The organism is Roseburia sp. 1XD42-69 (assembly GCF_003612565.1).
Taxonomy (GTDB): Bacteria; Bacillota; Clostridia; order Lachnospirales; family Lachnospiraceae; genus Roseburia_B.
Map to the genome: position 1 here is coordinate 56,931 of NZ_RAZG01000009.1, position 56,166 is coordinate 113,096.

The following is a 56,166-nucleotide window of genomic DNA, read 5'->3' on the forward strand; positions in this document are numbered from 1 at the left end:
TTCACTGGGGGGAGAACTGAAAGAGGATGGTTTCCATGCAGATATCCGTTCGGCGGAAATCAAGGGGAAGGACGTTCGGATAGAGGGGGAGGTATCTTTGACTCCTGGGGCAGAGATGGAGGAACTTTCGGGAGATACTATGGATTTGGAACATCTCCCGGAGGTTCAAAAACAGATTTTGATTGCTGTGTTTCGAGTGCTTCGCATAAGCTGACACAGCACTGGACAAATATTAACAAGATATGGTATGATAATTTTGGATTATCCCAGGAAAAAGCAAGAGATAGAATATGACATTAGAATTTTGGGGAGAAAAACGGGAGATTGTTTGATGGAAACTTCTAATTCTGGCAAGAGATTGGATAAAAAGATAACGTATGCGTATATTATACTGCTGATTCTTGCAGTGCTGCTCACTGCACTGGAATACGCTTTTGCAAATGACGGCGTAGCATATGATGTGAGGACGGTTGTGGACCGGGAGGAGTTGTGTCCGGAACGGGTGGAAATCATTGACCAGGATACCAGGGATTTTTATTTTACAGATGTGAGGGTGTTTGGGGAGGCGGACTGTCTGTTTTTTTGCAGCAGCCATCAGAATGTGGAGGTGTATCAGGGGGACCACCTTCTTTATCAGTTAAAAAGAGGAAATCATATCTTTGATAGGACAACGGGATTCCATTGGAATTTTGTACAGATGGAACAAAAGGCAAGTTTTTTAAGGGTGCGGGTTCAGGCCTTATTTCCCCAGATCAGGGAATATCAGCTTCACTTTTATAAAGGAAACGCTTTTAAAATCTTTATGGAACAGGTGAGGGAAGATTTTGGAAATGTTATGGTGAGCATTATGGATGTGGCCATTGGAATCGTACTCTTTGCTTATTGGGTTACTCTGAAAAAAAGGTTAAAAGCAGGAAACGGCCTGTTGTATTTTGGGCTGTTTTCCATTTTAATGGGATTGTGGTCCTTTGGTGAGACCGCTATTTTCCAGATGACCATTGCAAACCGGCCGGCGGCTTCCGATATGGGATATCTTTTGGTTATGCTTCTCCCGGTTCCTTTTATTCTTTTTGCCCGGGATTTTCTGGAGGTGGAGGAGAGAAAGATTTCCAACGGGCTTTGCATATTCTCTTTTGTCAACAGCGTCTGCTGTGTGATTCTGCATCTCTCGGGGGTTCTGGCCCACAAACAGACAGCTACAACCACCCATTTGCTTTTAGTTGCGGCCCTCTGTTATATGGTGTATGCCCTGCGCACACATATACGGGAAATTGGTTTTGATTCCCGGGTATGGGTGAACATGGCAGGGCTTTTGATTCTGGCAGTCACCTGTGTATTGGATTTATCAGCCTTTTATATCAAAGCAGGAGGCATTGATGTAATCGGAAGGATAGGGCTTTTATTTTATATTATTTTGGTGGGATTCCAGGCGGCAAGGGATACTTTAAAGCAGCTAGACCAGGGGCGTCAGGCAGAGCTTTTGGTGGAATTGGCGGATTTGGATAATCTCACCGGGCTTTACAATCGGAATACATATAACAAATGGGTAGAAGACCACCCCAGGCCGGATGGAACCACAATTCTCACATTTGATTTGAATTACTTAAAGAAGTGCAATGACACCCTTGGCCATGCCATGGGGGATCTTTATATCCGCAGCGCCGCCCAGATTATCGCCCAGGTTTTTGAGGGTCAGGGAAAGTGCTACCGCATTGGGGGGGATGAGTTTTGTGTAATTGTAAACGGACTCATTGGTTCCAGTGAAATGGAGGAAAAATTTTCCAAAATGGAAGAAATGGAAAAAGAATATACCCCCAAGGAAGCGGGAATACCTCTGCAGATTGCCCACGGTTATGCCTATTTTGACAAGTATCAGGATGCGGACATTGAAAAGAGCAGGGAGCGGGCGGACAAAAAAATGTACGATAACAAAAAACTCCGCAAAGAGAAAGGCTGACAGAGCCAGCCTATTGGTGACTGATTTGAGCGTATTTTTTGGGGGAAATGCCCACGGATTTGGAAAAGGATTTTAAAAAGTTGCTGTAGTCGTTAAATCCGCACTGTTCGCATACCTCCGTCACACCGATTCCTTCAGCCAACAGGGATTTGGCAATGGAAATCCGTCTTGCAGTGATATATTTGTTAATGGTGGTTCCTGTAGTAGCCTTAAAAATCCTGCATATGTAGGATTCACTGATGAAAAAGCGGGAGGCCAGGTCTGCAATGGAAATTGTCTGATGGATATTGTTGTTGATATAGGACAATATCTCATCTACCTGGGCATTGTATGTGACACCGGATTCCTCCGCAGGTTTTTCTTCACGGGAGCGGCAGATGCTGTTTATCATAATAAAAAGTTCGCAGAATACACCCCGCTCAATAAGGTCGGATCCATAGTCGTTAGATGAGGTTATTTTATTAATATAGTATAAAAAACGTTTCTGCTGCTCTTTTGTAAGGACAATCTTATGGGAAAATCCAGCAGGGCGTTGTGTAAAACAGTATTCCAGATCCGTTTTTTGGGTGGACATGTCCTTGATAAAGTCAGGATGTATGCTAAGTATGATGCGCTCATGTACCGTCTGGTCAATCTGTGTGAGATAATGGCTTTCGTATTGGTTTATCACAAAAAGATTCCCAGGTTCGATGGAGTAGAGCTTATTGTCAATCAGAAACTGTTTACCGCCGGATATGGAGTAATATACTTCATAACAGTCATGGATATGCATGTCCATGGCTTTTTCATCCTTATAGAGATGGGCGACAGCAAAATACTGGTCCCTGGCGGCTGTTTCCATTGCGGCTTTACAGGAATTCAGATCTATCATGGCGCAGTCCTCCTTAGGTGTTTTGATAAGAGTATAGCGGAAAAGTTCAGGATTTGCAAGATTTAAAGATAAAGATAGAAGGAGAAAAATATGAATCAGGAGATAGAAAGGCAGTTGGAAGGATTGCTTATAGATGCCGTTATGTGCGGGGAGATTCCTTTTGGAAATCTTTTGGTGCGAAAAGACGGGGAGGAGTTTTGCTATCTGGGCCAGGGGGTGGAGCGGGATGCCATTTTCAGGCTGTATTCTCTCACAAAGCCCATTACCTCAGGTGCAGTGATGAAGCTAATGGAGCAGGGAAAGCTTTTATACTCGGATGAGATTTCCAAATACCTCCAGGGATTTATTATGCCCTGGGCCTTAACGGATGAAAAAATCCAGAAAACGTCCCGGGAGGTTACGATCCGGGATTTGATGAATATGACTTCCGGCCTGGTGTACGGGGATTTCCCGGGAAGGGCGGGGAGAGATGCAAAAAAGGTATTTGATGAGATCCACAAACGCCTGTATACGGACCATCCTCTTTCCACCGTGGAGGCGGCAAATCTTTTCGGTCTTGGAGTGTTAAATTTTGCTCCCGGTGAGTCCTGGAATTACGGCACTTCCGCAGACGTCCTCGGTGCCATTGTGGAAATTGTGTCCGGCATGCCCTTTGGGGAATTTTTGCAGAAGGAATTTTTTGAACCACTGGAGATGGAGGACACAGGTTTTTATGTGGAGAAGGAAAAACAGAAAAGGCTTGTGAGGAGTTACAAGCGGACGGATATCGGATTTGAGTTTTATACAGGGAATTACCTGGGGGTGATGAATGCCATGGATAAAAAACCTGCCTTTGAATCCGGCGGGGCCGGGCTTTGCTCTACCATAGACGATTACAGCCATTACACAGATATGCTTCTTGAAAATGGGGTCTATAAAGGCAGGCGTATTTTAAAGGAACAGACGGTTAGGTTTATGACCTCTCCCAAATTAAATGAGGCCCAGAAAAAGAACCTGGGCTGGGGCGTGGACTATTTTGGGTACAATTACGGCAATCTTATGCGTATTCTGGAAAAGCCGGGCATGGCATCCACTTTGGGCAGTGTGGGAGAGTATGGCTGGGACGGCTGGATGGGGACATTTTTCTGCAACAGCCCTAGGGAGCGGATGAGCATTATTTTTATGACCCAGCGCACGGATTCCGGGTGGCTTCCTGTGGCAAAGCGGATAAAAAATGTGTTGTTTGGAGAGTTTGGGACAGGGGAATATAGGTGAGCAATATTCCGCCTAAGGAACTGTTAATAAATAACGTTATAACCGCTTATCCAAATATTTTATTGCAGCCAATTCTATGAGATTACGCATACCAATAAAATACATTCCAAACATAGTTAGCCTTGTAAGGGTGAAAGTTATTTCTTTGCTTTCAGCAGATAAAGCCACATGGTAGCTATTACAGTTAAAATAAGTAAATTCAAGATAAAAATTTGGTCATTCATTCTAAGCCTCCCTAGAAATTTGGAATGCTTCTGCAATCCTAAAAGCCAATTCCAAAGACGGCGTAATTTGTACTTTTCTATTGAAATTACCGCCTGCCGTGAAATTCCGACTTTGTTAGCTAAATCTTCTTGCGTCCAATTTCTTTCTGCTCGCAAAACTTTAATTCTATTACATATCAAGGTAATTTCTCCTTTACAAAATGTAATCAACTGATTACAAGTTGTACTATTATAATCAAGTTTTGTCAATAGGGAACAAAGAGAATTTACGACTTCGCAGGAATTTAAGGTGTTCCATACTAGTCGGCCAGCCTTACCTCAACTTGGTTATGGGTTTTGCTTGTTCATTTTATTCCTTATTTTAGCAAAATAATTACAAGAAATTGAAAATATGGTATGCTATACTTGATTTAGAATAAGAAAAGGAGATGGAGTGCCATGGAACTTAGAACAGCGGCTTCCCCAAAGGATGTGAAGCATTATACCACAGACCGGCTTCGGGAAGAGTTTTTGATTCAGAATTTGTTTGTTACCGGAGAAATCAAGTTAGTGTACAGCCATATTGACCGTATCATCACCGGAGCGGCAGTGCCGGTAGAGCCTATTGCTTTAACTGCCGGGGATGAACTTCGGGCAGAATACTTTTTGCAGAGAAGAGAGATGGGGGTAATCAATATCGGGCCTAAGGGAATTATCTCTGTGGACGGAAAAGAGTATGAGCTTGACTATAAGGACGGCATGTACATAGGCATGGGGGCCAGGGATATCATATTTAAGAGCGCAGACACAAAAAATCCTGCCAGATTTTATATCAACAGCGTTCCCGCCCACACATCCTATCCCACTGCTTTAATTAAAATGGAGGGGACGCCGGCAGAGGATGTAGTGATTATCAAAGATGAAAACAAAGTGGAATTGGGATGTTTAGAGGAGTCTAACCACAGGGTGATTAACAAATATATCCTTCCGGGTCAGGTAAAAAGCTGTCAGCTTGTTATGGGTATGACGGCGTTAAAACCGGGAAGCGTATGGAATACCATGCCCTGTCACACTCATGACAGGAGAATGGAAGTCTATCTGTATTTTGAAATGCCGGAGGATGCAGTTGTAATGCATTACATGGGAGAGCCTACGGAGACAAGGCATATTGTAATGCGCAACGAGGAGGCAGTGATTTCTCCAAGCTGGTCTATCCATGCGGGAAGCGGCACCCAGGCATATACCTTTATCTGGGGCATGTGCGGAGAAAATCAGGCATTTGACGATATGGACGGCGTTGCAATGGGGGATATCAGATAAAAACTATATTAGGAGGTAAAGGAAATGGCATTTATTGACAATTATTCCTTGCAGGGTAAAATTGCCTGGGTAACAGGGGCATCTTACGGAATCGGTTTTGCAATCGCATCTGCTTATGCGGAGGCAGGGGCTACTATCGTATTTAACGATATTAAACAGGAATTGGTGGACAAAGGTCTGGCATCCTACAAAGAAAAAGGTATCGACGCCCATGGTTATGTCTGTGACGTGACAAATGAGGAGCAGGTACAGGCTGCCGTAGAGAAGATTCAGAATGAAGTGGGGATTATTGATATCCTGGTAAACAATGCAGGAATTATTAAGCGTATCCCAATGACAGAGATGAAGGCGGAAGAGTTCCGTCAGGTTATCGACGTAGACTTAAACGCACCCTTTATTGTGTCAAAGGCAGTGATTCCGGGGATGATGAAAAAAGGACACGGAAAAATTATAAATATCTGTTCCATGATGAGCGAATTAGGACGTGAGACAGTTTCCGCTTATGCGGCGGCAAAGGGCGGTTTAAAGATGCTTACCAGAAATATCTGTGCAGAGTACGGCCAGTATAATATCCAGTGTAACGGTATCGGGCCAGGTTATATCGCAACTCCCCAGACTGCTCCTTTAAGGGAGAAACAGGCGGATGGAAGCAGGCATCCTTTTGATGAGTTTATCTGCGCTAGAACCCCTGCTGGCAGATGGTTAAATGCAGAAGAGTTACAGGGGCCGGCAGTATTCCTTGCGTCAGAGGCTTCCAATGCAGTGAACGGACATATTCTGTATGTGGATGGCGGTATTCTGGCATATATCGGAAAACAGCCGTAATAATAGGAACGTGAAAAGGGAAAAGTTATGTTTGTATAAAGGGGCTGTCGGGAAATAGATAGCCCTACATTGAAAGAGATGTTTCAGTAAGGAAATTTCCTCCGGGCAAATAATAAAAATTTCTGGGGCAGGGCAAAACCGAAAATAATGCCAAGGGCTATGGCCCCTGCCACCTTAAAAGTTTCCGTTCCCTTTGCCACAAAAGATTCCATGTCGCTCATAATAAAATAGTAGGAGGTATAGTAAATGCCGGAGCCGGGGACAAGGGGGAATATCCCTGCCATAAGGTAAATTGTCACGGGATGTTTCCTGTGCAGGGCAAAAAGCCTGGCTAAAAGGGTGAGAAGCAGGGTGGCGCCTAGGGAAGATACGGCGGGGCCTGCTCCCAGTTGGGACAGGAAAAGATAGGAAAACCAGGCAATGCCGCCGTTAAGGGCTGCAAGGATACACTGGTCTTTGGGCACGCTGAACAATATGGAAAATGAGGCCACGGCAAAGGTGGCTGCAATGACTTGCAATATCATAAAAGGGGTACACCTCCCGGTATATATTGGTATAATATAATCATAGAACCAACCCCCACGGCAATGCACATGGCGGTTAAAAGGGCATCCAAAAGATGGATAGCCCCGGAGAGATAATCTCCGTTAAAAAGGTCACGGATGGAAGTGGTTAAGGCAACGCCAGGTACTAGGGGCATAATGTCACCGATAACAATTTTATCCTGGAGCACAGGCAGTCCCAGGTGTAAAACAAACAGGCTTGCAAAAGTTACAAAGGCGCTTCCCACAATATTTGATATAAATTTGGATGTCTTTTTTCTTCTGGTATAAATAAGATAAATTTCCAGAATCATGCCAAATAGAAAAGCGAAGATGGCATCCAGGAAATTCCCTCCAAAAATATAGGTATAGCAGGAGCAGCCAAGGCCTGCAAAGAAAGTCAGGGTGGCAGGCTTTGGCAAAGGGATGCTTCTGCACTGTTCCAGCCTGTCCCAGGCAGTTTTCAAATCGCATTTCTTCTCTGAAATTTCCCTGGAGAGCTGATTTATAGCGGCAATCCGTCCCAGATGCACATCTCCTAAGGGGACGTGGCGGATGATGCTGCAGCTCTCGTCGCTGTCCTCGTTTGCACTGGCAAAAATTCCGTTTGATAGTACATACACATCATAATTCTCTATTTCAAATGCTTTTAAAATATGAAAGATGGTATCCTCCACACGGTAAATTTCTCCGCCGTTTCTTAAAAGTTCATCTCCGATTTCCACGGCAAGAGTTAAAATTTCTTTATTGTATGACATAAAAATCTCCTTAAAAATCCTCTGTAGATAGTATAATATTATACGCATAATTTGACTTTTTTTCTACTGTAATTTGAAAAGATTTTGTAGAAAAGTGAATGTGTATAAAGGATACAAAAAAAGAGATACTAACTAGAAACAGCTTAGTTTTATTTGTTTCAGAAAAAAGAAAAGGATGTGAGAAATTTGAATCGGAAAACCTACAGAATTTGTATTGTAATGCTTATTGCGGCGGCTATCCTTTCCACCGTTATCTATTATCAGATGGTAGAAAAGAAAGAACTGAGCCCAAAAGACGGGGTATTTGTCTGGGAAACCTGTGAGGAAGGAATTAACGTATGAGTGCAAATGACGAGACAATTTATATTAAAATCGACCAGAATGTGCTGGTAAGTGACAGCAGCGTTACCATAGGGGATGTGGCTTCCGTCACAAGCTCCAATGAGGCCATGGTGCGGCAGGTACGGCAGATAAAGTTTTTTCAGTTCCCGGAAAAGTCGGTGAATGGTAAAAAATTGCCGAAAGTCCAGCGGAAGGTTTTTTCTATTTTAAAAATTGTGGAGCTGATTCACAAAGATTACCCCAATGCAGAAATCAGTAATGAGGGTGAGACGGATTTTGTCCTGGAATACAAACAGGGGGAAAATTCCAAAGTGATGGAATGTGCCAAGACGGTTCTATTAAGTATTCTGATATTTTTCGGCGCGGCCTTTACCATTATGTCTTTTAACAATGATATCGCCATTACAGAACTCTTTGAAAAATTTTATTTGCAGATTGCAGAAGTTGAGTCAAACGGCTTGACGGAGCTTGAGATCAGTTACTGCATCGGGGTCACTGTGGGAATCCTGGTATTTTTTAATCATGTGGGAAAGAAAAAACTTACCCCGGATCCCACGCCTATCCAGGTACAGCTGCGGAAATATGAGCAGGATGTAGACACTACGTTTATTGAAAATTCCGGCAGAGGAGGGACAGAGGTGGATGTGGATTAACCATATTTTTTTAGCATTTGTGGGACTGGCCAGCGGCCTTGCAGTGGCAGGGGGAACCTTTGCCCTGATTGTGTCCTTAAAAATAATCCCAAGGATTGTGGGGAAAGGCCATCTGGCCTCCCGCACGGTGTGGTTTGAAAATATGATTGTCCTTGGGGGAATCTGGGGAACGATATTTGCGGTTTTTCCCATGATAAGATTTCCTGTGGGACATTGGTTTATTGCCCTTTACGGGTTATGCAGCGGTATCCAGGTGGGCTGTCTTTTAATGGCGTTGGCGGAAATTGTAAATGTATTCCCGGTTATCTTCCGCCGCTTCGATTTAAAGACAGGGATTTCCTGGGTGATCATTTCTTTGGCGGCAGGAAAACTGGCAGGTTCTTTTTGGTATTTCTATAAAAACCTGTCCTGTTAAAAACTATCTATGATGATTGATTGATTTTTTAGAAAAAGAAAGAGAGGTAATTTTATGCAGAAAGATAAGGCGACAAACGAAGAAAAACAGGCGGAACAGAAAGCCTATAACGAATATGTGAAACAGGTGACTCCCACCCATTCCCTGCCAAAAAATATGGCAAAGGCATTTCTTTTGGGAGGCGTTATCTGTATCATTGGCCAGGGGATTTTAAATTATGCCATAAGCCTTGGGCTTGACAAGGACACGGCGGGAAGCTGGTGCAGCCTTGCCCTTGTATTAACCAGCGTTGTTTTGACAGGCTGCAATATTTATCCGAAGCTTGCCAACTTCGGGGGGGCAGGAGCCCTTGTCCCCATTACGGGATTTGCCAATTCCGTGGCGGCTCCCTGTGTGGAATTTAAAAAGGAAGGGCAGGTATTTGGAATTGGATGTAAAGTGTTTACCATTGCCGGTCCTGTAATATTGTTCGGGATATTTACAAGCTGGCTCTTGGGGCTTATTTATTGGATTGGAAAAATTTTGGGATTTTTCTCATGAGAGCAGAAAGAGCATATGGGATAGATGCTGTGGAAACTTTTTCAGTGGCAGGAACAGATGACGTGATCATGGTAATCTGGGTGCTAGGTGCAAAACGGGAGCAAAAGCCGGTATACATCTTGGAAATGAGCATGATATTGTGAGATATTTTCCGGAATATTTTTCCGATTACAGGGAAAATCCGGATACGGTAATCAGATGGACAGACAGGCTTCAATCATTATCGGGAGAATGGTTAGGAAATATAATAATTAAAAGACAGATTATAGGAAAAACCGGGCACGGCCTATAGCGTAATACTATAGGCTGTGCCCGGTTTATATTCCGGAATGACGAGTTATGGATAACTATTTTCAGAAAGTTCAAAGCAGAGAGCCAAAAATCCGAAAAAGAGCGAAAATATGCTGTACGGCAAGAAATAAAAAAGCTAAGACATAGAGGTATCCAGATTTTTATGGCTATCCAAATCAGGATTCGCTGTCCCATCTGTGGCAGTAAAACCTGTGATAGAATTAGCGAGGTGTTTTAGAATATAAACAATATCTGAATGAATTTTGACTTAATAACACCCCAAAATATAAAAAACTATTGACTGTAAACCTTGTTTATACCCTATACTGGGCAAAAGGAGGTAGACAGATGGAGCATATATTAAAAATCGAAGCTTTAACAAAGCAATATAACAGACATAATGTTATAGATAATGTAAATATGTCAGTTCAGGCAGGGGCTATTTATGGCTTGATTGGACGAAATGGTACAGGAAAAACAACGATATTGAAAATCATTGGAGGATTGGCAAAACCATCAAGCGGGAAAATATGCTTGTCCGATAATACCGAACAGAACGGCGGACAAGATGCTTTACGAATCGGTGTGTTAATTGAGCAAGCTGGAATTTATCCAGATATGTCTGCAAGACAAATCAATTTTATCATTTCCAGTCATATCCTTGGAGAACTAAGCAAGATTGCAACCGATTATGTAATAATTCATAATGGTGTCCTGATAGAGCAAATTAGTAAAATTCTATATGCAGTAGTGGTTACAATTGCAACGAAAATATTTTATGGTAATCAGTTTGCGATAGGGTCTTTCAGCAGTTTAATTCTCTTGTTAGGTGTTCAATATTTTTTACACTTAGGATTTGCGTGTGTTATTGTATTTATTTGTGTATTGACAAAAAGCAGTGCTTTTACTATGGCATCGGGGATTTTGATTAGTTTCAATATTATGAGTATTGTATATTCACTGGTTAATAAGCTGATACCGTTTATAAGCAGCAACGCCGATATTGATATAAGCCAATTTATGGTGGATTACAATATATCTGCTTACAACTTGGAAACACTGGCGAATGGCTCTTTCAGAGCTATTGCAGTCGGATTTATATTCGTTATCATCTCTGCGGTTTGTGCTTGTATTGTTATTGAAAAAAGAGATGTGCTATAAAATCTGTATATTGGGAGGAATTAAGTCCGATACGAAATATGAGCAATGGGTATCGTGAATATTCAGAAGAAGAAATAAAAACCATTAAGAAAATTGCATATCTTAGGACTTTGGGTATATCCGTTGAGGATATTCGCAGGCTTTCAAGTAAGGAGATTAACTTGTACGATGTAGTAAAAATACAAAGGCAGACTCTTGAGCAACAGTTATCCGAGTTGGAAAATGCAAAATTAATGTGTGAGAGGATGCTTTTATCTGGAGAAACAATTGATTATGAAAATTTAGATATTGAGTTATATGTTGCTGATGTAAAAGATTATTGGAATGAAAATAGGAAGGTTTTCAAATTAGATTCCGTGAGTTTCTTTTATATGTGGGGTGGAAGCATTGCTTGGGGGATACTCGCAGTTGTATGTTTGTTGGTGGCGGTGTTTTCATTTGGACATTTACCTGCTGAAATACCTATCCAGTGGAGTAGTGATGGCATAATTAGTTCCTTTGTAGATAAAAAATTTATTTTTGCTTTTCCTGCAGCCTGTATAATTATCAGATTTCTGTTGCGTCCCTTTATTTGACAGTGGCTCAAGATAAATATTATTGATAGTGATTCTGTTACAGATTACATTACTAATTATTTATGTTTCATAGCCTTAATTAATTGGATTATTGTTGATGGCTGCATATAAAGCAACAAGGAAGAGGTAGCAATATGAAACAAGCAAAATCTAGTTTTCTCTTTTCCTCACAAAAAAATAAAAATATATTGCGCACAAACCACATATTATAGTGCCAACAATTTCAGCTAGAAATATCGGTTTTAACTCAAATGTTGACTATAAAAAAGAACCAATAACCGCATTTTTTACTCTTGCGTGTTATCAGCTCTGCGTCTAACTAAATATTAAAATGACTGCCGTAGCTACGCTTCCTAAAATAGTATCGTAAAGTATAAATATACTATCCCATAATGAATTTACAATCCTTGCATATAAGGTGTCAACTAAAATGATACAACATCAGAATGGGTATTTGATATGTTCTTTGTATGCTTCTGTGCAAGTCACGGAAAATCCCCCCTTTCCTCAAAGGTTGTGCTGTGGTTTACGGGCTGCATTTATGATAACAGGGGGCGAAAGCACTTTTTGATTTTGCTACTGAGTTATCAAACGATATCCCGATTTTGATATACCGCTACTGCAATTCGGTATGAGATGAAAAAACAAACACCAGAAATTACAAGAACGATATTAAAAGCCAACAGGATATTGTTTTTTACAGGAATAAAAAGATTTGTGAGAAGCACAAGCCCAACAATAATACCTGCCGATGCCATAAAGGACATCATAAAGACAATCTGGGATTTTTCCGGGTCAAACAAATAGGCACATGGTAAGCTAATGCCGCCCGCCAATAAAGTAGCACTCATACCGATAGCAGCATATAAGCACAAAGAATGAACTGTTATATCTGCTCCCGCTAACATAAGCACAATACATGGAATAAGTGCTGTAATTAGACCGACTACCGCAAGCAAGATATAAAAGATGAATTTTTCGCTGATAATCTGATTTCTTGATACGGGCATGGTAATCACATTTTTATTCCATTTTGAGCCTGCGTCGCTTGTGATACTGATAAAAACCGCTGTGGTGGAAGCTACCGGGGCTAAAATCAGAAGTGCGCTTGTTTCCAGTAAAAAAGACAATCCAAAACCTAAAACAACCAAGCTGACGATAGTTACAAGGATATTGCTCTTTGCAATATAGAAGTCTTTTAGTAAAACGCCTTTCATCTTCTTTCCCCCTTTACATAGAGAAGCATAATTTCATCAATCGTAGCTGGCACAATCAATGCTTTCGGATATTTTTTCTGCATTTTATCCCGTTCAGAAATTAAAATCTGCCATTCGTAATCCATTTTTCTGTATGTGATAATATCCGATTTATCCAATGCGTCAAATTGTGCCGCTCCGCATTTTATAACGCCATATTGTTCAATCAGTTCATCTTTCGGTTTGGAAAAAATAACTTTTCCCTCATGGATAAAAACAATGTAATCGGCAATTTTTTCTAAATCGCTGGTAATGTGGGAAGATACCAGTATGGAGTGTTCTTCGTCCTGCACAAAGTCCAAAAGCATATCCAGAATATCGTCCCGGATAACAGGGTCAAGCCCGCTGGTTGCTTCGTCTAAAATCAGCAGCTTAGAATGGTGTGAAAGGGCTACAGAAATAGCCAACTTCATTTTCATTCCCTTCGTTACAGCATTAAAAGATTGGTTATGCGATTACAGACGTTCCCGCCAGTTTTCGCAGTTTATTCAGTTTTTCCAGTTGTTTTTTTGTTCAGTTGAAGTTCATTTAGGTACTTCTGGATTGTTTCTCCCAAAGTGGCATGGATTAAGATATGTACTGCTTCGGTTACAAGGACAAGGTTGCCGTATTCATCTGTACCGACGTTTTCAAGCGGCACTTGTTATAGTTCTTTTTAATGTATATAATATTATGGTACGTTGGGTAGTCAGATATGTTTGAATATATGGCAGCCCAGGAAAGCGAAAAAATAGAACGTATCACTTCGGTGGGTACGGCGGATATCCAAAAAAATCAGATTGAGGGCGCAATAAACATCTATCGGATATGGCTCATTCTGAAAGATGCACAAAAGCCTGTTGATATTCGAAAAAAAGTAGGAACTTGACCACTTTTTGACTTTTAAGCTTTATAATATTTTAGATTAGGAGGTTTTTGCTATGGCATATAAGATACTCATTGTTGATGATGAAAAAATGCTGACTGAATTATTATCAAGCCACTTGCAGGATTGTGGGTATGAGACTTTTGTAGCGGAAGATGCGGAGCAGGCAATATCAATGCTGAATACATATCCAGATTTAATTTTGCTTGACATCAACATGCCCGAAATGGACGGATTGGAGCTATGCAAGATTATCCGTAATAATGTCACCTGCCCTATTTTGTTTTTGACAGCTCGGATTACAGAACAGGACAAGGTAAACGGTTTGCAGGTCGGCGGCGATGACTACATAACCAAGCCTTTTAGTTTACAAGAATTGACCGCAAGGGTGGCGGCTCACCTGCGGAGGGACGAGAGAAGCAAGTGTACTCCTAAAATCGTATCTTCACAAGGCTTAATTGTAAATCTTGCTGAACGCAAATTTTTTTATGGAGAAAGGTCGCTGAACTTATCAAATCGTGAATTTGATATTGTCGAGTTTCTGATGAGTAACGCTAACCAGATATTTGATAAAGAACGGATATACGAAGCCGTATGGGGTTTTAACGCTGAGGGCGACAGCAATGTTATTAAAGAGCATATCCGAAAAATCAGAAATAAACTGACTGAAGCTACGGGCAAGGAATATATAGAAACAGTTTGGGGGATGGGATATAGATGGAAAAAATGAAGAAAGTAAAATCTATTAAAAGTGCATTTATCTGGACGGTTGCCATTACAATGATAATTGTTTTTACATCCTCTGCTTTGACAATTTATATCTGTTATCGTATGCAGAAGAATATCATCCCCGACTCACAGGAAATTTGGCTGCATACACAGACGATTATGGCAGACGGGACAGTATCTGAGGCAAAGCAAAGATTTATACTTGATGAACCTTCTAAAGTATCTATACTTGCCCCCGCTAAAGTGGAAGAAGAAAAGTTAAAGGATACAGAATTCACAATAGAGAGAATAGAATCCAGCTTCTCCACACTTCGCCCGAAACAACAGTTACTATATAGAGCAATAAGCATTTCTATGGTAGGGCTTCCTTTTATCTATTCAGTTATAGGAATCATGTTATGTGCATGGTGGTTTTATAGGAAAAAGCTATCGCCGCCAATTCAGGTTCTTGCAGATGCAACAAAGCATATAAAGGGGCAAGACCTTGATTTTACGGTTGCTTATAACAGTAACGATGAATTAGGCAGGCTCTGCACAGCTTTTGAAGAAATGCGGCAAGCTTTGTATGATAACAACCGACAGCTATGGAATATGATTGAGCAGCGGAGAATTTTACAGGCATCAGTGGCACATGACCTCAGAAATCCGATTGCGATTATAGAGGGCTATGTCGAATATATGCAGCAATGCTTTACAAATGGAAGTCTGAATGATGAGAAATTGCAGCATACACTATCCAACCTTGCGATAACCTCAAAACGACTTGAGCGTTATACAGATTATATTCGTGATTTGAATACCATTGAAGAAACCGAAACAAAGTATTCTGTCGTTCAGTTACCAGATTTTTTGAAAAATGCTACAGAAAGCCTTTCACTTATTGCAGGACAACATAGCCTGGAGATTGAATATCATTCTACCGTATCCGAATGTCAAGTAAAATTAGATGAGCAAATATTTTACCGTATTGTTGAGAATATCTTTTCTAATGCCATTCGATATGCTAATATCAAAGTGAGTTTCCTATACACATTTATTGATGATGTACTTACTATAACCATTACAGACGACGGCAAAGGATTTTCAAAGGCAATGCTCCGCAAAAAGAATACCTTTCTTTATTCTGAGGATAAAAGGGGTGAACATATGGGATTGGGATTGGCTACAAGCCGTGTCCTTAGCCAGAAACACGGCGGATGTTTAGAACTTTCAAATGTTACTCCAAGTGGAGCTTCTGTAACAATTAAACTTGCAGTCAACAAAGTGGGGTGATATTTTTATTGGAATAAAAAGTGATTGGCAAAGAATCAAATCAAAATTTATTTTGGCGGAATTGAAATGGATAAAAAAAGAACGGTGAATTGGATAATTATGCGGTTTATAGATTTGTTGCAAAATAAGAAAATTTGAAAGTGAGTTGAAGTAATGTTTTATAATGCAAAAAACAACAATATGAAAATAGAACAAAGTAATATGGATTATGTAAGTTTTGGTGTAGGAAATAAAAATTTAATTATAATACCAGGGTTAGGAGATGGATTAAGAACTGTTAAAGGTATGGCTATTTCACTTGCATTTATGTATAGACAATTTGCAAAAGAATATACAGTGTATGTGTTTAGCAGAAGAAATAATCTAGCAAAAGGATTTACAACAAGAAATATGGCACAAGATATAGTTGAAGCAATGAATTTATTAAATATATCAAATGCTGATATAATGGGAGTTTCTCAAGGTGGAATGATAGCACAATGTATGGCAATTAACAATCCAGAAAAAGTAAATAAATTAGTTTTAGCAGTAACATCTTCAAAGTCTAATGAAATCATAAATAATGTTGTTGGAAACTGGATTCAGTTAGCAAAGAAGGAAGATTTTAAAAATATATTCCTAGATACAGCCGAAAAATCTTATAGCGAAAAGTATTTAAAGAAATATAGAAAATATTATAATATTCTATGGAGAGTTAGCAAACCAAAAGATTATAAAAGATTTATTATTCAAGCTAATTCGTGTTTAACACATAATGTATATGATGATTTAGATAAAATTAAAGCTTATACTTTAATAATTGGAGGAAAACAAGATAGTATTGTAGGAGTAAATTCTTCAAAAGAAATAGCAGATAGAATTAGTAATAGTGAATTATATTTATATGAAGATTATGGACACGCAGTTTATGAAGAAGCAAAAGACTTTAATGAAAGAGTTTTAAAGTATTTAAAGAGATAAATCGAAGTTTGAAAGGAGTAACAGACATGGAATTTCCATTTTATGATTCACCCAATACTGCTACGATTATTTGTTGCCATATATTGGAGCGTCAGGCACCTATTCTATATGTATCACATGATGAAGATGACGGAATGTGGCAATTTCTATGCGGAGAAACACATGAAACAGATGAAGCAAAGTTAGTATCTTTAAAATGGGTTTTTGATTTAGATAACTCTGTTAGTACCTTAAAGGATATGCCTTGCGGTTACTATGCAGAAAGAAAAACCCAAGATGACGATTGGATTATCAGAAAGCTATAACTTCCCATTTACCGAGCAACATAAATACATAAAGAGTAAGACACATAAGACGCAGAACCAGCAGACTTGTGAGAAATCACAGTTTGTTGGTTTTTCTTATGTAATTTTCTATTTCTTGACCGCATTTTGACATTTGGCTTTTATAATTAAAATACATCAAACATGACAGGAGGATAAATAATGCGAAAACAAATATTATCATTAGTTATGATTTGCAGCTTGCTATTCACTACGACAGCTTGCGGAAATTATAACATTGAGGACGGGAAAGCTCCTCCGCAAAACACGGAAGAAAGTCCATTTACAAAATCAGAGGAAGAGGGTTCGTTAGGTTTTCTCAGCCACGAGGAAGTGAGTCCCGCCAGATCTGATGACCAGAGTGTTTTACCGTATGAATATAACGGCGGAGAATTTAACTTGGACTATCAGTTTACATCAGAGGGAAAATTAGATAACATAGGCTTCCTGCTCTTTTTGGACGGAAAGCCACAGGCGTACAAGGTAAATGATACGAGGGCGGAATATGAGTATCTCCATTGTTTCCAAACATCAGAAAAGCACGAAGAAAAATTTTCGTTTGTGTTTACACCGAACACGGGAAAAAAAGGTGATACCCTAAATATTACAATCCTGAGCATTACCAATCCCGCTTTCCAACCCGATATGAAAGAAACATCAAGTTACGGCTGGTATCACCAACACCTTGAAAGAATGCTGAAACTGCATTTTAATGAGGATGCTCCAGACAGCGATATCTTTTATGGAGAAAGTGAAAATATTTTTCGTGATGTCAGCGTTGCAGAAGAAAAAATCACTTCCTCTTTTATTGAGAATGAGCTTGTGAAAAACGGTTGGGATGGAATTACTATGGATACATTGGATAGCGGCGTTTATTCGACTATTTCCTATGATGGCGAATTAGTGTATGACAATATCAATCTTACCAATAAAGATACACTTACAGTGCGTTACACGATTTGCGGAACGCCAGGTACAAGGTATGGCATATCATTTTTCTTAAATCATAAGCCTATATCGTTTGATAAAGTGATTTCATACGATGCAACATTAAGCAAAGGAAATGTGTGGATAATTGAAGCCATCATAGACACCTCTAAATTAGATGACTTCAATACTTTCTATGCGGTAGCCGTTGCTGCAAGCAATGATTGTTCTACAAATAAGACAGGCTCAATTTTGCTTTATAAGGAGGACTGAAAAATGAAAAGGAAATTCATGTGCATTATGCTTATACTTACTTTTGCTCTTAATCTGTCAGCTTGTGGTAAGAGTCAGGAAAATGTGAATAGTTCTGAAAACGGAAGCTCCATAGATGCGCCACAATCTGAAGAAGATAACACATCGGAAAAAACAGGAAGCGAAAGCAGCGACAATAATAAGTCCAACCCACAGAATAGTGATACAGATAAAAATACTATGGATGTTGGCACAGTGAATGGCTCGGCTTTCTCTGGAAAGGTCAGCGGCTGTTATTACGCTGATGGCAATCGGATTATTGTTGCAGCAGATAAGCTCTATCTTTATGATACTGGGAAAAGCGAGACTATAGCAAGTGCGGATATTTTTTTGAATGAGTTATGTGTGCAGCCTTATTCGGACGGGTATTTCATTGTCGGTGAAGAAAATATCAGCGGCAGCACGGGTTCGTTTGCAACGGCACAAAGCAGTAATGGAATAAAAGGATACCTATTAAATAAGGATTTTGTTGTTAAGAATACAATTTCCTTTCGTGGGCTGCTAAATGATGATTCTGTCCTCCAAATGGCGAGTGTCACCATTTCACAGGACGGAAAACAAATCGCTTTCGGCGGATTACAAGGACTTTATCTCTATGATACTTCTTCCCAAAAGGTACATACCATTCTGAACTATTCCGAAAATGGCAGGGCAAATAATATGGAGATTGTAACGATGGATAGTCTTGCATTTACGGGAGATAAAACTTTAACTTATGTAGGCATGGGAATAAGCTCTAATGGCGGGGATGGAGTCTCTGTTTATGGAACAGTATCTACAGACAATGCAAGTCTTAGTATCACCCAAAAAGCCGATTATGAAGTGGATGTTGAAGAAGTACAAAAGGGCGGAAACTTACTTGTCATGCCCCAGAGCTTTAACAAAAATAATGGAACGCTGCTAATGCTTGATACTGCATCTAATACAGAAAAAAAGATTACATTCTCAGGTAGCAGCGAAGGAAAAGACGGGGTTTTCTGCTCTGAGCAAGGTAAATATGTTGCTACTTCCATTTTGGGAGAAGCCAGCGTAACAATAAATATTTATGATACAGCATCGGGAAATGTTATCCATACTGAAACAGTCAAGGATAACAACAGTACTTATTTCCAGCGTGTCCCGCAGATTTTAATTTTGGATGAATCAGGCACCTGTATCGTTGTGCTTGGGCGAGGTATTAGTGAAGTAAGCACCTTGATAACAACATTTGGCTTTAAGGGGTAATTATCTATGAAAGTATCATTTCAGAATGTTTCAAAACAGTATAGAGGTAAATATGCCTTAAAGAATTTTACCACGGAACTCTCGGAGGGTGTCTATGGACTTTTAGGGGCTAACGGTGCAGGAAAAACAACGCTGATAAATATATTTGTCGGCATTTTGGGCAGCGATAATGGAACTGTTTTGATAGACGGTCAAGATGCAAAAAAAATGGGCAAAGACTTTTTATCAAAAATCGGATATATGCCGCAATACCCTATCTTCTATCGGGATTTTACGGTAATGGATTTCCTGTTATATATGTGTGCGTTAAAAGGAATCCCTGCGGAACAAGGAAAAGAACGGGCTTTTAAGCTTCTGGGCATTGTCAACCTTTTCGATGCGAAAGATAAAAAGATTGGCGCACTTTCTGGTGGTATGCGGCAGAGAGTCGGCATTGTCCAAGCAATGTTAGGCGACCCTAAAATCCTTATTTTAGACGAGCCTACAGCAGGACTTGACCCAAGCGAACGCATCCGCTTTCGCAATTTGATTTCACAGTTTGCACAGGGACGGACGATTTTGCTGGCTACCCATATCGTTTCTGATGTCGAGTGTATTGCAAAAGAGATTATTATTCTCAAAGAAGGCACTTTGATCACGCAAGGAACTACCGACGTATTAGAACAGAGTATCTATGGTAAAGTGTGGGAAGTGACAACAAACGCCAAAGAGGCTGCTTGCCTTAGCAACAAATATTATGTCAGTAATATGAAGCAGCAGGGTGAAAATTTTTCAGTAAGAATTGTAAGCGATAGCTCGCCCGCAACAAACGCAGTAAAAGCTTCCCCTAACTTGGAAGATGTATTTTTATATTATTTCCGCGGGCAATGAGTCAAGTGCCGTGCTCGCACGAGCATTTGACGAATGCCGCGAGAGTCGAAAGACATTGGAGAGAAAAAATGACACGCTTAATCAGATATGAATTTTACAAATTGTTTTGCAAGCGGTCAATACTTGTTGTACTTATTCTGTTCAGTGTAATAAACCTGTTCAAAATAAATAATGAATTTCATTCCTATTCCTACTTGGCAGACGGGAAAGACAGCCGCAGTTGGAACAGCGTGTATTGGCAGCTCTATGAGAAATATCGTGGAGAGATAACTACCGATAAAATCAACAATCTTCTTGATCTATATCAGCCGTTAGCAGATGCTACGGCTGATATGACGGCAAGCACAGACACAGATGACCCGAATACGATGACGGGAAATATATATAGTGACGAAAACATCTTAGAAAAATACTATGTAGAGCCTATGGAATATTTCTATAATTATCGGACTTATGCTTCGGAAGTGGCAAAGAAGGCAAAAGAAAATGCTGCATTTTACAAGGAACAAGGACTTAACTTTGAAGTGCGTAAAAACAGTGTTATTTACAATCTTTATTCTGGACGGAATATACCAGCTTTTGCCTATCAGGAAATGTATAACTATTATTTGAACTATGACTTTTCAAATATATTGGTTTTGTTTCTTTGTTTATACGGAATTGTAAGCACTTTCGTCTATGAAAAAGAAACGCAGATGGATATGCTGTTACTGACGAACCCTAATGGCGGTAAAAAAACCGTATTAGCTAAAATTGTTGCAGTTACTTTGTTTGTAATAAGTGTTGTAATATGGTTTTCCGTGCTGGATTATCTTGGCTTTTCCTTTTCATTTGGAACAATGGAGGGATATAATCTCCCTCTGTATGCCATCAGCAATTTCAGTACGGCTGCGGTAAACTGCAATTTGTGGCAATACGTAGTTCTATCCGCAATTACAAAAGCAATCGGCATATGGACTATGAGTATGGTTTTCCTACTGATTTCCATGTTTTGGCGTAACGCTCTTATCCCATTTGTCGCTGACTTTGGAGCAGCCTTATATTTGATTATTACAGGTGCGTCACAGAGTTACTCAAGCAATATTCGGCTAAAGATAATAAACCCCTACTCGCTGCTCACTAACCGTATTTTGTTCGGTAAGACGGAATTTATCGGTTTTGGGGGCTATCCAATACAAAGTTTTTTGGCAGCTATTATTTTTGCCGTAATAGTGGGAATGGCTGTAATAACGGTAATGGTTATACTTTCTAAGAAGAATTGTCATTGCCGGGACAGGAGGATAAAATGTCTGGATTCATGTACGAAATAAAAAAGATATTCCTTCACCAAAAAGGGCTTTGCTATATCGTCATTGTCCTATTGGTTGGAACTGTATGGCTCGTTGCATCAGACAATCCTTATAATAGTGCAATGGAACAGTACAAAAGTGAATATGAATGGTATCTTGATAAGGTAAATGGATACTGTACCGATGAAACTTCTCTTTATCTGGAACAGGAAGCAGAGAGAATTGCAGACACCAAGGAGAAACAAAACTATCTTTTGGAAAGCTACTATGATGGCAAAATCAGTGAAAGCGAATATAAGAAGGAGAGCCAAGAAATTGGAAGGGTTCTGGAACATCAGAACGGATTTGAGGTCGTTTATCAGCAATATCTCTACACCTGCGAAAATGCCAAAAACCGCTATTTTCTTCAAACGAACGGATGGACGGGGCTTCTTGGCGGAGGTACGCTTAATTTTGTTCTGTTCCTTGGCATTTTGCTGATTGTTACGCCCGTATTCTGTTCCGAGTATAGCTGCCAGATGGATGCTTTGATTTTGACCTCAAAAGAGGGGCGAAAAAGCTCTTTGCATAAGATGCTCATTGTTATTTCGGGCGTCCTATTGATGTGTGTAAGCATATCGCTCATTGAATACGGATTTTACAGCCTCAAATATGGACTGCCTAATGGAAATTATCCCATCCAAAGCCTTAGTTACTTTGCAGGCAGCAACAAAAGCATAACTTTATTCGAGGGATATGTATATATAGGATTGCTCCGTCTTTTTGGCAGCGTGTTTTTAACAATACTTCTTATGTTTATTTCTGTTTTGGCGAAAAAGTATGCGGTGACCCTGCTTGCAGGTGCAGTATCGGTCATTATTCCCTATGCAGGTCTATCCAAAACAATTATTTACCGTCTGCCGCTGCCTTTGCCATTTCTGCTCGGAACAGACTTTTTTGCAGGAGATATTGTTTCAAGTGATGCTTTTACAGGTGATGAGAAAATTGTTTTTGCAGAGATTAATACTATTACACTGCTGATTTTGTTTTCAGTATCCGTATTCTTATGTATTTTGGCTGCCGCTTGGATTTCACGGAGCAATTCTAACAAATGGCAAATGAAAACAAGGAAAATGCGAAATGTACCGACTCTTGCTATCATACTTAGTTTCTTATTGACAATGACAGGATGTTCAGATAACGGAAAAAGCCAGAATTTTATTTATAATTCATCGGCGGAATATGATTGTATGGGCTATGAAATAACACAGGACGCAGAAACTTTTGACTATTATCTTAAAAATGCTTCCACGGGAGAAATGCTTCATTTAGTACGCTCACCTATGTTTGGGGCGTTTTCTGATGAAGAAAAGGTATGTGCGTTTTGTGTATGTTCACCATATCTATATTATACGACATCGGTTACGGAAAGTTATGTGAACCGTGTCGGAAACTATAACAGCAGCATAACAAAGGTGTCGGTGGTAGAACTTAATTTAGATACCTTTGAGGAAAAAATCGTTTTTGAACAGATTACAAATTCTGGTCGTTCCCTCTTTGACATTGATTATGAGACGGGTGATAAATGGAAGTTTTTAGAGTTCCATTACGGTTTTTTCATAAATAATGACAGCATATTTTTCATTGGCAATGATGGTATAACAGAAGTAAACCGTTTCACGAAAGGCATTACAAAACTTGACATTCCTACAAGTGGAAATATCTCATTTGATGGAGAAAACATTTTTTACAAAAACGAGCAATCGGTTTTAACAAGGTATCATGTTCTAAGCGGCGAAACTTTTACTTATGAAAAAGTAGTTGCGTATGATTTCTGCATTGATGAGCAGTCGATTTATTATGTATCCAGAACAGACGGAAGTCGTGTATATTCCTGCAACAAGGATGGGAACAACAAAAGGTTGATGAGCGATACGCCCGCAATGTCGGTTACTTGTGATGCTGGCAACATTTATATATTAGCAAAAGAAAGCGGGGAGAACATCGTTTTATCAAAAAGTCGTTGAATAATGCCTAATTCTTGACCAGTTTTTGACTTTCCTATGAAACAATATATTTTGGAAAAAGGAATGAGGAACAAATGCGGCAATGGATAAAAAACAACACAGAAAGAGAAAAAAACTCAGGAAGAGAAAAAAGGCCAAACGGCTTGTGATAGCTTATCTGCTCAGGGCAGTCGTTATACTGATACCAGTAATAATGATAATACTTATGGTTTGCGGCTGTCTTTACATATGCGAAAAGTTTACAAAGGAAGATGAAAAAACAGATATACGCACAGATATACATACCAATACATATACAGATACCAATACATATACAGATACGAACGCTGGCAATGGCACTGCTCCTATTACTTCAACAGCTGACTACGTTTCAAAGTTTTGCGTCATCATAGATGCAGGACATGGCGGAAGTGACGGTGGGACTGTCAGCGGAAAGATTATAGAAAAGGATATTAACCTTTCGGTTGCATTGAAGTTAAAAACGATTCTGGAGGATAACAATATTGAAGTTATTCTGACCAGAAACTCCGATGAGAAGATGAGCCTCGCACAGCGGACTTCTGTTGCAAACGGCTCCAATGCAGATTTTTTTATCAGCCTTCATTGCAACTATTATGAAGATGATGCGCAGATAGCAGGTTTGGAATGTTATTACAATAGTCCAGACGCAACGGAAAGCAAAGCATATGCAGAAAGCATAATCCATGCAGTTTCGCTAAGCAATGACGTGAAAACGAGGGATGCAAAAACCGAAAACTATTATGTTTTGCGAAATACTCAAATACCTGCTGTTTTGGTGGAAATGGGATTTCTTTCAAATTATTCTGAGAGTCAAAAGCTGTTAAGTGACGACTATCAGGAAATCTTGGCACAGAGAATGGCAGAGGGAATTTTTAACAAGATAGAGGGAGATGAAAACTCATGAAGAATCATTCAAAAGGCAATAACAATAAAAACGAGATAGAACTGTTATTGAGAAAAGCACTTAGAATAAAACAAAAACCCAGCCAAGAATTAAATGACTCTATTATTCGTCAATACGAAAAAAATATACAAGTACCAGTTATCAAAGAGCCAGACACTTTAGATGCAGAAACAATGAACGTGTGAGCAATCATAATTTGTTTTTTACATAACAAACTCATCTCCACCAAATTAAAAAAACGACGAAGAACCAAAATACCTATAAACCGTAAAGGTGCGACAGCCCTTACGGTTTTTCTTTTGTCGTTTTTGGTCGGATTGCGTTGCAAGCCTGTTTTTTACAGTGGATGCCGTTCACCGCCTGCCAATCTGGATTATTCAAAAAAATTCAGATTGGACAATATGAAAAGACCTCACACTTCTCTGCATTCATTAATATAACATTTATTAAAAGCATTTCTTTTCATCAATAATTTTTGAAACTCTTTTATCAGTCCAATTTCTATATGCCAAAGGTGTAGACATATCTATTCCGATAATAGCCTTTATATCATCAGGATATTTTTGTTTCCATCGTATTGCTTCTGATCCTGACATAGAATGTGGAACTAAAATATATGGTTCTGCTTCACCAATAAAATTCATTACTTTTTAGTTGTTTATTCATTACTTATTTACCTCAAAAATTCCCATTTATCTTTGGATTTATTATACATCTGTTTACCACTTTTTGGAATACCTGATTATACTTTTGGTATGAGAAGATATATGCGACTTAGCTCCGCAAATCCCCGCTGCCTGCATACTGTGTTATTTATATTTTAGTACAGTCCAGCCGGTTCTTCCTGATGTCGTTCCTGCCCCCGGTTTCTCCGGCAGCGTTTTGCTCCCTCTGGTGCGCTCGCTGCGGCGGGGATTTTTATTCCCTTTCACAGTTCATGGCGGCACGTCGTCTGGGGAGCATATCCCATCAGCCCGGTCATGTGATTGGAGTAATCCATCGATGAACTGATACTATCATAGAATATTTTTGTTCCCATTCCCGTATTTCCATAAATCAGGAATGGAGTGAAAAAATCAAAAAATTCCACGTTTGCGGAATGGTGTGGTATAATCAATATGGCGGCGGGTAACAAGCCGCCGGAAAGGGGATAAAACCATAAAGCAGGGCATAACCATACAGGAGCGCTCAAAGACTTACGGACAGAGCGCCATTTAAAGCTGGAAGAACTTGCGGAGCTGACACAAGCTTCCACATTCTTTGTCTGCCTGTTTGATTGCTGATACTAAGGTGTCTTTATCAGCTTTTCCGTCTAACCATTGAAATTCTTTACTTACCAGAGAATGAAAACCAAAAATAAGCCGTAAAATCAAATATTCCATGCAACAGCATACATGAAATTAAGTTTTTAGAACGATAATATATAACACAAAATAGAAAGCCAACGAATGCTGCATATATTACCTGACATATTGTTGAAATTATTAAAGATATGGCGGTACTTATCAAGAATGCCACTACCTACCAAAAGACAAAGCCCCTCTATGAAGCCTACCGTAAAGCCCGGAACAAGGAGAAATACCGGGCAGAGCATGAACGGGGTATTATCCTCCATGAAGCGGCGGCAAAGGCACTAAAGGCGGCGCAGATCGGCGGCAAGCTCTCCAACGTCCCCGCCCTGCAAGCAGAGTATGAAAAGCTGCAAACGCAGAAGTGCGGGCGCAGTTTTCCGCTTCTGCCGGTGCTTTCCTTGCCGCCTTTTTGCTGGCGTTCCGGGTATGCGCCCCGTCAATATGCTCTAAGACACGCTCGGCGGTTCTCGTGTCCCGTTCCGGCTCCGTCCCCGGCGTATGGGGCAGGGGCGGGCTTTGTACTGTTTCATTTAGCATACCTTGTAGTATGAAAAAACCCGCTATAGTAGGCGGGTCAAATAAATTTGCTATTCAATGTTTTGCATAAATGTTTTCATTGTTGCAATAAAGCGATTGGGGTTATCTGGTTGGATCGATAATTGCTCCAGTATATCAAGTGCTGATTTAAGTTTTTGTTGAAGATTTGTTAGATATTGCTCAATATCATTATATTTTTGTGGGATAAAAAATTTATCCAAAACAGATGTGTTATCCATGAAATCCAATTTTTGTATAACAACACATTGTTCAGTTATGCTGGATATATTTCTACATGTTTCTTGGTAAATCAGATATTCTTGTTCAAAAAGTTTTTCAAATTCATAGGTGTATGTATCTGCAAAACTCATAACTCTTGCAGCCATAGTTTTAATTAGCCACAACTTATTATCTAGCCACTTATCCCTAATGATATTTAAAAAGCTATCCCATGTTTCTAATCTAATATTAGAAAATTTTGCAGCTTCTATAGCCCCCGATTGATAGCCATTTTTAGATATAAGATTACTTTAACAGTCCAATAGCCATATTATTTCTTTCTACTGTACCCTATCGTACTTATTATCATTGAAATTATAAAGAGGATTACCACTGCAACTCCTGCAATAACAATATAAGAAAATATAGAATTTGTCATAGCAGAAAATCCAGCCCCATCTTCAAAATATTTGACAAAATAGAACATGGGAATTACTACAAAAAGACCCATTGTCTGCGCAGAACGGAAACCAAACCAATAGGTTAATGGCAGACAGATTCCAGTCCATAATAACGGAAGAATTAGAGATACAGCAGCAGACACTCCCCAAACAGTAACATTGAAACTCTGAAAAGCAATACTCGGTAAAAGATTTAATATAATACTTCCCACAATGCTGACTGCCAATGTGCAAATAACGGAAATATATTTGCCTGCCACTACTGAAACTGCGTTTACAGGCATTGCTAACTGATATTTTTTCCAGCTTGCCTTTTCATCACTTGCAAAACTCATTATATTCTGCATACCTATTGTCATAGTGAACATTACAGAAGCAAGCAGCCCCGCATAAACTCCGGTATTGACCATGAGTAATATAATTGCTCCAACTGCTATTATAACCAGCTTTTTGTCAATACTCTTAAAGAAGATTGTAATATCTTTGTAAATTAAACCTTTCATGCTGCACCTCCTTTGATGTAAAAAAGCATAATATCTTCCAGTGTTGCATTATCAACTACAATATCTTTGTATTTGCGCTTTATCGCTTCTTTGTCACGGACAAGACACTCCACACTGACATTTGTAATCCTGTGGATAATATAATCATCCGGGGAAATGGAAGCAAACTTTTCCCTCCCGCACTTCACTATCCCAAAATGATAAACAAGGTCGTCTTTTTGTTCCTCAAAAATAATTTTGCCTTGATGAATCAAGATTACATAATCCGCAATCTTTTGTATGTCCGATGTAATGTGAGAGGAAAAGAAAATGGAACATTCCTCGTCCTGTATAAATTCTAAAAATAAATCTAACATTTCATCACGCACAACCGGGTCAAGCCCCGTAGTCGCTTCATCTAAAATCAACAACTTCGGTTTATGTGCCATAGCGCAGATAATGGATAACTTCATCTTCATGCCCTTTGAAAAAGAGCCTATTTGTTTTCTTTCGGGGATTTTGAATTTTTTTAGGTACTGTCTGTAAAGGCTGCTATCCCATGACTTATATACGCCGGACAGTATTTTTTCAATGTCTGACACATTAAATACATCATGGAAATTGCACTCGTCAAAGACAACGCCTATATTTTCCTTAACAGAAGAAATTGTATGTTCCATACCAAAAATCTGTATTTGCCCATTATCTTTTTTTAATTCATCAAGTATTAGGTTAATGGTCGTACTCTTACCTGCCCCGTTTTCGCCAATAAAGCCGACAATCCTGCCTTTCGGAACTTGAAATGAAACATGGTCTAACAAAAATTTGTCAAACTGTTTGCATAAATCCCGTACTAAAATGTTGTTTTTTTCCATGTCCTCGCCTCCTGTTTATTCTTCGTAAAACAACTTTAGAATATTTGTCATTTGTTCATAACTGATTCCATGTGCTCTGCCGATTTCCGCAACCTTTTGTAACAATTCCTCTGCTACACGCAACTGTTCTTCTTGGATAAACTCCTTGTTTTGGGCTGCAACAAAGCTCCCTTTTCCAGATACAGTTTCTATGAATCCGTCACGGGTCAAATCTTCATAAGCCCTTTGGACAGTAATAACGCTGATATGTAAGTCTTTTGCTAATACCCTCATGGACGGTAACGCTTCACCAGCAGATAAAGTTCCGTTCATAATCATATTTTTGACCTGCATACATATTTGCTCATAAATAGGCTTATCACTGCTGTTGCTTATGATTATTTCCATTTATTCACTCCTCTCTATGCGTATTACCTGTAACGTGCGTACTGGTTCGATAAGTACAGTATATGCGATTTTGATGTCATTGTCAATACCCTTTCTTTATGAAAAGATGGAGAGTGAGTGAGATTTCGTAGTAGACCAAAAGACAAGCACTGTGGAAATGTGTATAACTATGTTAAAGGTAATCAATTCTAAAAGATACAACCAACTTGCGGTTGAACTGTTAAAGAAAATATTTAATGGATATTATAAGCCGGGTGCAAAGTTGCCATCAACACGGGAATTGGCAAAACAGGCTGAAAACCAAATCTATCAAGATGAAATTAATTCATATGGAAATAGCTTTGAGAAATTGGGAGAATCAACTCGGATATGTAGCAGTAATTAGAATTTTATTCTGTATTTTTGGTTTGCAAGTGGTTAATCAAGTGGTGGCACCCTTTATGTTGTCACCACTCTGAATTATAAAAGCAACTATAAATCATGCAACCCCATGTGGGAGAAAGGGGGAATCATTTATGCCCTGCACAGAAGCATACAGAGAACACATATCTGCGGCAGATTGAAGGCGGGACAAAAGTTCCCAGCCTGCCCGTATTTATAAATATCTGCAATGCCCTGAAAATCTCCCCTGATTATCTGCTCCGTGATTCTCTTACGGATAATGACGTCAGCAAAATCAGGGAACTGACAGAACTGTGGGAAAGTACACTGCCCAGTCAGCAGGAAATAGCCGCTGCCATGATACATGCAGTATTGGAACGTAAAAAGGATTAGAAAACCAGCCGTTTATCCGACTGGCTGTTTTTCCGATAACTCTAAATAGAAAGCATAATAATTGCCCATAAGTATATGCTTAATCCCTTTTCTTATTATTCTTTCTGTTATTTTTTCTCTTTTCTGTGACCGAAGGTTCGTCACTGGCTAACTCAATCACATCCAGTATGCCGCAGTCCAGCGTTTCACAAATGCGGACTAATGTATGAACCTGAAATTATCCGGTACTTCCCCGGTGCGGGTGACAGTGACGGGAAGGGATAACGGCGTGGGGTTGGATGCAGATATGATGAGGGGATTGGCGGATGACTATATCATTTACGCTGCGCCCTGCAATACCAAAGGGAAGAAGAGCAGCTTAAAAAAGGTAAAGACAAAGGCTTCCGGAGGCGGCGGGCAGTACACCCAGAAGGGCTTAAAGAGCGGCACATGGTACAAATACCGGATTGACGCTTACCGGAATGAAGACGGGAGGGGACAAAAAGCTTGCCAATCCCACTGGGGTAACGATTTCAAAAACGAAAGTCAGTGTGAAGAAGGGGAAAACCCTTCAAGCTTAAGGTACCAAGGATTCTCCGCAAAATGTCAGTGAAATTGTAAACCGTGTACAGATAGGAACACAGAATGTATCAGAATTTATGAAAGAAAATACGGAACAGCTTTTAATCAGAATAAGGTGATGCAGAGCGCATCCACTGTGAAAATGAAGAGTTTTCCAATATTGCAAGTATGGTACAGAACAATAGCGATGAGATAATTGCTTTGTCCGAGCAGGTGGATATGGTGAATTCTATGGTGGAACAACTGGAAAATCTGCTGACATTGGAATAAACCATGTCAGCAGATTGTAACAGCTCCATGAAAAAATGTTTCCCGAAAAACCAGTCCCTACCGGAAACTCTTAATCCAGTTAATTAAGGAATCATGATATACATTGTTGGCAACATCCCTTCTCATCTGGTCTGTAAGGGGGCCGTTCTTTTCCATAGTTGCAAGAATCGCCTCCTGAAGCCCTGCAATTTTCCCTTTTTCAAATGCTTCTTTTTCTTTATCCGTCATATTGCCAGCGGCATCGTCAGGCTTAATGGAGGCAGGAGCCGCCGGAGTCTGGGGCTTAGGATCGCCTGGGGCGTCATTTCCCTGGGATGTTTCTGTTTCAGCTTTTATGGCCTCTGTTTTTGCCGGTTCCTCTTTTGCAGGGGAGGCTTTTGGCGTTTCAGCGGCAAGTTTTATCGGGGCTATATCCGGGGAATTTGATACCACGTTCTCCGGCAGCCACAGTTCCCCGTAGTTGGCTTTCACATTTACTGTGATGCAGCCGTTATTCACGGAAACTTTTTCTCCGGAAAGCACGCCCACATATGTGCTGGAATTTCCGGCGCCAACTGTCATGGTGAAATCGTTGTCGTCGTTATTTACCGTGACAATGGCGGAATCTTCCTCAAAATTTCTGGAAAAAGCATACTGTCTGTTGGTGAGCAAAAGCTCCCTGTAATCTCCGTAAGCTAAGGCTTTGGATTTTTGCCTGGCATGTCCCAAAGCGGCAATCAGTTCCGTGGAGGGATTTGTTTTCACCGCATCCTTAAAATCGGAGAGATTTAAGGCAGGGCGCAGGGATGCATCAGACCACTTTTCTTTTCTCCCTTCAATGGCAAATTCCGAGCCATAGTAAACAGAGGGGATGCCCGGCAGTGTGTACATTAAAATATGTACCGGGGCAAAGTGGGCTTTGTTGTTTAATTTTGTATAGATACGTTCCACATCATGGTTGTCCACAAAGTTGTAAAGCTTTAGTCCGTCGGGCCTGCTGCCTCCCATTTCGTAAAGGCGCTTCACCGTGTGGGCAATCTCAAAGAAATTGTGGTCGTTGTGTCCGGAATATAAGGCTTTGTGAAGCTGATAGTTGGTGACGGAGTGGAGGGTTCCTTCGTTTACCCAGCGGCTGTAATCACCGTGGATCACTTCTCCCATCAGCCAGAAATCCGGCTTCACTTCGTTTGCTAGGTGCCTTAGTGCCTGCATAAAATCAAAATCCAAAACGTCCGCTGCGTCTAAGCGGATGCCGTCTACGTCAAATTCCCTGACCCAGAAACGGATAGCGTCACAGATATAATCCTTTACTGCCGGGTTTCTCTGGTTCAATTTTACCAAAAGGTTGTATCCGCCCCAGTTTTCATAGGAAAAACCGTCGTTGTACTCTGTGTTTCCGCCGAAATTTACATTGCAGTACCAATCCCGGTAGGGGGAATTTTCCCGGTTTTTCTGGATATCTTTAAATGCAAAAAAGTCTCTTCCCGTGTGGTTAAATACGCCGTCAAAAATCACTTTGATTCCGGCTGCATGACATTCCGACACGAAATTTGCCAAATCTTTATTGTCGCCTAAGCGGCTGTCTAATTTTTTGTAATCTGTGGTCTCATATCCATGGCCTACCGATTCAAAAAGAGGGCCGATATACAGGGCATTACATCCGATTTCTTTGATGTGGGAAATCCATGGGAGTAATGTATTTAACCTGTGTTCCACCGGGCCGTAGGAATTTTCCTTAGGCGCATCGGTAAGTCCTAAAGGATAGATGTGGTAAAAAACTGCTTCATCGTACCAAGCCATATGAAAAAGCCTCCTGTCTGTAAAAATAATCGGTCTTTATTATAACACAACTGCATGTTTGATACAAGAAGGGGAGAAAACACCTTTCATATTTTTTGCAGATTCTAAAAAACATTAGATATTCTTGTTATTGCTATGGGCGTTGCGGTGTTATATAATGGGAAAAGAAGTGTAAGGGACAATCGTACAACAGGAGGTTTTGCATGAAAACTACAATTTTTACAGGAACAAAGAGCAGTGAGGTCAGGACATACGAAAAGGAACACCGCAGCGTGGCAAAAATGGCGGCAGCGGAAGGATTTGTCCTTTTAAAAAATGAAAACCACATTCTGCCTATAGACAGGGCAGAGAAAATTGCCCTTTACGGGCCGGGGGCGGAAAAAACCATTAAAGGGGGCACGGGTTCCGGGGATGTGAACGAGCGTTACAGTGTGAGTATTTATCAGGGGTTAAAAGACGCCGGGTATGAGATTGTCACGGAGGACTGGATAGAAAACTACAGGAAGGAATTTGACCAAAAGAGGCAGGAGTGGAAAGAAAGAATCTGGAAAAAGGTGGAGGATGATAATTTTCCACTGTTTGACGCCTATGTGTCGGAACCATTTTCTTATCCCACAGGGGAAATGCCAAAAAAAACAGAGGCGGCCACTGCCATTTACGTGTTAAGCCGGGTGGCGGGGGAAGGAGCGGACAGATACGATAAAAAAGGGGATTACTATCTTACGGAAGAGGAAAATAAGTTTTTAAATGAGCTCTCCGGCCTGTATGTAAATGTTGTGCTGGTGCTAAATACCGGGGGGCCGGTGGATTTGACTTATCTGGAGGAATACAAAAATATCCGCTGTGTAATACAGATGTGCCAGGGGGGATGCGAAGGGGGAGCCGCATTTGCGGATGTGGTTTCCGGAAAGGTAAATTTTTCCGGAAAGCTGACGGATACCTGGGCCTTCCGTTATGGGGATTACCCCAATTCCTCCACATTCTCCCACAACAACGGAAATGTACAGAAAGAACTTTACGAAGAGGGAATCTTTGTGGGATACCGGTATTTTGACAGCTTTGGGAAGAAAGTGCGCTACGGTTTTGGGTACGGGCTTTCCTACACGGAATTTAAAATAGAAACCATTGGGATGAAACACTATGATTTAGGGACAGACCATGCCGAAATCGGCCTTGACATTGCCGTGACCAATACCGGGGAGCGGGAAGGGAAAGAAGTGGTTCAGGTGTATGTCTCCTGCCCTCAGGGAAAGCTGGGGAAGGAGTACAGAAGGCTGGTGGGATTTGAAAAGACGAAAGAGCTTGCTTCCGGGGAAAGGCAGCAGTTTGAAATCCGTTTTCCTCTGTATGCCCTTACTTCCTATCTGGAAAGTGAGCCGGGCTGGGTGTTAGAGCAGGGGGTTTACGGCATCTTTGTGGGAAACAGCCTGGATACTTCCGCTTTTTCCGCTTCCATAAAAATGCAGGATGATTTTGTTATGGTAAAAACGGAGCATATCTGCGAATTAAAACAGGAACTTACGGAATTAAAGGCTCCCTCAGAGGAAATTGAGAGACGACGGGAGCAGTGGATTTGCGGTTTGGAAGAAAAGCCTTCCGTGATTCTGGGAAGCAAAGACATGGCAAAAAAGACAATGGTTTACGGCGGGGAGTATGAAATGATTCCTGAAAAAGCAAAAGATTTTGTGGATGCTTTGTCAAGAGAACAGTTAATCCGCCTTGCCACGGGAGAACCCTCCCAGGTTCAGGGCAGCGGAAACCTGGGGGCGGCTGGGTTTTCTGTGCCCGGTGCGGCGGCCCAGACCTCCGGCTGTGCGAAGGGGCAGGGGCTTACCGATTATGTCCTGGCAGACGGGCCTGCGGGGTTAAGGCTCCAGCAGAGTTATTTTGTAAAGGACGGGAAAATTGTGCCGGAGCCCTTTGAAAAATCTATCGAAAGGGGATTTCTCTGCAAAGACTATAAAGAGCCGGAAGGGGAAAAGTATTACCAGTACTGCACCGCATTTCCTGTGGGGACGCTTCTGGCCCAGACCTGGGACAGAGAAATCGTAAAAGCCGTTGGAAAAGCGGCGGCGGAAGAGATGGCGGAATTTCACGTGACCTTATGGCTTGCTCCGGGGATGAATATTCACAGGAATCCCCTCTGCGGAAGGAACTTTGAGTATTTTTCCGAAGACCCTGTGTTATCCGGGGAGATGGCGGCGGCCATAACCCTTGGAGTCCAGAGCATACCCGGGTGCGGAACCACCATTAAACATTTTGCCTGCAACAACCAGGAGGACAACCGTATCCACTCAGATTCCGTGATAACGGAGCGCACCCTCCGGGAAATTTACTTAAAAGGATTTGAGATTGCCGTGGCAAAATCAAATCCCATGTCCATTATGACCAGTTACAATCTGGTTAACGGGGTACATGCCGCCAATAACTTTGACCTGTGTACAAAAGTGGCAAGAAACGAGTGGGATTTTAAAGGGCTGATTATGACGGACTGGTATACCACCAATAACGGGCCGGACTGTACCGCCTCCGGCTGTATGCGGGCGGGAAATGATATTGTAATGCCCGGGCTTCCCATGGATCATGAAAATCTGGAAAAAGAGCTGTCGGAAGGGACTCTTGATATCCGGGATTTGAAAAAGTGTATCTGCCGGGTGGCACAGACGGGGTGGATGTCTTAAGAAAGGGACTGCCGCTGGGTCTGAAATAAAATAGGAAAAGTGCGAAGCCTTTGTGTGATGGAAGGCTTCGCACTTTTTTGGCTGTCAGGTATCCAAAGAGTATAGGACAGGGGCGGCGGCATGTTCCATGTCATAGACAAGAATAATATTATCTGGTGGCATATGCTCACCTGCTTTCTATTGGAATCTGAATGGATTGTTTCAACATTATTATAATTTTATAAACTTATCCAATATTACCCAAAAATAAAGGCAAATCTTTCAAAACTGAAAGAATTTTTCCTCTCCCGGAAATAATCTGGAAAGATTTCTGTGAGATAATCTGTATTATGGGAACAGACAATAGTTCCTGCAGTACAATTTCAGCAGACCAGGAGGTTAAGTATGAGTATTTTAACTACAAAAAATCTTAAAAAAATATACGGCAGCGGAGAGAGTGAAGTACATGCCTTAGACGGTGTTGACCTCTCTGTGGAAAAAGGAGAATTTGTGGCGGTGGTGGGAACCAGCGGCAGCGGAAAGTCCACCCTCTTACACATGTTGGGGGGATTAGACCGTCCCACCTGCGGAATAGTTTTGGTGGACGGAAAAGATATTTTTTCTTTAAAGGATGAAGAACTTACCATCTTCCGCCGGAGGAAAATCGGTTTTGTGTTCCAGAATTATAACCTTGTCCCGGTGTTAAATGTGTATGAAAATATTGTGCTCCCTGTGCAGCTTGACGGGGGCTCACCGGAGAAGAGGTATGTGGACAATTTAATTGATACCCTGGGCCTTGGGTCAAAGCTTAATAATCTCCCCAACAACCTTTCCGGGGGGCAGCAGCAGAGGGTTGCCATTGCAAGGGCCTTAGCGGCAAAGCCCGCCATTGTCCTGGCGGATGAGCCCACGGGAAATCTGGACTCTAAAACCAGCCAGGATGTGCTGGGGCTTATGAAAGTTACCAGCCAGAAGTTTTCCCAGACCATTGTGATGATTACTCACAATGAAGAGATTGCCCAGCTTGCGGACAGGATTATCCGCATAGAGGACGGCAGGATTGTAGAGCGGCAGGGGGTGGCAAAATGAATGTAAAAAACAGAAAATGCATCCGCCGCCTGGGATTCCGCCAGTTTCGGGCATCGGGGATGCGGAATCTTATCGCTGTGGCTGCCGTCACACTGACAGCTCTTTTGTTTACTTCCCTGTTTACCATAGCAATGTCTATTACCAAAAGTTATGAGGAGTACAATTTCCGCCAGGCCGGGGGGTACTGCCACGGAACTTTTAAAGAGGTAAACCAGGAACAGATAGAAAAAATTACCGCCCACCCCAAGGTGAAAGAGACAGGGGCCAGGACTGTGGCAGGGTATCTCTCCACGGAAGGGTTTGCAAAAGTTCCGGCGGAAGTCAGCTATATGGATGAAAACTGTACAAAATGGAGTTATGCCATCCCAAAGGAAGGCCGTATGCCCCAAAAGGGCATGGAGGTTTCCATGGATACCACGGCTCTTAAAGAACTGGGAGCAGAGCCGGTTTTAGGGGAGGAGATTACCATCACGTATCCCATACGAAATTCCAATGCTGTAGACGGGGAGGAAGTCTGCCGGACAGATACCTTTACCCTGGTGGGATTCTGGGAATATGATAATGTGATACCTGTCCATTATATTAATGTATCAAAAGAATATATGGATATGGTGGAAAAAGACTGGCTGGCAGAAGAGAAAACAGAAGAAGTACCGGAGCCTTTCCGGATAGATTTAAACGTTATGCTTGCCTCCAGTGTGAATATCGAAGGGGTGATGCAGTCCATTGACACGGATTTAGGATACCAGTGGGAGGACAGGGAAGGGGAAAACTGCGTCCGCATTGGGGTAAACTGGGGGTATGTGGCCTCCGAGATGAATTCTAAGGCAGACCCCATGTTAATTGCTTCCATTGCCGCCTTCGTGCTTTTGGTGGTATTTACCGGGTATCTGATTATTTATAATGTATTTCGGATTTCCGTTACAAATGATATCCGGTTTTACGGCATGTTAAAAACCATTGGAACCACCCCAAGGCAGCTAAAGCGGATAATCCGCATCCAGGCCCTTGTGATTTCCACGGTGGGAATTCCCCTTGGCCTTGTACTTGGCTTTATTATAGGCTCCCTTCTCCTGCCCCGTGTATTATCAGGCACTATGGATTTTGCAGTGGCAAAACTTAGCATGTCCCCGATGATTTTTCTGGGAGCTTCTTTATTTTCCCTGGTAACGGTTCTTCTCTCCGTGTCAAAGCCAGGGAGGATTGCGGCAAAGGTTTCCCCCATCGAGGCTTTGCGCTATACGGAGAGTGCTCAGGGGAAGAAAAAGACCCGCAAAACCAAAGGGGCGGACGTCTTTTCCATGGCCTGGGCAAATATGGGCCGCAGCAAAAGCAAAACCCTGCTGGTGGTGTTGTCCTTATCCCTGGCAGTAGTGCTTTTAACCAGCCTGTTTTCCTTTGTCAGGGGCTTTGACATGGAAAAATATGTGAGTAAACAGACAGCGGGAGATTTTCTTTTAAGCAAAACGGAATACATGAGATCTCATTACAGAAAGGGAGGGGAGGCGCTGCCGGAGGAAATTTTGGAAATGGTCAGGAAAAACACTTACTGTGAACTGGAGGGCAGTGCATATTCTACAGTGGTAAATCTTGATTATGCATGGCTGACAGAGGATCTCTACCGCAAGGGCTCTTTTCAGAGCGGGGAGATGTTAGAGCGGGAAATAAAAGAAGTGGAGCGCAAAAACGGTTTGCTTAAGTCTGGGCTTCAGATAGAGGCTTTGGATGAGAGTTTGTTTGAGAAACTCACAGTGATTGAGGGGGATATCACCCCGTTAAAGCAGGCGGACAGCCATGAGATTGCCATCTGCGTGTCCGTGGACGACTATGGGAAACCTTACGGGGAGTACCCAAAGATTGGGGATACCATACCTGTCTCCTACATTGAAAGCTGCAATTATTATGACTCACGGACAGGGGAGCTGGCGGATGACGCCACACCTTATGAGTATATGGAAGAGGAAGTGAAGTTAAGCAATGAGGTGGAATATCAGGTGTGCGCCCTGGTAGTCCTTCCCTATAAAATGGGTTACCGGTACAAAACGGAAGGGTTTGAGGCCCTGCTTTCCAAAGAGCAGCTGAAAAATGACAGCAGACAGGAACTTGCCCGGATGTTTTATCTTTTTGATACTCCGGGAGAAGAGGAGGAGGCTTTGGCAGAAGAATTTCTTGCAGAGCTTACGGAAAACGACAGCCTTGGCCTTGCCTATGAGAGCAAAAAAATTATCCGGGATGATTTTAAGAATTTCCGGAATATGTTCCTTCTGTTGGGAGGGGTGCTCTGTTTTATTGTGGCAGTTATCGGCATATTAAACTTTTTAAACGCCATCCTTACGGGAATCATTACCAGGCGGAGGGAATTTGCCATGCTCCAGTCCATTGGAATGACGGGGAGGCAGCTTAAGACCATGCTGGTGTGGGAAGGGCTTCTCTACGCTTTGTTTTCCCTGATTAGTTCCCTAATCTTTTGCCTTTTGATAGAGCCTTTGGCGGGAAATATGTTTGAGAACATGTTCTGGTTTTTCACAGCCAGATTTACCATGCTTCCGGTATTTTGTGTCATCCCTGTGTTTTTACTTTTGGGAATTGTCCTGCCTCTTTTGGCATACCGGGCGTTTTCCGGGAAATCCATTGTAGAGAGGCTCAGGGAAAGCGATGTGTAACAAAAAATAACTTATTGGCAATGACAGCTTGTTTAGGAACCGGGATTTTACGGAATAGGAAGAAATGGATTTCATGGCATTCCTTAAGCCGTAATCCCGGATGCCTGAAATTTTGCCCTAGTGCAGCCGGATTCTATGATGAGCTTTTAATCTAACTTCACACAAAAGGCAAGATAACTATGACCGGCATCGAGCAGCAGGCTGTAATCGAAACCTTCCGAATAAAAGATTTTTTTAAACTGGTCCATAGCAACGATGTGGCTGTTTTCCAGTTCATATTGTGAGGACAGACGGTTATGTGCGCCAAGTTGTTCCGCAATATGCTGTGACAGTTCTTTGGCGGCATTCATAACTATCTTATCCATTTTTTTAAGGGGCATATTCAGCATAGCGCTGACCGTTTTCAATACCAGGCTGTTTTCCAGAACTATGAAAATCTGTACGGTTTCTTTATCTTTTGAAAGGTAGGTCAATCGGATGACTAGGCTTGGTCCGAAATTTTCTCCGCTGTAATGTTCGCTTACAATCTCTGTTTTCAATCTGAAAATTTCCTGTACGGTGACAAGCAGGGCATTTTTTAAGGTATCCATGGGGATGCCGGCGTTATCTGCTTTCCATCTGGTTGAAACTTTACCTGTAATGGCCCGGTCTTCAATCATAATGTGGGCGGTAAGCCATCCAAGGCAGATGCCCAGGAAATGCTGGATCGATTCCTGGGAGTAGTTTGATTCTGTGAGATCTTTTTCCAGTGCGGGAAGTGTTTCATACCGCATGTCGTCATGCAGGCGCTTGTGTATCCCATATTCTTTATAGCAGATAGATTGCATATAGGCTTCCTCATCGGCAAAGTGTTCTATGGCATAGTTTTTAAAGTATTTGATACCTTCGGCGCATGCCCATTGTCCGTTATTTTCATCTCTGCTCAGATGGATTAGCTTACCCACGATGGAAAAAAGTCTCCGGTGGGCATTGTCAATCGAATCAATTCCTATGTTAAATTGTTTATTCCATTTCGTCTCATGAAACATGGCACTCCTTGATCAGATGGGAAATTTACCCTGTGCTGATGGTTTTTTTGAATAGGTTTGTAATAGTATATGTCGAGAAACGGCGAATAGTGTCAAATGATCCCATTGGATTTTCTTTATAGCCTTGAACTGTCCCATTGGAATATGGTAAAATGTATAGAATAAATTCTGGCGGCAGAGAGGTAAAAGCCGCAAAACATGAGAAAAAGGCAGGAGTACCGGTATGAGTGTTTATGACACATTAAATGAACCACAGAAAGAGGCGATTTTAAAGACGGAGGGGCCTCTTTTGATTCTGGCGGGGGCGGGTTCCGGAAAGACCCGGGTATTGACCCACAGGACAGCATATTTAATAGAAGAAAAAGGGGTAAATCCCTGGAACATCCTGGCCATTACTTTTACAAACAAGGCGGCAGGGGAGATGCGGGAGCGCATTAGCGCTATGGTGGGCCACGGCTCAGAAAGTATATGGGTTTCCACCTTCCATTCTGCCTGTGTGCGGATTTTAAGGCGGTATATTGACAGGATAGGGTTCGACACTAATTTTACCATATATGACGCAGACGACCAGAAATCTTTGATGAAAGATATCTGCAAAAGGCTTCAGATTGACACCAAGATTTATAAGGAAAAAACGTTTTTGGCAGCTATCTCCTCCGCAAAGGATGAGATGATCGGGGTGGAGGAGTTTACCCGGAATGCGGGAGTGGACTTTGCCCTCCAAAAACAGGCCCAGGTGTACAGGGAGTACCAGAATGCCTTAAAGAAAAACAACGCTCTGGATTTTGACGATTTGATTTTACAGACTGTGGAACTCTTCCGAAAGGAGGAAGAGGTTCTTGACTCCTATCAGGAGAGATTCCGTTACATAATGGTGGACGAGTACCAGGATACAAACACGGCGCAGTTTGAACTGATTCATCTCCTGGCGGGAAAGTATAAGAATCTCTGTGTGGTGGGGGATGACGACCAGTCCATATACAAATTCAGGGGTGCAAATATTTACAACATTTTAAATTTTGAAAAGCATTTCCCACAGGCCTGCGTCATTAAACTGGAACAGAATTACCGCAGCACCCAGAATATTTTAGATGCGGCAAACCATGTGATTGCAAACAACCGGGGAAGGAAGGAAAAACGCCTTTGGACGGCCAACGGCCAGGGGGAAAAACTGGTGTTAAAGCAGCTTGAGACTTCCTATGACGAAGCGGATTTTGTCACAAGGGATATTACGGAAAAAGTGTATAAGGAGAATTACAATTACAGGGACTGTGCCATTCTCTACCGCACCAATGCCCAGTCCCGGCTTTTTGAGGAAAAGTTTGTGGTGAGCAATATCCCCTACAAAATTGTGGGGGGGGTAAACTTTTATGCCCGCCGCGAAATCAAGGATTTGCTCTGTTACTTAAAAACTATTGACAACGCCAGGGATGATTTGGCGGTGCGGCGGATTATCAATGTTCCAAAGCGGGGGATTGGGGCGGCATCTTTAAATAAAGTGCAGATTTTTGCAGATGCAAACGGCATGAGTTTTTATGACGCTTTAAAAAAGGCGGAGGAAATTCCAGGTCTTGGCAGGGCTGCCGGAAAGATTAGGCCTTTTGTCACATTTATCCAGGCAATGCGCAGCAAACTTGACCTTATCGGCCTTACAGATTTGTTAAACGAAATTATTGAAACCACCGGGTATGTGGAAGAACTGGAGTTGGAGGGCACAGAGGAGGCGGCAGGACGAATCGAAAATATCGACGAGTTAATCAGCAAGATTGCGGCCTACGAGGAGGATACACAGGAGCCGACTTTAAGCGGGTTTTTAGAGGAAGTTGCTCTTGTGGCTGACATAGACAGCTTGGAGGAGGACAGCAATTATGTAGTTCTTATGACCCTTCACAGTGCAAAGGGGCTGGAATTTCCTAATGTGTACCTTGCAGGGATGGAGGACGGGCTGTTTCCCAGCTACATGTCCATTGTGTCGGATACGGCCATGGAGGATTTGGAGGAGGAGCGAAGGCTTGCCTATGTGGGGATTACCCGGGCAAAAGAACATTTGGTAATTACCAGCGCCAGACAGAGAATGATCCGGGGAGAAACCCAGTTTAACCGGCTTTCCAGATTTGTACAGGAGATTCCTTCCGTGCTTTTCGGCCAGGAGGCGGCTCCAGCGCCAAAGAAGAGCACAGAGACAAAAAATCCTTACCGCCAGGCAAAAGACTCCTTTAAAAAGAAGCCTGTGGCCGTTTCCGGCCTTGCGGCAGCCAAAAATTTCGGGGCGGCGGAAAAGAAAGCCCTGGATTACACAGAAGGGGACCGGGTTTCCCATATAAAATTCGGGGAGGGAATTGTGACAAACATCGTGGAAGGCGGCAGGGATTATGAAGTTACGGTGGATTTTGACAAGGCGGGAACCAAAAAGATGTTTGCCTCCTTTGCAAAACTAAAAAAATTATAAAATTTTCAGAAAATATGAAAAGAATCGTAATTTTTTATTTTCCAACTGGGAAAGATATGTTATAATACCTGTATGAATCTTTGGAAGCAAAGAAAAGGAGTGTGCACGATGAACAAGGTAGATGATTTTTTAACAATGACAAAACTCAATGATTTCCTGAACAAGAAGGAAGATGACACAAAGAAAACCTCTAAAGTGGTATGGATTTTCGCAATTGTGGGTATCGTGGTAGCTGTTGCAGCAGCAGTTTACGGTATTTACCGCTTCTTCACACCGGATTATCTGGAAGATTTTGAAGATGATTTTGAGGACGAATTCGAGGATGACTTCTTTGATGACGATGATGAGGAGGATGACGAGGAGGAAGACAACTAAGAAGCCGTTTTTTCTGCCCAGGTTTTGGCTGTGAAGCCGGAGAGTTGGGGGGTTTAAGTGTTTTCAGAGAAATCAGATCATCCGAATTGCAATGACAACAGAATAATGAGATGAAAACGAAATACCCTGCAGCTTGCTGCGGGGTATTTCCTATCTGTGCCCCTGGAATCATTTCAGGGACGGCGGTTTCCTGCCCTTTTTGCGGCGGGCATTTTAGTACAACAGATACTAAGTTGTACTAGTGGGGAAGAATAAAGAGATGAGGTTGAATGATGAAAAAAAAGCAGCAGTATGAGGGAAAAATTGAAAAAGTGCTGTTTCCCAATAAAGGGATTGCAGTGACGCCGGAGGGTGAGCGGGCGGTAGTGAAAAATACCCTGCCAGGCCAGACCGTTTCCTTCGTGGTAAATAAGGCCAGGAACGGAAAATATGAAGGAAGGCTGGTGGAGGTGCTAAGAAAGGCAGAAAATGAGCTGGCAGAGCCGCTCTGCCCCCATTTTGGAACCTGCGGCGGCTGTACCTACCAGAATTTAAGTTACGAAGATCAGCTTAAATTGAAGGAGAGGCAGCTTCAGGAGCTGTTTACACCTGTTTTGTCCAAGTCCGGCAGGAAGTTTGACCAGGTGTTTCAAGGGATTAAGCCCAGCCCCGATGTTTTTGGATATAGGAATAAAATGGAATTCTCCTTCGGGGATACTTTTAAAGACGGCCCCCTGGCATTGGGGATGCACAGGCGGGGAAGTTTTTATGATATTGTAAATGTGGAGCACTGCCGTATTGTGGACGGGGATTACAGAAAAATTTTAGTTTCTGTGAGGGATTTTTTCGGGGAGAAAAAGATTCCTTTTTACCACAGGCTGCGCCATGAGGGATACCTGCGGCATCTCCTGGTACGGAAAGCTTCCGCTACCGGGGAGATTTTGGTTGATTTAATCACTACTTCACAGGTGGAAACTTTCCGTGAGGAGGAGCTTTTGCAGGAGTTTGCGGACAAGCTTAAGGCACTTCCCCTGGATGGAAAGCTGGCAGGGATTTTACATACCAGAAACGACAGTGTGGCGGATGTGGTTAAAAATGAGGGCACACAGGTTCTTTTTGGGGATGACTTCTTTTTTGAACATCTTCTGGGACTGAAATTTAAGATAACTCCTTTTTCCTTTTTTCAGACAAACTCTTTGGGTGCGGAGGTTCTCTATGACCTGGCCAGGGAGTTTATCGGTGATACGGCAAAGGAGAGTACGGTATTTGATTTGTACAGCGGCACAGGCACCATTGCCCAGATGCTTGCCCCGGCGGCGGGAAAAGTAATCGGCGTTGAGATTGTGGAGGAGGCTGTTTTGGCGGCCAGGGAAAATGCCGGGTTGAATCACCTTGACAACTGTGAGTTTATAGCCGGGGATGTGCTAAAGGTGCTGGATGAAATCAGGGATAAACCGGATTTTATTGTCCTTGACCCACCCAGGGACGGGATACATCCCAAGGCCCTTTCTAAGATTATCCGTTATGGAGTGGAGCGGATGGTTTATATTTCCTGTAAGCCTACCAGCCTGGTGCGGGATTTGGAAGTTTTGCTGGGGAGCGGGTATGAGGTGGTAAGGATGGGAGGAGTGGATATGTTTCCGGGGACGGGGCATGTGGAGACGGTCTGTTTATTGTCCAAACTTCATTCAGACCAACATATCGAGGTGGAGCTTCAGATGGACGAGCTTGATTTAACGGCTGCGGAGAGCAAGGCAACCTATGAGGAAATCAAGGATTATGTGTTGGAACATACGGGATTGAAAGTCAGCAATTTATATATCGCACAGGTAAAAGAGAAATGTGGGATTATCGAGAGGGTGAACTATAATCTGCCAAAATCAGAAAATGCCAGACAGCCGAAATGCCCGCCAGAGAAAGAAGCGGCGATAAGGGAGGCGTTGGAGCATTTTCGGATGATTTGATTTATGAGCAAATAAGAAGTGATAAGCTGCTTTGGAGAATGGATATTAAAATTTCAAGAAAATGTTTAGTAATATAATTTTACAATAGTGATGCAGAGTCTATTGCTTTAAAAATATTGAAAGAGTGACTAATAAAATGAATTATATGAAAGAAAGTTGTAGAATAAGAGATTATCAAGAATGATGGGAGAAAACAGATGATATACGTGCCAGATTTAACGGTAAAAAGTGCATTAGAATTTTCAAAAGAAATTCATAATTGTTTTTTGGAAGAAGGAGAAGTGTTTGATTTTTCTAAGGTACATAATTGCGACCCTTTTCCGATGCTAGTGGTTTCTAGTTCAATTAGACAGAGAAGAAATGAATCAGATGTAAAAAAATGTGTCGCTAAAAACTGCAATAATAGTTATGCTGAACATATGAGATTTTATACAGCAATTGGAATCAAACATGGAAAAGGGTTTGATGAAAATTACGGTAATCAGAGGTATCTTCCAATTACCAAGTTAGACATTAAAGAACTTCGAGAACAGGGTGCGACTAATTTGGAGAGGATACAGGAAGTAATAGTTAGTAAATCAAATTTAATGGCAAATGTATTGTCACAAGGAAATTCTTCTTATAAGAAATGGTTGAGTTATGCATTAACAGAAATAATGAGAAATATACCTGAACATAGTAATGCTAAAGAAATTTGGTATTGTGCACAATATTGGCCTTCATTCGACTTGGTTGAACTTGCAATTTTGGATGAAGGAATTGGAATCAGAGAAAGCTTATTAAGTAATATAGCATATGAAAGTTTAATAAGTACAGACAAAGAAGCATTGAAGTATGCGTTAAAACCAGGTATTTCAAGAACTTTTGTTCCTGGTAGAAGCAATTCTTCAATGGATGAATGGGCAAATTCGGGATATGGATTATACATGGTAAGTAGAACATGTGCTGCTTTGGGAGGAAGTTTTATTATATTAAGTGGTGATGCAGCAATGAAAGTAGATGAAGATGGGATAAAGGAATATCCACAAAATTGTTATTTAAAAGGAACTGCAATTCAGATAAGGGTTCGTTTATCTCAAATGGCAAAATATGAAGATGTTGTACAAAAGATATTAAGTGAGGGTGAAAAAGAAGCGAAGGAGGGTAAAAAAACTATAAAATCTGCTTCAAAGTCAACAAAACATATTTTGGGATATTGATATAAAGCGTAGAAAATTGAATATGTCTAAGGCACATCACAGAGCCGCTTATTCTTATTGATTTTTTAAGAGTAAGCGGCTTTTTTGCGTTCTCTGGTACTCTTACATAGCCACCTTGACAAAGTGGCTAAATCTATGCGAAAGGAGGACGCATCCTATGTCAAATTGCAAAGTAATCGCTTTAACCAACCAGAAAGGCGGCGTTGGAAAGACCACCACGGCGGTCAATCTGGGCGTGGCTCTGGCACAGCAGGGTAAGAAAGTCCTGCTCATTGATGCCGACGCACAGGCAAACCTAACCATGTCGCTCGGTTACAGCCGACCAGACGACTTGCCCGACACGCTCTCGACTATCATGCAGGACATCATTGATGATAAACCTGTCGATGTTTCCAGAAGCATCCTGCACCATGACGAGGGCGTTGACCTGCTCCCGTCCAACATTGAACTGTCGGGACTGGAAGTAAGGCTGATTAACGCCATAAGCCGTGAAAGCATACTGAAAACCTGCATCAATGAAGTAAAAAAGAATTACGACACGGTTCTTGTGGATTGTATGCCGAGCTTGGGTATGCTGACAATCAACGCTCTTGCGGCTGCTGACAGCGTGGTTATCCCGACACAGCCCCATTATCTTTCCGCCAAAGGCTTAGAGCTGTTGCTTCGCTCCGTGTCTAAGGTCAAACGGCAAATCAACCCGCACCTGCGGATTGACGGCATCCTTATGACGATGGTAATGCCACGCACGAACATCTCTAAGGAAATCACGGCAACGGTAAAAAGTGCTTATGGGCAGAGGATTAAAGTATTCGACACACAGATACCCCACTCCATCCGAGCCGTGGAAGCTACCGCAGAGGGAAAGAGCATTTTTGCCTACGACAAAGGCGGCAAGGTAGCCGCTGCTTACGAGCAGTTCGGAAAGGAGGTGGCAGAGCTTGGCGAAAAGCAGAGGAAGCAAAATCGAGCTGACCGCATACGATGACCTCTTTGAAACGGACGAGAGCCGTGCGGAAGCGAAGCTAAGCAAAATAAGGGAAATCCCGATTGCGGAGATTGACGAGTTCCCAGACCACCCGTTCAAGGTCTTAATGGACGAGGACATGGAGCAGCTTGTGGACAGCGTAAGGCGGAGCGGCGTAATGACCCCTGCCACAGTCCGCCAGAAAGAGGACGGGCGGTATGAGCTTATCAGCGGTCACAGGAGGAAAAAAGCTTGCGAGCTTGCAGGGCTTGAAACGCTCAAATGCGAGGTTAAGGAGCTGACCCGTGACGAAGCTATCATTGTCATGGTTGAGAGCAATCTCCAAAGGACTACTATCTTGCCGAGTGAGAAAGCCTTTGCGTATAAGATGCGGCTTGAAGCGATGAAACGGCAGGGACAGCGAAGTGATTTAACTTCGTCGCCAGTGGCGACTAAGTTACAGAGTGGACGTTCTGATAAAGAATTAGGCGAACTCGTTGGAGAAAGCAAAGACCAGATACGCCGCTTTATCCGTCTGACCGAGCTTGTACCCGAAATCCTGCAAATGGTTGATGAACGCCAGATTGCCTTCCGCCCTGCGGTGGAAATCTCCTATCTGTCCGAGGAACAGCAGTACACCCTGCTTGAAGCGATGGGCTACAACGATGCCACGCCCTCTCTTGCACAGGCTATCAAGATGAAAAAGTTCATGCAGGAGGGAAAGCTCACGGATGGGGTTATCCAGAGCATCATGCAGGAGGAAAAGCCAAACCAGAAAGAGAAGCCCGCCTTTAAGGACGAGCGGATAACCAAGCTCATACCGAAATCCATCCCCAGAGGGCAGGAAACGGATTTTGTCGTAAAGGCGTTGGAGTTCTACAACCGCCATCTGCAAAGGCAGCGGGGGCAGGAAAGATAACCGCACACTTGGGGAGAAGTCCGCCCTTTGGGGGATAGCAAATTTTTTTTGAGCGTCCCCCTCTCCACACCTCTCCCCCTAGATACTGCCAGTAACTATCCGAGAAAAGAACAATTAAAGCTGTCCACATGGGCGGCTTTTTTTCTGCCAGAAAGTCAACTATCAACATGAGAACGAACAGGAGGTAATGAATGAAGATTCGTAAATTATTTCAAAGGGCTGCGGCGTTTGCATTGGCTGCGGTCACGGCACTGTCCGCCGTCCCTGCCACGACAGCGTTTGCTGCGGGCGACATCGGCACGATTAGTTTTACCCACACCTACGACGGCGCAGGGAACGCAATCAGATACAATTCCAGTGCGAACATCGGCGGTCATACCGCAGGCGGCACGGGCGAATACAAGTACCGCATGTATGTGGACGGGGAAACGGCGTTCTGCATACAGCCAGGCGTACCCTTAAAAACAGGGAACACGCTGGCAAAGGCATCTTCCAACACATGGAACGCCCTCTCCGCAGAACAGAAAAAGGCGGTAGGGCTTGCCCTGCTCTACGGCTATCAGGGCAACAGCGGAAACTTATCTGGGAGCGACGACGAGAAATGGCTTGCCACCCAGACCCTTGTGTGGGAGTTCGTCACGGGATGCCGTAGCTCTGCAAGCCCGTACAGCCAGACAAGCACGACCGTTTACAGCCTGCACTTATCTGCTACGATATTCTGGATTTGGGCAAGCAGTTACAGCCTATCGGTATGCTTGTTGTCCTCGACAGCATCTTAAACCGCATCACCCAGAACAGGGCGAAAGGCAGGAACACCTTTATTTTCATTGACGAGATTTATCTGCTCTTTCAGCATGAATACTCGGCGAACTTCCTCTTTACCCTCTGGAAGCGTGTGCGTAAGTACGGGGCGTACTGCACTGGAATCACACAGAATGTGGACGACCTCTTGCAGAGCCATACGGCGAGGACGACCTCATTTTCTTTGATTGGGGGAGCGACGGCTCAATCGACCATGTGGGAATCGTGGAAAAATGCGAGAATGGGACGGTCTACACCGTGGAGGGCAACTCTGGGGATGCCTGCAAACAGCGGAGCTATCCAGTCGGGAGCGGTTCAATATACGGCTACGGATGTCCAAACTATTAGTTGAACAAGGTAAAAGGAAACCAGAGGTCAATCCTCTGGCTGCTTTTTTGCCTTACATATCCCCTGCGCCGTCCCTGCTATAATAGTCAATTCCGCATCATCAAAAGTATCAAGAAGCACATCTAAACGCCGACGTAAAGTTGTTTTCTTTATCGGACTGTCTGGGTGTATGTACTGGTCTACGGATATGTGGAACATTGTCACAAGCTGAATAAACAGCCGAAAACTCGGATACTGCCCCTCTTTTTCAATAGACTGCAAATGTCTTGCCGAAATTCCAAGCTCCTCGGCTAATTCCTCTCTTGTAATCCGCTGTTTTTCACGTGCATCTTGGATTGCCTGCCCTAATTCCAGAAAATCAAAATTTTCCAAATCATTACCCATTTTTTCACCGCCCATACTAAAAAATTTTATAATATCTATTTTACAGAGATGGAAGTTCTTATAAAACGATGTGAAATCTCTGCTCATAAGAGGTTCTATCTCTTGTCTTGAGAGATAAAAGTGGGTATTCGCACAGTTGAATCACAAAAAACAGATAATTATAATGGGAGTATTAAGTGGTTCAGTATAAAAATTCATACGCCATTCACACAGAAATGCTAAAATAAACTTGGAGGTGGTCTTTATGGCAAAGATATTGATTGTAGAGGATAACATAGATACAAACGAAGCTCTTTCTGAATACTTGCAGGAAGCAGGTCACGAAATCATATCCGCATATGACGGAACAGATGCTTTAGAGCTTTTTTCGCAGAATACAGTGGACTTAATTGTTCTTGATATTATGCTCCCTACCATGTCGGGGCTTGCAGTATTAAACACTGTACGAAAGACAAGCCAGATACCAGTTATCATGCTTACGGCTTTGGAAGATGAATATACACAGGTATCAAGTTTTGACTGTCTGGCAGATGATTATATGACAAAGCCGTTTTCTATGGTAGTGCTTGGAAAACGCATCACGGCATTGCTCCGTCGGGCAGGTGGCAAAGAAGAAACAAAAATTTGGAAATATGGTGATTTGACAGTTGATTTTTCTGGGTACTCTGCCTGCAACCCAAAGGGGAAAATAGATGTAACGCCAAAAGAGATTGACTTGCTGAAGCTCCTACTCGACCATAAAGGTCTGGTGCTGTCACGGTCGCAGATATTAAATGCAGTGTGGGGAGATGACTCTTATGTGATAGACCGTATTGTAGACAGTTATATTAGGAACCTGCGTAAAAAACTGGAACTTGACTGTATCGTTACCGTAAAGGGGATTGGCTATAAGTTAGAGGTGGATGTATGAAGAAACTGAAATTATTTCCAAAGACTTTTTTATACACATTTAGCCTGATGATAGTTATTGTGGCAGTTTCCCATTTGCTGGTCTATATTCTGCTTCCTACTGTTTACAATTACCGACAGCGTAATGCGTTGGAAGCCGATATTGAGAAATTATGCGAGGAAATTGCAGATACGGAAGATACGGGCAGGCTTGCTTTAGTGACTGACTTTGCGGGGAAATGGTATGCGGATATTCTGGTAAAATATGACGGATACACATATGAAATGAAACTGTTGAACGTGGGGGATGACGGATATTTGAAGTGTTCAGAGGACACCGAAAATCCAAGCGGAGATAAAGAAGATGTAAGCATCATTGCGGAAGAATCGGACGGCAAGATAAAAATATCTTTATCTCGAAATCCCAAAGGAGATAAAAATTTTTTATATGCAGAACAGATATTTCCGAACCAGAAAGGGTATGTGAGGGCGGTCATATCAAGGCAGCAGATTGAGGATGCAGTCAGTACCATCATAGTTATCCTGCCTGTTACAGCATTTGCCTGTACGCTTATCTCACTATTGTCTGCATTGCTGTATTCCCATATGCTCACGAAGCCTATCAAGCAGATTACTAATGTAACAAAACAAATGCAGGGATTAACGCATGGGATTTCCTGCGAAGTCCATACACACGATGAAATTGAAACATTGGCAGACAATGTAAACGCACTTTATAATAATCTGCTAAAAACAATCCATAACTTAGAGCAGGAAATTTATAAGGTAGAAGAAATGGAAGTGCAGAAAACAAATTTAATGCGCTCTGCATCCCATGAGTTAAAAACGCCTGTTACGGCTATCAATGCCATGTTGGAAAATATGATTTTAAACGTAGGGAAATACAAAGACCACACGATTTATCTGCCAAAATGTAAAATGCTCACAGAACAACTTGCAGTGATGATTAAAGAAATTTTAGACGCTTCAAAATCTACGGCGGATGATACGAAAAATGATACGGAAATTGATATATCAGAGCTGATAGAGCAGATGTCAGAACCGTATCAGATGATTGCAAAATCAAAGGGTATTCGCATAGAAATGGATGTTTCAGAAAACTTCTCTGTCCATTACCCTATATCAATGATAAGGAAAGTAATTTCCAATTTACTGTCTAATGCGGTTTCTTATACGCCCAAAGGAGGTACTATAAAAATTTATATAGAAGAACAAAAATTGGTTCTGGAAAATGAATGTGTCCCAATCCCGCAGGAATACCAAAAACATATATTTGAACCATTTTACCGATTTGAATATGGAGTTAAGGAAGCCCCCTGCGGGGATACCATGATGCCATTCGGCGGAAACAGGGAAACAAGGGGGAATGGTTTAGGGTTATACATTGTAGACACGGTATTGAAAACGCTGCAAATCCCCTATATGTTTACCGCCTTAGAGGATAATAGTGGGATGCGTTTCACGATTGAATTTGAATAGGATAAAAAAGCTGTCTATATCGAAAACAGGCAGTTTTTTTGTGATTTCACACGCCATTCACATTAGACTGATACCCCACTCACACCAGAGGTATAAAATTTAAGCGAAACAAACGAAAGGAGGAAAATTTTTTGAGCAGCTTGAAACGGGCATTTCTTTATGATGTACGGAAGAAAGGAAAAAGTCTGACGCTTTTTTTGCTATTGCTTTTGCTGACCGTTTCCGTTATGGTCGGCATTTCCATCCGAAGCGGAACAGAAAAAGCAGCCAGAGCTTTACGGGAAACGATAGGGGCGTCCTTTACGATGAGTGGCAGTATCAATCATCTGGAATTTGACGGGAGCGAAACGGGATATACCGCTGATAAAATCCCTATCCTGTATGAAACAGTGAAACAGATTTTAGGTGTTGGCGGGATAAAGGCGTACAATGCCGAACAAAATCTTTCCATTTCTGCGGAGGGATTGGAGTTTCTCTCTGGAATGGAAAGCGGTTATCTTTCTGCTAATACGGAAACCGCTTATCAGGCAGATTTTGTAAGCGGAATACTGGAACTGACGGAGGGAAGGCATATTACGGCAGAGGATACGGATGCAGCTGTTATCAGTGCTAAACTGGCAGAAGAAAATAATTTAGGGATTGGCAGTGAGCTGATATTGAAATCTGCTTCTGATGGCAGCGGGGAACAGGCAAAAGTTTTCGTCGCAGGAATCTATGCCAGTGACAGCAAAATGGAGTATGACGATGACACCATTTTTACGACGCATGATATTTTCTGGAAGCTGTCTAACCAAAAAACATCTGCATATTCTGGAAACGTGGCTTTTTTTGTGACCGACCCAGAGGAATTGACGCACATTGTCAAGCAGGTAAAACAGATTGCATCTATTCCGTGGGAGGACTGTTTTATCCGAATCAATGAATCGGAATACCAGTCAGTTGCATACCAAATCCAAACATTGGAGCAGCTTACGGGAATCATGCTTTTAGCGGTTATGCTTATCGGTATCATTGTAATTTTCCTTGTGATTACCATGCGGATAAGGAACAGAATACATGAAACAGGGATATTGCTTTCCATAGGCACATCTGTTTCACAGATTACAATGCAGTTCATCTATGAAATCTTAATGGTGGCTGTATTAGCGTTTCTGGTATCTTTTCCACTTGGCAGTTTTGTCACAGGGCAGGCAGAGAATGCTTTAAAAGGTATGGAAACAGTCATTCATATGCCGCTTTCTCTGCAAAACATATTGCTGCAATTTCTGATAGAAACATTCGTTATCGTATTCACGGTAATTCTGGCATCCCTGCCAGTTGCCCGTATGAAGCCAAAAGATATTTTATCAAAAATGAGCTGACAGGAGGATAAAAATTATGAGTACATGGAAAAGAGCTTTTTTATATGTCATACGGAAAAAGGTAAAAACCGTTCTTTTATTTTGCGTTTTGCTTGCGATGTCTACTTTTATACTGACGGGATTGTCTATTTATAAAGCAACGGATGATTCTGCCTTGAGCCTGCGTCAATCCGTGGGAGGGAGCATCCGATTAGAGTTAGATGAAAGTAATGAGGCAAACTGGCGGTATCAGCAGGCAGCAGGGGGAATGATGGTTGAATATGTTGGAACTCCCATTACTGACAAGGATATTCAAAAGATTATATCAGTAGACGGGGTGAAAGCATATAACGGCATAGGTGACGGGGATGTTTATGCAAAAGATTTTGATTTCATATCTGGGTTTAGTTTTGGTGCAGAATTCGATGACAGCAGGCTTCCATCTGTCACAAATTCAGAGTATTTTAATTTCTTTACCCGAAAAGCGTTCCAGTTGATAGAAGGACGGCATATTAAGGAAGATGATGACCATGCTGTTTTAATTAGTTCGGCAGTTGCGGAAAAAAACAATTTAAAGCTCGGCGATACCATTACCGTACAGTGCTGCTTTGACAGTGGTGATTATCCAGATGTGGAACTGACAGTCGTTGGTATTTACGAGTATAAGGGGGATACCGATTCATTCCAGACTACATCAACGGACAAGCGTAACCGTCTGATTATTGACCATAAGGCAATGCAGGAAATCATGCAGAGGGATGAAATACAGTATGACAATGGAGTTGATTTTTATGTGGACGACCCCAGAGAAATTGACAGGATTGCAAAAGAAATAAAGAATCTCGATTTGGACTGGGATTGTTTCTCACTTACGGTAGATAACTCTGCCTATGAAGCGGTTGCCGCATCTTTAACGTCCATGCAAAGATTGATTGTCTGGCTGATTGTCGGTTGTATTGTAGTGAGTGTCAGCATCTTGATATTGATTTTGTCCATGTGGATAAAACAACGGAGATATGAAACAGGAATACTGCTTTCGATTGGAATCACAAAAGGCAACATTGTTTTTCAGTATATAGTGGAAGTATTGTTGATAGCGGTAGTTGCTTTTGGGCTGTCCTACTTTACAAGCAGTTTGCTTTCGCAAGGTGTGAGTGATTTGATTTTCAATCAAGTAGCCGAATCACAGCCTATACCAGAAATAGAATTGCCCGATGACGGCTCGGAGTACCTTGATATAACAGGGCAGTATATTCCTTATGATTCTTCAAACATGGAAATGGTGGAAAGCGTTCAAGTGAATGTCAATCCAAACAATTTGCTTTATGTATATGTTCTTGGAGCTTTTCTTATCGTTCTTTCAGTTTCAGCGGCATCTATCACAGTGATACAGATGAAGCCTAAAAAGATACTTTCACAAATGGATTAAGGAGGAATTTATTATGAGCATTATGGAAATTCAGAAAGTCCGCTATTCTTACGATAATAAGCGGAATGTATTAAATGGCATAAGCACAGCACTGGATGAGGGGAAAATGTATGCCATCCTCGGACAGTCGGGATGTGGCAAAACCACGCTTCTGTCACTGTTGGGAGGTCTGGACAGCCCCGTAGACGGACAGATTTTATATGATGGACAGGATATTAAAAAGTTAGGGCTTGCCAATCACAGAAAAAATAATGTGGCATTTATTTTCCAGAGCTACAATCTGATTGATTATCTAACGCCAAAAGAAAATGTCGCTTTGACAGCAAAGCTTTCACCGCAGCCAATTTTAGAGCGTGTCGGGCTGACCGAGGAAGAATGTAAACGAAATGTCTTAAAACTCTCAGGCGGTCAGCAGCAGCGTGTGGCGATTGCCCGTGCATTGGCTTCCGATACGAAAGTGATACTTGCGGACGAGCCAACTGGAAATTTAGACGAAGATACAGCGGCAGAGATTATCTCCATCTTGAAAGGATGCGCCCATGAAATGAATAAATGCGTGATTATTGTTACCCACTCGAACGACCTTGCAAAACAGGCGGACACCATTTTTCGGGTAAAGAAAGGGAAGTTGATTTAAGCATGATAGTGAGTGGTAATTGAAACATAAAAAATTGTAATTTCTAAAATCAAATTGTTGTAATCTCAAGTTATGTGAGATGAAAAGTCTGAAAATTTCATAAAAATAGGATTTGACAAACTGCTGGTTTTCATGCTAAAATAATTTGCACTAATTTTAAAGGAGAACAGTTTCATGAGCTTTTACATCACAAACGAACTTCCGCCTAAAAAGAAAATCAGCTCTGTACAATCAAATCCGATGAAACATTGTACAGAGTATAGCGTAATATAACACGTTAGGATTTCATCGGGAAATGCAGCAGTACATGAGAGGGATTTTATGTCTTTTTCATATATTGTTTCTTTTTCCGTACAAATTTGTGTGCAGCAGGCTATGGACAGTGTTTTGTCCGTAGCCTTTTGTTGTATATGGGCTGTTTCCTGCAAGCGGTTTGCGATGGAACGGATATAGCAGAAGGCATGATACCAAGAGTATCTGACTTCTGCTATTTTTTTGCCCATTTTGAAAAATCAGACAGTAAAAAGAGAGGACAATGATTATGAGTTTATTAGAAGTTACGGGATTAACGCATTCTTTTGGAGAAAATTATCTGTTTAAAAACGCAGATTTTACATTGAACAAAGGGGAGCATATCGGGATTGTCGGTCAGAACGGGGCGGGAAAAAGCACGTTCATAAAAATTTGCACGGAGCAGCTTATCCCCGACTCTGGCAGGATAGTATGGCAGCCGAACACAAAAATAGGGTATCTCGACCAGTACGCCCAAATTGAAAAAAGCGTGGCGATGAGGGAGTTCCTGCAATCCGCATTTTCTGGGCTGTATGAGATAGAAAACAGGATGAATGAGCTGTACTGCCAGTCTGCGAATGGGGATATGGCAAAGCTAGGCATGGCGGCAAGGTATCAGGAAGAATTAGAACGCAAAGAGTTTTATTTGATTGACACAAAGATAGAACAGGTAGCGACAGGTCTGGGCTTAACGGCAGTCGGGTTAGACAGACCGATTGAGCAGATGAGCGGCGGGCAGAGGGCAAAGGTCATACTGGCGAAGCTGCTGCTTGAGAAGCCAGATATTTTGCTTTTGGACGAGCCGACGAACTTTTTGGACAAGGAGCATGTTACATGGCTTGCCGAATATCTTTCCAGCCTGCCAAACGCTTTTCTGGTAGTATCGCATGACTATGA

Annotated in this window: 55 protein-coding genes and 5 pseudogenes (1 of these 60 cut by a window edge); 45 read left to right on the forward strand and 15 right to left on the reverse strand. The window is 41.9% G+C overall.

The window, feature by feature from the left end; translation table 11 throughout:
* Positions 1-214: the 3' end of a hypothetical protein gene (locus D7Y06_RS06610; RefSeq protein ID WP_120407022.1), read on the forward strand. 872 nt of this gene lie to the left of the window's left edge; only the last 214 of its 1,086 coding nucleotides appear in the window; its start codon lies beyond the left edge, outside the window; its stop codon occupies positions 212-214.
* A 117-nt stretch (positions 215-331) separates the two neighbouring features.
* Positions 332-1,957, forward strand: a complete 1,626-nt coding sequence (locus D7Y06_RS06615; RefSeq protein WP_158591287.1) for a sensor domain-containing diguanylate cyclase — start codon at positions 332-334, stop codon at positions 1,955-1,957.
* Between the two features lie 10 nt (positions 1,958-1,967).
* On the opposite strand, the gene D7Y06_RS06620 is transcribed toward D7Y06_RS06615, so the two are convergent.
* The gene (locus tag D7Y06_RS06620) at positions 1,968-2,828 is read right to left on the reverse strand and encodes an AraC family transcriptional regulator (RefSeq protein WP_120407024.1); all 861 of its coding nucleotides are present in this window, start codon (positions 2,826-2,828) and stop codon (positions 1,968-1,970) included.
* A 90-nt stretch (positions 2,829-2,918) separates the two neighbouring features.
* Between D7Y06_RS06620 and D7Y06_RS06625 the strand changes: the two genes are divergently transcribed.
* A complete protein-coding gene (locus D7Y06_RS06625; RefSeq protein ID WP_120407025.1) occupies positions 2,919-4,082 on the forward strand; it encodes a serine hydrolase domain-containing protein in 1,164 nt (387 codons plus the stop codon).
* Positions 4,083-4,219: 137 nt separating this feature from the next.
* On the opposite strand, the gene D7Y06_RS06635 is transcribed toward D7Y06_RS06625, so the two are convergent.
* Positions 4,220-4,486: a helix-turn-helix domain-containing protein gene (locus D7Y06_RS06635; RefSeq protein ID WP_330566403.1), complete on the reverse strand. Its 267-nt coding sequence runs from the start codon at positions 4,484-4,486 to the stop codon at positions 4,220-4,222.
* A gap of 258 nt (positions 4,487-4,744) precedes the next feature.
* Here D7Y06_RS06635 and kduI point away from each other — a divergent pair, with 258 nt between their 5' ends.
* Positions 4,745-5,605: a 5-dehydro-4-deoxy-D-glucuronate isomerase gene (gene kduI / locus D7Y06_RS06640; RefSeq protein WP_120407026.1), complete on the forward strand. Its 861-nt coding sequence runs from the start codon at positions 4,745-4,747 to the stop codon at positions 5,603-5,605.
* 24 nt (positions 5,606-5,629) lie between these two features.
* Complete coding sequence (locus D7Y06_RS06645) at positions 5,630-6,430, forward strand: gluconate 5-dehydrogenase (RefSeq protein ID WP_120407027.1); 801 nt, start codon at positions 5,630-5,632, stop codon at positions 6,428-6,430.
* Between the two features lie 83 nt (positions 6,431-6,513).
* On the opposite strand, the gene D7Y06_RS06650 is transcribed toward D7Y06_RS06645, so the two are convergent.
* Both D7Y06_RS06650 and D7Y06_RS06655 read right to left on the reverse strand, forming a co-directional pair.
* Positions 6,514-6,954, reverse strand: coding sequence for a threonine/serine exporter family protein (locus tag D7Y06_RS06650; protein WP_120407028.1), 441 nt, complete (start codon positions 6,952-6,954; stop codon positions 6,514-6,516).
* On the reverse strand, positions 6,951-7,730 hold the full coding sequence (locus tag D7Y06_RS06655) for a threonine/serine ThrE exporter family protein (RefSeq protein ID WP_120407029.1): 780 nt from the start codon (positions 7,728-7,730) through the stop codon (positions 6,951-6,953). The genes D7Y06_RS06650 and D7Y06_RS06655 overlap by 4 nt, the downstream gene beginning before the upstream one ends.
* A gap of 186 nt (positions 7,731-7,916) precedes the next feature.
* Here D7Y06_RS06655 and D7Y06_RS25880 point away from each other — a divergent pair, with 186 nt between their 5' ends.
* The 7 genes from D7Y06_RS25880 (at position 7,917) to D7Y06_RS06685 (ending at position 11,707) form a co-directional block, all read left to right on the forward strand.
* Positions 7,917-8,072, forward strand: coding sequence for a hypothetical protein (locus D7Y06_RS25880; RefSeq protein ID WP_158591289.1), 156 nt, complete (start codon positions 7,917-7,919; stop codon positions 8,070-8,072).
* Positions 8,069-8,725, forward strand: coding sequence for a stage V sporulation protein AA (locus tag D7Y06_RS06665; protein WP_120407031.1), 657 nt, complete (start codon positions 8,069-8,071; stop codon positions 8,723-8,725). Before D7Y06_RS25880 ends, D7Y06_RS06665 begins: the two co-directional genes overlap by 4 nt.
* Positions 8,715-9,140 (forward strand): stage V sporulation protein AB, encoded by a 426-nt coding sequence (locus D7Y06_RS06670; RefSeq protein ID WP_120407032.1) that lies wholly within the window; start codon positions 8,715-8,717, stop codon positions 9,138-9,140. The genes D7Y06_RS06665 and D7Y06_RS06670 overlap by 11 nt, the downstream gene beginning before the upstream one ends.
* A gap of 54 nt (positions 9,141-9,194) precedes the next feature.
* A complete protein-coding gene (locus D7Y06_RS06675; RefSeq protein WP_120407033.1) occupies positions 9,195-9,680 on the forward strand; it encodes a SpoVA/SpoVAEb family sporulation membrane protein in 486 nt (161 codons plus the stop codon).
* Positions 9,677-9,823 (forward strand): hypothetical protein, encoded by a 147-nt coding sequence (locus tag D7Y06_RS25885; protein WP_158591291.1) that lies wholly within the window; start codon positions 9,677-9,679, stop codon positions 9,821-9,823. The genes D7Y06_RS06675 and D7Y06_RS25885 overlap by 4 nt, the downstream gene beginning before the upstream one ends.
* Positions 9,824-10,319: 496 nt before the next feature.
* Positions 10,320-11,132, forward strand: coding sequence for an ATP-binding cassette domain-containing protein (locus D7Y06_RS06680; protein ID WP_120407034.1), 813 nt, complete (start codon positions 10,320-10,322; stop codon positions 11,130-11,132).
* 29 nt (positions 11,133-11,161) lie between these two features.
* A complete protein-coding gene (locus tag D7Y06_RS06685; protein ID WP_442970391.1) occupies positions 11,162-11,707 on the forward strand; it encodes a DUF1648 domain-containing protein in 546 nt (181 codons plus the stop codon).
* A 587-nt stretch (positions 11,708-12,294) separates the two neighbouring features.
* Here the strand turns inward: D7Y06_RS06685 and D7Y06_RS06690 are convergent.
* Together D7Y06_RS06690 and D7Y06_RS06695 are read right to left on the reverse strand one after the other, a co-directional pair.
* On the reverse strand, positions 12,295-12,924 hold the full coding sequence (locus D7Y06_RS06690) for an ABC-2 transporter permease (protein WP_120407035.1): 630 nt from the start codon (positions 12,922-12,924) through the stop codon (positions 12,295-12,297).
* Positions 12,921-13,391 (reverse strand): annotated as a pseudogene (locus tag D7Y06_RS06695) (ABC transporter ATP-binding protein); the annotation flags it as partial. The gene D7Y06_RS06690 and the pseudogene D7Y06_RS06695, both read right to left, overlap by 4 nt.
* Positions 13,392-13,657: 266 nt before the next feature.
* On the opposite strand from D7Y06_RS06695, the gene D7Y06_RS06705 reads away from it, so the two are divergent.
* From D7Y06_RS06705 to D7Y06_RS06760, 12 genes are all read left to right on the forward strand, one after another.
* Positions 13,658-13,831 carry a DNA-binding protein gene (locus tag D7Y06_RS06705; RefSeq protein WP_120407037.1) on the forward strand — a complete coding sequence of 58 codons (174 nt, stop codon included), beginning with the start codon at positions 13,658-13,660 and terminating at the stop codon, positions 13,829-13,831.
* A 52-nt stretch (positions 13,832-13,883) separates the two neighbouring features.
* Positions 13,884-14,558 (forward strand): response regulator transcription factor, encoded by a 675-nt coding sequence (locus D7Y06_RS06710; RefSeq protein ID WP_120407038.1) that lies wholly within the window; start codon positions 13,884-13,886, stop codon positions 14,556-14,558.
* A complete protein-coding gene (locus D7Y06_RS06715; protein WP_120407039.1) occupies positions 14,546-15,829 on the forward strand; it encodes a HAMP domain-containing sensor histidine kinase in 1,284 nt (427 codons plus the stop codon). The genes D7Y06_RS06710 and D7Y06_RS06715 overlap by 13 nt, the downstream gene beginning before the upstream one ends.
* A gap of 153 nt (positions 15,830-15,982) precedes the next feature.
* Positions 15,983-16,789, forward strand: coding sequence for an alpha/beta fold hydrolase (locus D7Y06_RS06720; protein ID WP_120407040.1), 807 nt, complete (start codon positions 15,983-15,985; stop codon positions 16,787-16,789).
* Between the two features lie 26 nt (positions 16,790-16,815).
* Positions 16,816-17,094, forward strand: coding sequence for a hypothetical protein (locus tag D7Y06_RS06725; protein ID WP_120407041.1), 279 nt, complete (start codon positions 16,816-16,818; stop codon positions 17,092-17,094).
* 180 nt (positions 17,095-17,274) lie between these two features.
* Positions 17,275-18,312, forward strand: coding sequence for a hypothetical protein (locus tag D7Y06_RS06730; RefSeq protein ID WP_120407042.1), 1,038 nt, complete (start codon positions 17,275-17,277; stop codon positions 18,310-18,312).
* A 3-nt stretch (positions 18,313-18,315) separates the two neighbouring features.
* The gene (locus D7Y06_RS06735; protein WP_120407043.1) at positions 18,316-19,575 is read left to right on the forward strand and encodes a hypothetical protein; all 1,260 of its coding nucleotides are present in this window, start codon (positions 18,316-18,318) and stop codon (positions 19,573-19,575) included.
* Positions 19,576-19,581: 6 nt separating this feature from the next.
* Positions 19,582-20,445, forward strand: coding sequence for an ABC transporter ATP-binding protein (locus D7Y06_RS06740; RefSeq protein ID WP_120407044.1), 864 nt, complete (start codon positions 19,582-19,584; stop codon positions 20,443-20,445).
* 68 nt (positions 20,446-20,513) lie between these two features.
* Complete coding sequence (locus tag D7Y06_RS06745; protein ID WP_120407045.1) at positions 20,514-21,755, forward strand: ABC transporter permease; 1,242 nt, start codon at positions 20,514-20,516, stop codon at positions 21,753-21,755.
* Positions 21,731-23,740 (forward strand): ABC transporter permease, encoded by a 2,010-nt coding sequence (locus tag D7Y06_RS06750; protein ID WP_120407046.1) that lies wholly within the window; start codon positions 21,731-21,733, stop codon positions 23,738-23,740. The genes D7Y06_RS06745 and D7Y06_RS06750 overlap by 25 nt, the downstream gene beginning before the upstream one ends.
* Before the next feature lie 82 nt (positions 23,741-23,822).
* Positions 23,823-24,665: an N-acetylmuramoyl-L-alanine amidase family protein gene (locus tag D7Y06_RS06755; RefSeq protein ID WP_120407047.1), complete on the forward strand. Its 843-nt coding sequence runs from the start codon at positions 23,823-23,825 to the stop codon at positions 24,663-24,665.
* On the forward strand, positions 24,662-24,850 hold the full coding sequence (locus D7Y06_RS06760; protein WP_120407048.1) for a hypothetical protein: 189 nt from the start codon (positions 24,662-24,664) through the stop codon (positions 24,848-24,850). The genes D7Y06_RS06755 and D7Y06_RS06760 overlap by 4 nt, the downstream gene beginning before the upstream one ends.
* Positions 24,851-25,111: 261 nt before the next feature.
* Here the strand turns inward: D7Y06_RS06760 and D7Y06_RS26490 are convergent, their stop codons facing one another.
* Positions 25,112-25,309: an alpha/beta hydrolase gene (locus D7Y06_RS26490; protein ID WP_199714652.1), complete on the reverse strand. Its 198-nt coding sequence runs from the start codon at positions 25,307-25,309 to the stop codon at positions 25,112-25,114.
* Positions 25,310-25,994: 685 nt separating this feature from the next.
* Complete coding sequence (locus tag D7Y06_RS28535; protein ID WP_120407049.1) at positions 25,995-26,183, reverse strand: CPBP family glutamic-type intramembrane protease; 189 nt, start codon at positions 26,181-26,183, stop codon at positions 25,995-25,997.
* On the opposite strand from D7Y06_RS28535, the pseudogene D7Y06_RS06780 reads away from it, so the two are divergent.
* Positions 26,149-26,379, forward strand: a pseudogene (locus D7Y06_RS06780) (relaxase/mobilization nuclease domain-containing protein); the annotation flags it as partial. The gene D7Y06_RS28535 and the pseudogene D7Y06_RS06780 sit on opposite strands and share 35 nt — an antisense overlap.
* Before the next feature lie 225 nt (positions 26,380-26,604).
* On the opposite strand, the gene D7Y06_RS06785 reads toward D7Y06_RS06780, so the two are convergent.
* The 4 genes from D7Y06_RS06785 to D7Y06_RS06800 all read right to left on the reverse strand — a co-directional run bounded on the left by D7Y06_RS06785 (position 26,605) and on the right by D7Y06_RS06800 (position 28,978).
* Positions 26,605-26,940 (reverse strand): hypothetical protein, encoded by a 336-nt coding sequence (locus D7Y06_RS06785; protein WP_147415600.1) that lies wholly within the window; start codon positions 26,938-26,940, stop codon positions 26,605-26,607.
* Between the two features lie 164 nt (positions 26,941-27,104).
* Entirely contained in the window at positions 27,105-27,737 is a 633-nt protein-coding gene (locus tag D7Y06_RS06790) for an ABC-2 transporter permease (protein WP_120407051.1), read from the reverse strand.
* The gene (locus tag D7Y06_RS06795) at positions 27,734-28,591 is read right to left on the reverse strand and encodes an ABC transporter ATP-binding protein (protein WP_120407052.1); all 858 of its coding nucleotides are present in this window, start codon (positions 28,589-28,591) and stop codon (positions 27,734-27,736) included. Before D7Y06_RS06795 ends, D7Y06_RS06790 begins: the two co-directional genes overlap by 4 nt.
* Positions 28,592-28,606: 15 nt before the next feature.
* Entirely contained in the window at positions 28,607-28,978 is a 372-nt protein-coding gene (locus tag D7Y06_RS06800) for a GntR family transcriptional regulator (protein WP_120407053.1), read from the reverse strand.
* A 492-nt stretch (positions 28,979-29,470) separates the two neighbouring features.
* Here D7Y06_RS06800 and D7Y06_RS06810 point away from each other — a divergent pair, with 492 nt between their 5' ends.
* Both D7Y06_RS06810 and D7Y06_RS06820 read left to right on the forward strand, forming a co-directional pair.
* Entirely contained in the window at positions 29,471-29,752 is a 282-nt protein-coding gene (locus tag D7Y06_RS06810; RefSeq protein WP_243119147.1) for a helix-turn-helix domain-containing protein, read from the forward strand.
* Between the two features lie 205 nt (positions 29,753-29,957).
* On the forward strand, positions 29,958-30,344 hold the full coding sequence (locus D7Y06_RS06820) for a hypothetical protein (RefSeq protein WP_120407055.1): 387 nt from the start codon (positions 29,958-29,960) through the stop codon (positions 30,342-30,344).
* A gap of 296 nt (positions 30,345-30,640) precedes the next feature.
* Here D7Y06_RS06820 and D7Y06_RS06825 read toward each other — a convergent pair whose 3' ends face one another.
* On the reverse strand, positions 30,641-32,362 hold the full coding sequence (locus D7Y06_RS06825; protein ID WP_120407056.1) for an alpha-amylase family glycosyl hydrolase: 1,722 nt from the start codon (positions 32,360-32,362) through the stop codon (positions 30,641-30,643).
* A gap of 203 nt (positions 32,363-32,565) precedes the next feature.
* On the opposite strand from D7Y06_RS06825, the gene D7Y06_RS06830 reads away from it, so the two are divergent.
* The 3 genes from D7Y06_RS06830 to D7Y06_RS06840 all read left to right on the forward strand — a co-directional run bounded on the left by D7Y06_RS06830 (position 32,566) and on the right by D7Y06_RS06840 (position 38,774).
* On the forward strand, positions 32,566-35,043 hold the full coding sequence (locus D7Y06_RS06830) for a glycoside hydrolase family 3 protein (protein ID WP_120407057.1): 2,478 nt from the start codon (positions 32,566-32,568) through the stop codon (positions 35,041-35,043).
* Between the two features lie 384 nt (positions 35,044-35,427).
* A complete protein-coding gene (locus tag D7Y06_RS06835; protein ID WP_120407058.1) occupies positions 35,428-36,111 on the forward strand; it encodes an ABC transporter ATP-binding protein in 684 nt (227 codons plus the stop codon).
* Positions 36,108-38,774 (forward strand): ABC transporter permease, encoded by a 2,667-nt coding sequence (locus D7Y06_RS06840; protein WP_120407059.1) that lies wholly within the window; start codon positions 36,108-36,110, stop codon positions 38,772-38,774. The genes D7Y06_RS06835 and D7Y06_RS06840 overlap by 4 nt, the downstream gene beginning before the upstream one ends.
* A 146-nt stretch (positions 38,775-38,920) precedes the next feature.
* On the opposite strand, the gene D7Y06_RS06845 is transcribed toward D7Y06_RS06840, so the two are convergent.
* Entirely contained in the window at positions 38,921-39,802 is an 882-nt protein-coding gene (locus D7Y06_RS06845) for a bacteriohemerythrin (protein WP_120407060.1), read from the reverse strand.
* 223 nt (positions 39,803-40,025) lie between these two features.
* Here D7Y06_RS06845 and pcrA point away from each other — a divergent pair, with 223 nt between their 5' ends.
* The 9 genes and pseudogenes from pcrA to D7Y06_RS06885 form a co-directional block, all read left to right on the forward strand.
* The gene (pcrA, locus tag D7Y06_RS06850) at positions 40,026-42,251 is read left to right on the forward strand and encodes a DNA helicase PcrA (RefSeq protein ID WP_120407061.1); all 2,226 of its coding nucleotides are present in this window, start codon (positions 40,026-40,028) and stop codon (positions 42,249-42,251) included.
* A gap of 108 nt (positions 42,252-42,359) precedes the next feature.
* A complete protein-coding gene (locus D7Y06_RS25890) occupies positions 42,360-42,626 on the forward strand; it encodes a hypothetical protein (RefSeq protein WP_158591297.1) in 267 nt (88 codons plus the stop codon).
* A 272-nt stretch (positions 42,627-42,898) separates the two neighbouring features.
* A complete protein-coding gene (gene rlmD / locus D7Y06_RS06855) occupies positions 42,899-44,569 on the forward strand; it encodes a 23S rRNA (uracil(1939)-C(5))-methyltransferase RlmD (protein ID WP_120407062.1) in 1,671 nt (556 codons plus the stop codon).
* A gap of 197 nt (positions 44,570-44,766) precedes the next feature.
* Positions 44,767-45,768, forward strand: coding sequence for a sensor histidine kinase (locus D7Y06_RS06860; protein ID WP_120407063.1), 1,002 nt, complete (start codon positions 44,767-44,769; stop codon positions 45,766-45,768).
* 157 nt (positions 45,769-45,925) lie between these two features.
* Entirely contained in the window at positions 45,926-46,753 is an 828-nt protein-coding gene (locus D7Y06_RS06865) for a ParA family protein (protein WP_120407064.1), read from the forward strand.
* Positions 46,707-47,651 carry a ParB/RepB/Spo0J family partition protein gene (locus tag D7Y06_RS06870; protein ID WP_120407065.1) on the forward strand — a complete coding sequence of 315 codons (945 nt, stop codon included), beginning with the start codon at positions 46,707-46,709 and terminating at the stop codon, positions 47,649-47,651. Before D7Y06_RS06865 ends, D7Y06_RS06870 begins: the two co-directional genes overlap by 47 nt.
* A gap of 191 nt (positions 47,652-47,842) precedes the next feature.
* Positions 47,843-48,361 (forward strand): annotated as a pseudogene (locus D7Y06_RS28215) (thioester domain-containing protein); the annotation flags it as partial.
* Positions 48,352-48,624 (forward strand): annotated as a pseudogene (locus D7Y06_RS06880) (TraG/VirB4 family ATPase); the annotation flags it as partial. The pseudogenes D7Y06_RS28215 and D7Y06_RS06880, both read left to right, overlap by 10 nt.
* Positions 48,624-48,800: pseudogene (locus D7Y06_RS06885) on the forward strand (CHAP domain-containing protein); the annotation flags it as partial. The pseudogenes D7Y06_RS06880 and D7Y06_RS06885, both read left to right, overlap by 1 nt.
* 27 nt (positions 48,801-48,827) lie before the next feature.
* Here D7Y06_RS06885 and D7Y06_RS06890 read toward each other — a convergent pair.
* On the reverse strand, positions 48,828-49,184 hold the full coding sequence (locus D7Y06_RS06890) for a helix-turn-helix transcriptional regulator (RefSeq protein ID WP_120407079.1): 357 nt from the start codon (positions 49,182-49,184) through the stop codon (positions 48,828-48,830).
* Between the two features lie 244 nt (positions 49,185-49,428).
* Between D7Y06_RS06890 and D7Y06_RS06895 the strand changes: the two genes are divergently transcribed.
* The 6 genes from D7Y06_RS06895 to D7Y06_RS06920 all read left to right on the forward strand — a co-directional run.
* The gene (locus D7Y06_RS06895; RefSeq protein WP_120407066.1) at positions 49,429-50,094 is read left to right on the forward strand and encodes a response regulator transcription factor; all 666 of its coding nucleotides are present in this window, start codon (positions 49,429-49,431) and stop codon (positions 50,092-50,094) included.
* Positions 50,091-51,572, forward strand: a complete 1,482-nt coding sequence (locus D7Y06_RS06900) for a HAMP domain-containing sensor histidine kinase (protein WP_016303335.1) — start codon at positions 50,091-50,093, stop codon at positions 51,570-51,572. The genes D7Y06_RS06895 and D7Y06_RS06900 overlap by 4 nt, the downstream gene beginning before the upstream one ends.
* Before the next feature lie 131 nt (positions 51,573-51,703).
* On the forward strand, positions 51,704-52,933 hold the full coding sequence (locus D7Y06_RS06905; protein ID WP_120407067.1) for an ABC transporter permease: 1,230 nt from the start codon (positions 51,704-51,706) through the stop codon (positions 52,931-52,933).
* A 16-nt stretch (positions 52,934-52,949) separates the two neighbouring features.
* Complete coding sequence (locus tag D7Y06_RS06910) at positions 52,950-54,341, forward strand: ABC transporter permease (RefSeq protein ID WP_120407068.1); 1,392 nt, start codon at positions 52,950-52,952, stop codon at positions 54,339-54,341.
* A gap of 13 nt (positions 54,342-54,354) precedes the next feature.
* Positions 54,355-54,978 carry an ATP-binding cassette domain-containing protein gene (locus D7Y06_RS06915; RefSeq protein WP_120407069.1) on the forward strand — a complete coding sequence of 208 codons (624 nt, stop codon included), beginning with the start codon at positions 54,355-54,357 and terminating at the stop codon, positions 54,976-54,978.
* A gap of 541 nt (positions 54,979-55,519) precedes the next feature.
* Positions 55,520-56,166 (forward strand): ATP-binding cassette domain-containing protein (locus D7Y06_RS06920; protein ID WP_147415601.1); only part of this gene is annotated, 647 nt, incomplete at its 3' end.

Coding starts and splice junctions, on each gene's coding strand:
- D7Y06_RS06615 (WP_158591287.1), top strand. CDS start 332: ATGGAAACTTCTAATTCTGGCAAGAGATTGGATAAAAAGATAACGTAT.
- D7Y06_RS06620 (WP_120407024.1), bottom strand. CDS start 2,828: ATGATAGATCTGAATTCCTGTAAAGCCGCAATGGAAACAGCCGCCAGG.
- D7Y06_RS06625 (WP_120407025.1), top strand. CDS start 2,919: ATGAATCAGGAGATAGAAAGGCAGTTGGAAGGATTGCTTATAGATGCC.
- kduI (WP_120407026.1), top strand. CDS start 4,745: ATGGAACTTAGAACAGCGGCTTCCCCAAAGGATGTGAAGCATTATACC.
- D7Y06_RS06645 (WP_120407027.1), top strand. CDS start 5,630: ATGGCATTTATTGACAATTATTCCTTGCAGGGTAAAATTGCCTGGGTA.
- D7Y06_RS06650 (WP_120407028.1), bottom strand. CDS start 6,954: ATGATATTGCAAGTCATTGCAGCCACCTTTGCCGTGGCCTCATTTTCC.
- D7Y06_RS06655 (WP_120407029.1), bottom strand. CDS start 7,730: ATGTCATACAATAAAGAAATTTTAACTCTTGCCGTGGAAATCGGAGAT.
- D7Y06_RS06665 (WP_120407031.1), top strand. CDS start 8,069: ATGAGTGCAAATGACGAGACAATTTATATTAAAATCGACCAGAATGTG.
- D7Y06_RS06670 (WP_120407032.1), top strand. CDS start 8,715: ATGTGGATTAACCATATTTTTTTAGCATTTGTGGGACTGGCCAGCGGC.
- D7Y06_RS06675 (WP_120407033.1), top strand. CDS start 9,195: ATGCAGAAAGATAAGGCGACAAACGAAGAAAAACAGGCGGAACAGAAA.
- D7Y06_RS25885 (WP_158591291.1), top strand. CDS start 9,677: ATGAGAGCAGAAAGAGCATATGGGATAGATGCTGTGGAAACTTTTTCA.
- D7Y06_RS06680 (WP_120407034.1), top strand. CDS start 10,320: ATGGAGCATATATTAAAAATCGAAGCTTTAACAAAGCAATATAACAGA.
- D7Y06_RS06690 (WP_120407035.1), bottom strand. CDS start 12,924: ATGAAAGGCGTTTTACTAAAAGACTTCTATATTGCAAAGAGCAATATC.
- D7Y06_RS06705 (WP_120407037.1), top strand. CDS start 13,658: ATGTTTGAATATATGGCAGCCCAGGAAAGCGAAAAAATAGAACGTATC.
- D7Y06_RS06710 (WP_120407038.1), top strand. CDS start 13,884: ATGGCATATAAGATACTCATTGTTGATGATGAAAAAATGCTGACTGAA.
- D7Y06_RS06715 (WP_120407039.1), top strand. CDS start 14,546: ATGGAAAAAATGAAGAAAGTAAAATCTATTAAAAGTGCATTTATCTGG.
- D7Y06_RS06720 (WP_120407040.1), top strand. CDS start 15,983: ATGTTTTATAATGCAAAAAACAACAATATGAAAATAGAACAAAGTAAT.
- D7Y06_RS06725 (WP_120407041.1), top strand. CDS start 16,816: ATGGAATTTCCATTTTATGATTCACCCAATACTGCTACGATTATTTGT.
- D7Y06_RS06730 (WP_120407042.1), top strand. CDS start 17,275: ATGCGAAAACAAATATTATCATTAGTTATGATTTGCAGCTTGCTATTC.
- D7Y06_RS06735 (WP_120407043.1), top strand. CDS start 18,316: ATGAAAAGGAAATTCATGTGCATTATGCTTATACTTACTTTTGCTCTT.
- D7Y06_RS06740 (WP_120407044.1), top strand. CDS start 19,582: ATGAAAGTATCATTTCAGAATGTTTCAAAACAGTATAGAGGTAAATAT.
- D7Y06_RS06745 (WP_120407045.1), top strand. CDS start 20,514: ATGACACGCTTAATCAGATATGAATTTTACAAATTGTTTTGCAAGCGG.
- D7Y06_RS06750 (WP_120407046.1), top strand. CDS start 21,731: ATGTCTGGATTCATGTACGAAATAAAAAAGATATTCCTTCACCAAAAA.
- D7Y06_RS06755 (WP_120407047.1), top strand. CDS start 23,823: ATGGATAAAAAACAACACAGAAAGAGAAAAAAACTCAGGAAGAGAAAA.
- D7Y06_RS06760 (WP_120407048.1), top strand. CDS start 24,662: ATGAAGAATCATTCAAAAGGCAATAACAATAAAAACGAGATAGAACTG.
- D7Y06_RS26490 (WP_199714652.1), bottom strand. CDS start 25,309: ATGAATTTTATTGGTGAAGCAGAACCATATATTTTAGTTCCACATTCT.
- D7Y06_RS06785 (WP_147415600.1), bottom strand. CDS start 26,940: ATGGCTGCAAGAGTTATGAGTTTTGCAGATACATACACCTATGAATTT.
- D7Y06_RS06790 (WP_120407051.1), bottom strand. CDS start 27,737: ATGAAAGGTTTAATTTACAAAGATATTACAATCTTCTTTAAGAGTATT.
- D7Y06_RS06795 (WP_120407052.1), bottom strand. CDS start 28,591: ATGGAAAAAAACAACATTTTAGTACGGGATTTATGCAAACAGTTTGAC.
- D7Y06_RS06800 (WP_120407053.1), bottom strand. CDS start 28,978: ATGGAAATAATCATAAGCAACAGCAGTGATAAGCCTATTTATGAGCAA.
- D7Y06_RS06820 (WP_120407055.1), top strand. CDS start 29,958: ATGAACCTGAAATTATCCGGTACTTCCCCGGTGCGGGTGACAGTGACG.
- D7Y06_RS06825 (WP_120407056.1), bottom strand. CDS start 32,362: ATGGCTTGGTACGATGAAGCAGTTTTTTACCACATCTATCCTTTAGGA.
- D7Y06_RS06830 (WP_120407057.1), top strand. CDS start 32,566: ATGAAAACTACAATTTTTACAGGAACAAAGAGCAGTGAGGTCAGGACA.
- D7Y06_RS06835 (WP_120407058.1), top strand. CDS start 35,428: ATGAGTATTTTAACTACAAAAAATCTTAAAAAAATATACGGCAGCGGA.
- D7Y06_RS06840 (WP_120407059.1), top strand. CDS start 36,108: ATGAATGTAAAAAACAGAAAATGCATCCGCCGCCTGGGATTCCGCCAG.
- D7Y06_RS06845 (WP_120407060.1), bottom strand. CDS start 39,802: ATGTTTCATGAGACGAAATGGAATAAACAATTTAACATAGGAATTGAT.
- pcrA (WP_120407061.1), top strand. CDS start 40,026: ATGAGTGTTTATGACACATTAAATGAACCACAGAAAGAGGCGATTTTA.
- D7Y06_RS25890 (WP_158591297.1), top strand. CDS start 42,360: ATGAACAAGGTAGATGATTTTTTAACAATGACAAAACTCAATGATTTC.
- rlmD (WP_120407062.1), top strand. CDS start 42,899: ATGAAAAAAAAGCAGCAGTATGAGGGAAAAATTGAAAAAGTGCTGTTT.
- D7Y06_RS06860 (WP_120407063.1), top strand. CDS start 44,767: ATGATATACGTGCCAGATTTAACGGTAAAAAGTGCATTAGAATTTTCA.
- D7Y06_RS06865 (WP_120407064.1), top strand. CDS start 45,926: ATGTCAAATTGCAAAGTAATCGCTTTAACCAACCAGAAAGGCGGCGTT.
- D7Y06_RS06890 (WP_120407079.1), bottom strand. CDS start 49,184: ATGGGTAATGATTTGGAAAATTTTGATTTTCTGGAATTAGGGCAGGCA.
- D7Y06_RS06895 (WP_120407066.1), top strand. CDS start 49,429: ATGGCAAAGATATTGATTGTAGAGGATAACATAGATACAAACGAAGCT.
- D7Y06_RS06900 (WP_016303335.1), top strand. CDS start 50,091: ATGAAGAAACTGAAATTATTTCCAAAGACTTTTTTATACACATTTAGC.
- D7Y06_RS06910 (WP_120407068.1), top strand. CDS start 52,950: ATGAGTACATGGAAAAGAGCTTTTTTATATGTCATACGGAAAAAGGTA.
- D7Y06_RS06915 (WP_120407069.1), top strand. CDS start 54,355: ATGAGCATTATGGAAATTCAGAAAGTCCGCTATTCTTACGATAATAAG.